Annotated in this window: 45 protein-coding genes and 3 tRNA genes; 19 read left to right on the top strand and 29 right to left on the bottom strand. The window is 58.9% G+C overall.

The window, feature by feature from the left end:
• Nucleotides 1–121, top strand: a 121-nt coding sequence (locus tag GY791_21635) for an IS630 family transposase (protein MCP4330995.1), incomplete at its 5' end; no start/stop codon positions are given.
• Nucleotides 122–137: 16 nt separating this feature from the next.
• Here GY791_21635 and GY791_21630 read toward each other — a convergent pair.
• The 6 genes from GY791_21630 to hspQ all read right to left on the bottom strand — a co-directional run bounded on the left by GY791_21630 (nt 138) and on the right by hspQ (nt 6,531).
• Nucleotides 138–1,574 (bottom strand): mannose-1-phosphate guanylyltransferase/mannose-6-phosphate isomerase, encoded by a 1,437-nt coding sequence (locus GY791_21630; protein ID MCP4330994.1) that lies wholly within the window; start codon nt 1,572–1,574, stop codon nt 138–140.
• A gap of 54 nt (nt 1,575–1,628) precedes the next feature.
• The gene (locus tag GY791_21625) at nt 1,629–2,540 is read right to left on the bottom strand and encodes an ABC transporter permease (protein ID MCP4330993.1); all 912 of its coding nucleotides are present in this window, start codon (nt 2,538–2,540) and stop codon (nt 1,629–1,631) included.
• 29 nt (nt 2,541–2,569) lie between these two features.
• Nucleotides 2,570–3,541 carry an ABC transporter permease gene (locus GY791_21620; GenBank protein ID MCP4330992.1) on the bottom strand — a complete coding sequence of 324 codons (972 nt, stop codon included), beginning with the start codon at nt 3,539–3,541 and terminating at the stop codon, nt 2,570–2,572.
• Between the two features lie 122 nt (nt 3,542–3,663).
• Nucleotides 3,664–5,322 carry a peptide ABC transporter substrate-binding protein gene (locus GY791_21615; protein ID MCP4330991.1) on the bottom strand — a complete coding sequence of 553 codons (1,659 nt, stop codon included), beginning with the start codon at nt 5,320–5,322 and terminating at the stop codon, nt 3,664–3,666.
• Nucleotides 5,323–5,438: 116 nt separating this feature from the next.
• Entirely contained in the window at nt 5,439–6,146 is a 708-nt protein-coding gene (locus GY791_21610) for an orotate phosphoribosyltransferase (GenBank protein ID MCP4330990.1), read from the bottom strand.
• Nucleotides 6,147–6,219: 73 nt separating this feature from the next.
• Nucleotides 6,220–6,531 carry a heat shock protein HspQ gene (hspQ, locus tag GY791_21605; GenBank protein MCP4330989.1) on the bottom strand — a complete coding sequence of 104 codons (312 nt, stop codon included), beginning with the start codon at nt 6,529–6,531 and terminating at the stop codon, nt 6,220–6,222.
• Between the two features lie 149 nt (nt 6,532–6,680).
• Between hspQ and GY791_21600 the strand changes: the two genes are divergently transcribed.
• Both GY791_21600 and GY791_21595 read left to right on the top strand, forming a co-directional pair.
• A complete protein-coding gene (locus GY791_21600; protein ID MCP4330988.1) occupies nt 6,681–7,457 on the top strand; it encodes an enoyl-CoA hydratase/isomerase family protein in 777 nt (258 codons plus the stop codon).
• 1 nt (nt 7,458) lies between these two features.
• Nucleotides 7,459–8,691: a CoA transferase gene (locus GY791_21595; GenBank protein ID MCP4330987.1), complete on the top strand. Its 1,233-nt coding sequence runs from the start codon at nt 7,459–7,461 to the stop codon at nt 8,689–8,691.
• Here GY791_21595 and GY791_21590 read toward each other — a convergent pair.
• From GY791_21590 to GY791_21580, 3 genes are read right to left on the bottom strand one after another with little or no spacing between them, the layout of a single operon-like run.
• The gene (locus GY791_21590; protein ID MCP4330986.1) at nt 8,671–9,117 is read right to left on the bottom strand and encodes a hypothetical protein; all 447 of its coding nucleotides are present in this window, start codon (nt 9,115–9,117) and stop codon (nt 8,671–8,673) included. The two genes, GY791_21595 and GY791_21590, sit on opposite strands and share 21 nt — an antisense overlap.
• Nucleotides 9,118–9,153: 36 nt before the next feature.
• Nucleotides 9,154–9,636 (bottom strand): PaaI family thioesterase, encoded by a 483-nt coding sequence (locus GY791_21585; protein MCP4330985.1) that lies wholly within the window; start codon nt 9,634–9,636, stop codon nt 9,154–9,156.
• An 8-nt stretch (nt 9,637–9,644) separates the two neighbouring features.
• Nucleotides 9,645–10,253, bottom strand: coding sequence for a hopanoid biosynthesis protein HpnM (locus GY791_21580; protein ID MCP4330984.1), 609 nt, complete (start codon nt 10,251–10,253; stop codon nt 9,645–9,647).
• An 82-nt stretch (nt 10,254–10,335) separates the two neighbouring features.
• Here GY791_21580 and GY791_21575 point away from each other — a divergent pair, with 82 nt between their 5' ends.
• Nucleotides 10,336–11,631, top strand: coding sequence for a glycosyltransferase (locus GY791_21575; protein ID MCP4330983.1), 1,296 nt, complete (start codon nt 10,336–10,338; stop codon nt 11,629–11,631).
• Here GY791_21575 and GY791_21570 read toward each other — a convergent pair.
• Entirely contained in the window at nt 11,604–12,917 is a 1,314-nt protein-coding gene (locus GY791_21570; GenBank protein ID MCP4330982.1) for a flippase-like domain-containing protein, read from the bottom strand. The two genes, GY791_21575 and GY791_21570, sit on opposite strands and share 28 nt — an antisense overlap.
• A 138-nt stretch (nt 12,918–13,055) precedes the next feature.
• On the opposite strand from GY791_21570, the gene ispH reads away from it, so the two are divergent.
• Together ispH and hpnH are read left to right on the top strand one after the other, a co-directional pair.
• On the top strand, nt 13,056–13,997 hold the full coding sequence (gene ispH, locus GY791_21565) for a 4-hydroxy-3-methylbut-2-enyl diphosphate reductase (GenBank protein ID MCP4330981.1): 942 nt from the start codon (nt 13,056–13,058) through the stop codon (nt 13,995–13,997).
• An 80-nt stretch (nt 13,998–14,077) separates the two neighbouring features.
• Nucleotides 14,078–15,244 (top strand): adenosyl-hopene transferase HpnH, encoded by a 1,167-nt coding sequence (hpnH, locus tag GY791_21560; GenBank protein MCP4330980.1) that lies wholly within the window; start codon nt 14,078–14,080, stop codon nt 15,242–15,244.
• 76 nt (nt 15,245–15,320) lie between these two features.
• Here the strand turns inward: hpnH and GY791_21555 are convergent, their stop codons facing one another.
• From GY791_21555 to hpnC, 7 genes are all read right to left on the bottom strand, one after another.
• Complete coding sequence (locus GY791_21555) at nt 15,321–16,004, bottom strand: hypothetical protein (GenBank protein ID MCP4330979.1); 684 nt, start codon at nt 16,002–16,004, stop codon at nt 15,321–15,323.
• Between the two features lie 26 nt (nt 16,005–16,030).
• Nucleotides 16,031–17,998 carry a squalene--hopene cyclase gene (gene shc, locus GY791_21550; protein MCP4330978.1) on the bottom strand — a complete coding sequence of 656 codons (1,968 nt, stop codon included), beginning with the start codon at nt 17,996–17,998 and terminating at the stop codon, nt 16,031–16,033.
• A gap of 105 nt (nt 17,999–18,103) precedes the next feature.
• Nucleotides 18,104–19,360 carry an NAD(P)-binding protein gene (locus GY791_21545; protein MCP4330977.1) on the bottom strand — a complete coding sequence of 419 codons (1,257 nt, stop codon included), beginning with the start codon at nt 19,358–19,360 and terminating at the stop codon, nt 18,104–18,106.
• A gap of 14 nt (nt 19,361–19,374) precedes the next feature.
• A complete protein-coding gene (gene hpnD / locus GY791_21540; GenBank protein ID MCP4330976.1) occupies nt 19,375–20,256 on the bottom strand; it encodes a presqualene diphosphate synthase HpnD in 882 nt (293 codons plus the stop codon).
• A 136-nt stretch (nt 20,257–20,392) separates the two neighbouring features.
• Nucleotides 20,393–21,568: a glycosyltransferase gene (locus GY791_21535; GenBank protein ID MCP4330975.1), complete on the bottom strand. Its 1,176-nt coding sequence runs from the start codon at nt 21,566–21,568 to the stop codon at nt 20,393–20,395.
• Between the two features lie 109 nt (nt 21,569–21,677).
• On the bottom strand, nt 21,678–23,591 hold the full coding sequence (dxs, locus tag GY791_21530; GenBank protein MCP4330974.1) for a 1-deoxy-D-xylulose-5-phosphate synthase: 1,914 nt from the start codon (nt 23,589–23,591) through the stop codon (nt 21,678–21,680).
• Nucleotides 23,592–24,019: 428 nt separating this feature from the next.
• Nucleotides 24,020–24,907 (bottom strand): squalene synthase HpnC, encoded by an 888-nt coding sequence (hpnC, locus tag GY791_21525; GenBank protein MCP4330973.1) that lies wholly within the window; start codon nt 24,905–24,907, stop codon nt 24,020–24,022.
• Between the two features lie 145 nt (nt 24,908–25,052).
• On the opposite strand from hpnC, the gene queA reads away from it, so the two are divergent.
• The 5 genes from queA (at nt 25,053) to GY791_21500 (ending at nt 30,135) form a co-directional block, all read left to right on the top strand.
• Nucleotides 25,053–26,132, top strand: coding sequence for a tRNA preQ1(34) S-adenosylmethionine ribosyltransferase-isomerase QueA (gene queA / locus GY791_21520; GenBank protein MCP4330972.1), 1,080 nt, complete (start codon nt 25,053–25,055; stop codon nt 26,130–26,132).
• Nucleotides 26,129–27,253 carry a tRNA guanosine(34) transglycosylase Tgt gene (tgt, locus tag GY791_21515; GenBank protein ID MCP4330971.1) on the top strand — a complete coding sequence of 375 codons (1,125 nt, stop codon included), beginning with the start codon at nt 26,129–26,131 and terminating at the stop codon, nt 27,251–27,253. Before queA ends, tgt begins: the two co-directional genes overlap by 4 nt.
• A gap of 78 nt (nt 27,254–27,331) precedes the next feature.
• Complete coding sequence (gene queF / locus GY791_21510) at nt 27,332–27,796, top strand: NADPH-dependent 7-cyano-7-deazaguanine reductase QueF (GenBank protein ID MCP4330970.1); 465 nt, start codon at nt 27,332–27,334, stop codon at nt 27,794–27,796.
• Nucleotides 27,714–28,961 carry a tRNA epoxyqueuosine(34) reductase QueG gene (gene queG / locus GY791_21505; protein MCP4330969.1) on the top strand — a complete coding sequence of 416 codons (1,248 nt, stop codon included), beginning with the start codon at nt 27,714–27,716 and terminating at the stop codon, nt 28,959–28,961. The genes queF and queG overlap by 83 nt, the downstream gene beginning before the upstream one ends.
• 199 nt (nt 28,962–29,160) lie before the next feature.
• On the top strand, nt 29,161–30,135 hold the full coding sequence (locus GY791_21500) for a cyclase family protein (GenBank protein MCP4330968.1): 975 nt from the start codon (nt 29,161–29,163) through the stop codon (nt 30,133–30,135).
• Nucleotides 30,136–30,254: 119 nt separating this feature from the next.
• Here GY791_21500 and GY791_21495 read toward each other — a convergent pair whose 3' ends face one another.
• From GY791_21495 to GY791_21470, 6 genes are all read right to left on the bottom strand, one after another.
• On the bottom strand, nt 30,255–31,097 hold the full coding sequence (locus GY791_21495; protein MCP4330967.1) for an ABC transporter permease subunit: 843 nt from the start codon (nt 31,095–31,097) through the stop codon (nt 30,255–30,257).
• Between the two features lies 1 nt (nt 31,098).
• Complete coding sequence (locus tag GY791_21490; GenBank protein MCP4330966.1) at nt 31,099–32,010, bottom strand: ABC transporter permease subunit; 912 nt, start codon at nt 32,008–32,010, stop codon at nt 31,099–31,101.
• Nucleotides 32,011–32,078: 68 nt separating this feature from the next.
• Nucleotides 32,079–33,215, bottom strand: coding sequence for a polyamine ABC transporter ATP-binding protein (gene potA / locus GY791_21485; protein ID MCP4330965.1), 1,137 nt, complete (start codon nt 33,213–33,215; stop codon nt 32,079–32,081).
• Between the two features lie 77 nt (nt 33,216–33,292).
• The gene (locus GY791_21480) at nt 33,293–34,393 is read right to left on the bottom strand and encodes a polyamine ABC transporter substrate-binding protein (protein ID MCP4330964.1); all 1,101 of its coding nucleotides are present in this window, start codon (nt 34,391–34,393) and stop codon (nt 33,293–33,295) included.
• 126 nt (nt 34,394–34,519) lie between these two features.
• Nucleotides 34,520–35,890, bottom strand: coding sequence for an aspartate aminotransferase family protein (locus tag GY791_21475; protein ID MCP4330963.1), 1,371 nt, complete (start codon nt 35,888–35,890; stop codon nt 34,520–34,522).
• Nucleotides 35,891–36,070: 180 nt separating this feature from the next.
• Nucleotides 36,071–37,417, bottom strand: coding sequence for a glutamine synthetase (locus tag GY791_21470; GenBank protein ID MCP4330962.1), 1,347 nt, complete (start codon nt 37,415–37,417; stop codon nt 36,071–36,073).
• A gap of 215 nt (nt 37,418–37,632) precedes the next feature.
• On the opposite strand from GY791_21470, the gene GY791_21465 reads away from it, so the two are divergent.
• Nucleotides 37,633–38,913, top strand: a complete 1,281-nt coding sequence (locus GY791_21465; GenBank protein MCP4330961.1) for an FAD-binding oxidoreductase — start codon at nt 37,633–37,635, stop codon at nt 38,911–38,913.
• Between the two features lie 26 nt (nt 38,914–38,939).
• Here the strand turns inward: GY791_21465 and GY791_21460 are convergent, their stop codons facing one another.
• Nucleotides 38,940–39,158, bottom strand: a complete 219-nt coding sequence (locus GY791_21460) for a hypothetical protein (protein MCP4330960.1) — start codon at nt 39,156–39,158, stop codon at nt 38,940–38,942.
• 438 nt (nt 39,159–39,596) lie between these two features.
• Between GY791_21460 and GY791_21455 the strand changes: the two genes are divergently transcribed.
• The 3 genes from GY791_21455 (at nt 39,597) to GY791_21445 (ending at nt 42,289) form a co-directional block, all read left to right on the top strand.
• Nucleotides 39,597–40,556 carry a sulfotransferase domain-containing protein gene (locus tag GY791_21455; protein MCP4330959.1) on the top strand — a complete coding sequence of 320 codons (960 nt, stop codon included), beginning with the start codon at nt 39,597–39,599 and terminating at the stop codon, nt 40,554–40,556.
• A gap of 168 nt (nt 40,557–40,724) precedes the next feature.
• Nucleotides 40,725–41,153, top strand: a complete 429-nt coding sequence (locus tag GY791_21450) for a CBS domain-containing protein (GenBank protein MCP4330958.1) — start codon at nt 40,725–40,727, stop codon at nt 41,151–41,153.
• Nucleotides 41,154–42,106: 953 nt separating this feature from the next.
• Nucleotides 42,107–42,289, top strand: a complete 183-nt coding sequence (locus GY791_21445; protein MCP4330957.1) for a hypothetical protein — start codon at nt 42,107–42,109, stop codon at nt 42,287–42,289.
• Nucleotides 42,290–42,523: 234 nt separating this feature from the next.
• Here GY791_21445 and GY791_21440 read toward each other — a convergent pair whose 3' ends face one another.
• Complete coding sequence (locus GY791_21440) at nt 42,524–43,081, bottom strand: GNAT family N-acetyltransferase (protein ID MCP4330956.1); 558 nt, start codon at nt 43,079–43,081, stop codon at nt 42,524–42,526.
• Nucleotides 43,082–43,419: 338 nt separating this feature from the next.
• Between GY791_21440 and GY791_21435 the strand changes: the two genes are divergently transcribed.
• The gene (locus GY791_21435) at nt 43,420–46,272 is read left to right on the top strand and encodes an AMP-binding protein (protein MCP4330955.1); all 2,853 of its coding nucleotides are present in this window, start codon (nt 43,420–43,422) and stop codon (nt 46,270–46,272) included.
• A 113-nt stretch (nt 46,273–46,385) separates the two neighbouring features.
• Here GY791_21435 and GY791_21430 read toward each other — a convergent pair.
• From GY791_21430 to GY791_21415, 4 genes are all read right to left on the bottom strand, one after another.
• A tRNA-Thr gene (locus GY791_21430) sits at nt 46,386–46,461 on the bottom strand.
• A gap of 168 nt (nt 46,462–46,629) precedes the next feature.
• A complete protein-coding gene (locus GY791_21425) occupies nt 46,630–47,070 on the bottom strand; it encodes a hypothetical protein (GenBank protein ID MCP4330954.1) in 441 nt (146 codons plus the stop codon).
• 46 nt (nt 47,071–47,116) lie between these two features.
• Nucleotides 47,117–47,872 carry a 23S rRNA (guanosine(2251)-2'-O)-methyltransferase RlmB gene (rlmB, locus tag GY791_21420; protein ID MCP4330953.1) on the bottom strand — a complete coding sequence of 252 codons (756 nt, stop codon included), beginning with the start codon at nt 47,870–47,872 and terminating at the stop codon, nt 47,117–47,119.
• A 107-nt stretch (nt 47,873–47,979) separates the two neighbouring features.
• Nucleotides 47,980–48,408: a GFA family protein gene (locus GY791_21415; protein MCP4330952.1), complete on the bottom strand. Its 429-nt coding sequence runs from the start codon at nt 48,406–48,408 to the stop codon at nt 47,980–47,982.
• Nucleotides 48,409–48,539: 131 nt separating this feature from the next.
• On the opposite strand from GY791_21415, the gene GY791_21410 reads away from it, so the two are divergent.
• The 3 genes from GY791_21410 (at nt 48,540) to GY791_21400 (ending at nt 49,399) form a co-directional block, all read left to right on the top strand.
• Nucleotides 48,540–48,899, top strand: coding sequence for a helix-turn-helix transcriptional regulator (locus tag GY791_21410; GenBank protein ID MCP4330951.1), 360 nt, complete (start codon nt 48,540–48,542; stop codon nt 48,897–48,899).
• A gap of 276 nt (nt 48,900–49,175) precedes the next feature.
• A tRNA-Tyr gene (locus GY791_21405) sits at nt 49,176–49,261 on the top strand.
• A 64-nt stretch (nt 49,262–49,325) separates the two neighbouring features.
• Nucleotides 49,326–49,399: transfer RNA gene (locus GY791_21400), tRNA-Gly, on the top strand.
• Nucleotides 49,400–49,426: the final 27 nt, after the last annotated feature.

Genomic DNA, 49,426 nt, shown 5'->3' with positions numbered 1-49,426 from the left:
CCGCGTCTTCAACTCATACGACGACATCGTCGACCACTGCTGTGACGCCTGGAACAAGCTCATCGATCAGCCCTGGAAAATCATGTCGATCGGACACAGGCAATGGGCACATAGGTCATGATCAACGGGATTTGGTATTAGGTCCGGCCGTAGGCGTCCTCCAAACGGACGATATCGTCTTCGCCGAGGTAATCACCCGATTGAACCTCGATCAGCTTCAGCAGCCCCGGACCCCGGTTCTCGAGGCGGTGAACGGCGCCCAACGGGATGAATGTCGACTGGTTCTTGTCAAGTTCGAAGGTCTCATCATCGCAGGTGACGATTGCCGTACCCTCGACCACGATCCAGTGCTCGGCGCGATGCGCGTGTTTCTGCAAGGAAAGCCGGCGGCCCGGGTAAACGGCGATCCGTTTGACTTGAAAGTTGGTATCGAGATCGATCCCCTGATAGTAGCCCCATGGGCGATAGACCCGACTATGTACGGACGCCTCCGGCCGCTCGTCGGTCTTCAGGCGCTCGACAATCGACTTTACATCTTGAGCCCGTTCCAGGGGGACGACGAGCACCGCATCGCCGGTCGCCACGACCGCCATATTGTCGATCCCGGTCGCCGTGACCAGCTGCCCGGACGCGTGGATGTACGAACGGGTCACACCCTGAACGATGACGTCGCCGGTCAAAACGTTTCCGTTCTCGTCCTTTGGACCGATTTGCCACAGCGACTGCCAGGAGCCAAGGTCGTTCCATCCCAAGTCTGTTTCGACGATAAAGGCGTCGTCAATGCGCTCCATGACCGCATAATCTATTGAATTTGAGGGGCTTTTTGAGAATTCGTCCGGATCGAGCCATAAGAAATCGATATCCTGCCGGGCTTCACGCAGGGCTGCACTCGTCGCTGCCGCTATCTCCGGCTCGAGTTGTGCCAACTCGCTTAGGTAGCGCTGCGCTGAAAAGAGAAAGATCCCCGCGTTCCACAGATGGTGGCCGTCGGCGACGAGTTCCTCTGCGGTTTTCCGGTCTGGCTTTTCGACAAATCGGCGAAGGTGAAAGACACCGTCGGAACCGGAGACCAACTCTCCGCGATGAAGGTATCCGTAACCGGTTTCGGCCCGATCGGGTGCAATGCCAAAAGCCACCAACCCACCGGCACGGGCCGTCGCTTCCCCGCGCGCGACCGCGTCCATCAAGTGGCCCGGCTTGTCGATCGCGTGATCCGACGGCAGGATTAGGATGACCGCATCGTTATCGGATTTCAGCGCCAACTCGGCGGCGGCGGCGGCGGCCGGCGCCGTGTTCCTGCCTTCCGGCTCGACCATGATGATCGCCTGCTCGACGCCGATTTCTCGCAATTGCTCGGCGACGATGAACCGGTGCTCATGATTGCAGACCACGATCGGCGCAGTGAAACGGTCAAAGTCCAAAACCCGCTGCGCCGTCATCTGCAAGAGGCTGTACTCGTCCAACAGCGCCAGCAGCTGTTTCGGATACAGTTCGCGGGACTGGGGCCACAGGCGCGTCCCCGCGCCACCGGAAAGAATTACCGGTTGAATCTTGTCTTGTCGGTCCGTGGTCATGGCGGGTCCAGTCTGCAAATCTTGCCGCCATTTACAATGTGAAAGGTTTGAAAGTCAGTGAATCTGGGATTTTGGATTGAACGCGTCTTGCGACCCATCACCGACGAAATTGAAGGCGATAACAGTCAGGAAGATCATTAGCCCAGGCCAGACTGCCAGACTTGGTGCGGTCCAGACCAATTCCTGCGCGTTCGTCAGCATGTTGCCCCAGCTTGGAATAGGCGGCTGGATGCCAAGCCCGAGGAAGCTCAAGACCGATTCCAGCAGGATTACGTTGCCGACCGACAACGTCGTCGCGACGATGATCGGCGATACGACATTTGGCAGGACATGGACCCACATGATGCGACGGTTGGGTGCGCCCAGGGCGGTCGCGGCTCGGACGAATTCACGCTGTCGAATGGAGAGCGAAGCGCCACGCGCCAATCGGGCAACCGTTGTCCAGCCGACCAGGGCGATCAAGACGATTATTCGATAGAGACTGGCATCCTCCGAGCTGACCCATGCCTCGGGAAGACCAAGTTTCGACAGGTCGACCGCCGCCAAAACGATCAACAAGGGCAGGAGCGGGAGCGAAATCACCCCATCGGTCAATCGCATCAGAATGTTGTCCAACCGGCCGCCATAATAGCCGGCAAACAGGCCAATCGTGGTACCAATGATCGCCGCGGCGCAGGCCGCGGTCAGACCCACGAGCAAGGATATCCTGCCGCCATAGAGCAGTCGCATGAAGAGGTCGCGCCCCAACTCATCGGTGCCAAGCGGATGGGCAAGCGAGGATCCCGCCAGTCTGTTGAAGAGATCGATATCGTCGGCACCGATACCGGTGACTGCTTCGATTGCCGGGGCGAAAATTGCCAGCATGGCCATGACGCAGAGCAAGAGAAGGCTGCTCATGGCAACCGGATTTCGCCGGAACCGGCCCAAAGCCATTCTGGCCGCCGAACGCGGTGGTCCAGATGGCATAGCCGCCACTGCGGCTTGCGTCGATCCGCTCACGGCGCGGCCTCCTGCGCACGGAAGTTTATGCGCGGGTCGAGAACCGTATAGGCGATATCGGCAAACAGATTGGCCATCAGAACGACGAAGGTGGCGAGCAGGAGTCCGACCAGGGCCAGATTGAAGTCATTGCCCATGATCGAGTCATAGATCAGCTTGCCCATGCCCAAATAGGAAAACATCGTTTCCGTTATCAATGCGCCGGAAAAAAGTGTGCCGAAATCGAGCGCTATGATGGTCACGATCGGAATCAGGGCATTAGGAAGGGCATGGTGGATGACGACACGGGCCATGTTGGCCCCTTTGGCCCAGGCGGTCCTTATGTAGTCCTGGCCCAGAGCCTCGCCCATGGCCGCGCGGGTATAGCGGGTATAGCCTCCGATACTGGCCAGCGATAGCGTCATGACCGGCAGGACCAGGTACGTCAAACGGTCAAATCCGCCGCCCATCGCGGCGTTTCCCATACCGCCCGCCGGAAGCCAGCCAAGGGTCACCGAGAACAGCATGATGAGCAAAAGTGCCAGCCAGAAGGGTGGGGTCGAGATACCGGCGAAGGCGACAAAATTGATCGCGTAATCGGCCGCGCTATCGCGCCGAATTGCGGCGATCGTTCCAATTGGCAGCGCGATCGCCAAGGTCACCGCGAAGGCCACGCCCATCAGAACCAAGGTATTGCCGAGGCGTGGCAGAAGGACGTCCATCACCGGCTTGGCGTGGAGCCGCGAATAACCGAAGTCGCCTCCAAGCGCATTTACCAGCCAGGCCAAATAGCGCTGCGAGAAGGGACGGTCGAGCCCGTATATGGCTTTCAACCGTTCGGCGTCGGCGGGTGTCAGATTGGGGTCGGCGCTGATCATGAGATCGATGGGGTCACCGGGCATCAGCCCGATCAACCCGTAGATCACAAAGGACATCGCTAGAAGAACGACAAATGCCTGAACGATTCGATGAACAAGAAATCGCATCATTGCGGAAAGAGCCTATCTGCCGAAACACCGAATTTCATCATCGGTGCTCGAAGGGCCCGATCTTGATGTCGGCGGATAGGGCAATGCAACGTATTCCAGACCCGTTGCGACTTGCCCACGACTTAGTTGTCGGCCGACCAGTGTTCGATCCAATTGGTCGTCGGATACTGATGGCCGGTGGGGATCACGCCCTTGAGCCATTTCGGCAGGATATACGGGTTGGCGCGAAAGTAGAGGGGCAATACCGGCAAATCGGTCGCGTAGAGACGCTGCAAATCGCTCCACAGAGCCCGGCGCTTGTCGCGGTCCAACTCGACCTCGATATCGTCGATCAGCCGATCCATCTCCGGATTGCTGTAGCCGGTGTAGTTTTGCCCGGCGAAATTGTTTTCCTGGCTCGGTATCTGGTCTGATTTCAGGGTCGAAAGCGGAACGTTTTCCGGGGCGCTAATCCAGGCAAACATAGCCATTCCGTTGAACTTTCGCCGCGTGACCGTTTCGCCGAAAAACACCCGCGCCGGTTCGTTTCGGATTCGGATATCGGCGCCGATCTTGCGCAATTGTCCCTGGATGACCTGCTCGACCAGCTCACGAACGCGATTTCCCGCCGTCGTCATCAGGTCGAGCCGCAGCGGTTCTCCATTGGAATTGATTCGGGTGCCATCGGGACCCGGTTTCCAGCCCGCCGCCTCCAGGAGTGCGGCCGCCTTGTCGGGATCATAATCATAAATCGGGATGTCTTCCTCGTAGACCCAGTCGAGCGGACTGACGCTCGAATGGGCGACCGGTTGTTTGCCGGCGAACAATTGCTCGCTGATCGCTTGGCGGTCGATGCCGTGCAATAGGGCGCGGCGGACGTTGGGGTCTTGAAGAATCGGATCGTCGAGGTTCAGGTCGATATGCTCGTAGACCAGACCGGCCTTGTACTGAATATCGAAATCCGCGCCATAGCGTTTCTCGAAGGCAAGCGCCTGATCGAGACTGAGCCCCAGCTCGCCGGCCACGTAGTCGACCGCGCCGGACAGTAGGTTGGCTTCCAATGCCGCTGTGTTCTCGACGACCCGCGCGACGATGCGCTGAAAATGGGGCGGATCGTCGTACCATGTTTCGTTCGGGACCAGGACGACATGGGATCCCGGTACGACCTCATCGATACGGTAGGGGCCGAAATAGAGTCCGGGATTGGTCGTATCGGTATCGTAGGCTGTCCGATTCTTGTATTCGATCGGATCAGCGAATTTCGGTCTTTCGAGATGGGCGGGGAGGATATCCAGCCCGCTCAGGTCGTTATAGTTGAAGGTCACGCGATCGACGTGAAGAACGAACGTTTTGTCGTCGACGACATCCACACCGAGGATGCGACGAAAGGCTTCGGCGTTGCTGACTCCGCTCTGCGGGTCTCGACCGACCTCCCAGGTGAAAACCATGTCGTCGGATGTGACCGGCGTGCCATCTCCCCATCTCGCGTCGGGGTGGATTTGGACGGTTAGCGCGATTCCCTGCTTGCCGTCGGGCAGTTCTTCGATCGTGGCCAATCCGTTCTCGAGCGTGGGCAATTCGGTGCAAAGAAGACAGACCAATTCCCAGTTCGCGTCATAAACGGTGACCGAGCGCCGAGTCATCGCCAGGATATAGCTCTTGGCGAGCATCGAATCGATCATCGGGTGGAAAGTGGAGGGGAACTGAGTGATACCAATGACCAAATCGTCCTTGGCGGCGCGGGCGATTCCCGTCGCGACGACTAAGATTGCGGCTGTCAAAATAAACAAACGTCTCGACATCGTCTTACCTGACCCCGTATTTCGTCTCGTCGCCGGGCTTAATGCGGATTTGAGGCGACATTGGGGCCTTTGGGGCGGGGACGGCTTGGATGGCGCGGCCCGGACAGATTTCAACGCTACTGGCTTGCACCGCCATGCGCCTCCGACCAGCGCTCGGGGTCGCGCAGGAATGATTCGACCTCTGTTAGCGTTGCCTCTGAGAATTCGCTTTTCGTTCGCGCCGCAGCCAGGACGTCCCACCATGTCGCGAGACCATGGAGCGCCACGCCGATCTCGGCCAGCCGCTCAAAGCTCGCGGGGAATATTCCGTAGTGAAAGACCACCAAGCAATGATTGACGGTGGCGCCCGCCGACCTCAGGGCCTCGCAAAAAGCGATCTTGCTTCCGGCATCGGTCGCCAGATCCTCGACCAATAGGACGCGCGTACCATCGTCGAGGTCACCCTCGATCTGCGCCATCCGGCCGAAACCCTTGGGCTTTTTGCGCACATAAACCATTGGCTTATCGGTCGCCGCGGCAATCCAAGCGGCGAACGGAATGCCAGCCGTTTCGCCGCCCGCGATCACATCGATGTCGTCGCGACCAATGTCACGGTCCAACAGCCCCACCGCCATCTTCGTAATTTCGCGTCGCTCGTCGGGAAATGAAATGATCTTGCGGCAATCGATATAGCTCGGACTGGCCCGGCCGGACGTCAATCTATAGGGGTCTTCAGGGCGAAAATTGACCGCGCCAATGTCGAGCAAGATGCGTGCCGTCGCACGCGCAACGTCGGCCGGATCCATGTAATCGATCGTGTAAGCCATGCTTTTTTTTAAGGGCATTCAAGAATTAGCGCAAACGTTTGTGCCCGCTCAGAAAGATGTGACGCGAACCAAGCGACGCAATTGGTCAAGCTCAGTTCATTCGGCGGCGGTGGTATCGGTCTCCCGCGAATGTTTCGAAGATCTCCGTGACGGCGGGGTGACGAATTGGCGCGGCACTTTCATCGGGTTCCAGGTTTCGTTCCGCAACATAGGTCGTTTGGTCGGTGTCGTGTACAAGGACGTGATACCACGGTTGATCCTTCGGCGGCTGGGTCCGTGCCATCATGGCGTACCATTCGTCGCTGAGTTGAAACCCGGGATCGGCGTCGGCAATCACACCGCGATAACCAAACAGTCGGTGCTGGATCAATTGTCCAATCTCGAATTTCGCGCTCGCCGCCATCCAATCACTCCTGTCGTCGGCAAACCTTAGCACGAGACACGGATGTCATTGCGTTCCCGATAGCGAAGCGCGCTGCGGTACCTTGTCTCGATTGCGCCAGGCGCCGCTTCTCCTTACGCTGTGCGGCTCGGAAACGGAGTGTCGCGGCCATGGCAGATGTCATACTTGTCGAGCGAAATGATGATATTGCGACGGTTGTCCTAAACCGTCCGGCAAAGATGAACGCCCTCAACAAGCCGATGTGGGCCGGCATCGGCGACGCGTTGAGGGACTTATCCAAAGACGACCAACTCCGCTGTATTGTCATCCGCGGTGCCGGCGCCACGTTTTCTCCGGGCGCGGATATTGCCGAGTTCGAATCGACCCGGGCGAATAGTTCCCAGGCGGCCGAATATGGCGAACTGATGCACCGGGCGATGTATGGAATTCGAGATTGCAGGCATCCGACGGTGGCCTTGATCGAGGGTGTATGCGTCGGTGGCGGGCTCGAGCTCGCCTCCATGGCCGATATTCGGATTTGCGGCGTGTCGAGCCGTTTCGGCGTGCCGATCAACCGCATCGGTGTCGTGATGCCGTATCCTGAGATCAGCGCGCTGATCGATCTGGTGGGCCGGGCGACCGCCCTTGAGATTGTCCTGGAAGGGCGGGTTTTTGGCGCTGACGAGGCCGAGGAGAAGGGGCTGGTGACTAGGGTCGTGCCCGACGACAAAGTCGAGGAGGAGGCCTATGGAACGGCCCGCCGAATCGCCGACGGTGCGCCCCTCGTCAATCGCTGGCATAAGGAATTCGCGCGCCGCCTAATGGATCCCCGACCGGTGACGGAGGCCGAACTGCGCGAGTCCTATGCCGCCTTCGATACCGAGGATTATCGCGCTGCCTTTCGAGCTTTTCTGCGAAAGGAACGGCCGGTCTTCAAGGGCCGCTAATATGGCCGGTCCGCTAACTGGGATGCGGGTGGTCGAGGTCGGCCACATCATGGCGGGACCGACCTGCGGATTGATGCTCGCCGATCTCGGCGCCGATGTTATCAAGGTCGAAAAGATACCCGGTGGCGACGATATTCGGCGCGCCGTGCCGCCGGCGATCGACGATGTCTCGGCGGCGTTCCTGATGATGAACCGCAACAAACGCGGTATCGCCATCGACCTCAAATCGACTTCGGGTCGCGAAATTTTCTTGCGTCTCGCCGCCGCCGCCGATGTCGTGGTCGAAAATCAGCGAACGGGCACCATGGACCGCCTCGGCATCGGCTATGAAACTCTAAAAAGTGTAAATCCGGCGTTGATCTATTGTGCGATCTCCGGATTTGGGCAAACCGGACCGTACGCGGATCGGGGCGGATTCGATCTCATAGCACAGGGCATGAGCGGCCTCATGAGCATAACCGGCGAGGGCGACGGGCGCCCACCGGTAAAGGTCGGTGCGCCGATGACCGATATCACCGCTGGGGTTCTGGCCGCGATGGGCGTTCTCGCAGCCTATACACACCGTCTCAAAACCGGTGAGGGGCAAATGATCGATACCTCGCTCTTCGAGGCGGGAATCATTCATACCTACTGGCAGTCGGCTATTTGTTTTGCGACAGGAGTTTCACCGGGACCCATGGGATCGGCCCATCCGCTTATGGCTCCTTATCAGGCCTTTGAAACCGCCGACGGGTGGGTCACCATCGGTGCCGCTAATCAAACGAATTGGAAGCGTCTTCTGGAGGTTCTGGGCGCGGAGGCCCTCGACGAGGACCCGCGCTTCGCCGAAAACGCCGGGCGGATGGAAAACTTGCCAAAACTCGTCGAACTCCTGACCGACTATTTCAGACAGCGAACGACGGCGGATTGGCTGGAGCGATTGCGCGAGGCAGGCTTGCCGGCGGGTCCTGTTCTCGACATTGGGCAAATGCACGAGGATCCCCAAACGATCGCCCGTGAAATGGTGACGAGTTCGGTTCACCGCCGGCTGGGCGAGGTGAAATCGATCGGATCGCCAGTGAAATTTACGCGTACCCCATCCGAAATCGCGCGCCCGGCGCCGGATTTTGGCGAACATACGCGGGAGGTCCTCGGCGAATTGGGTTATTCGAACGAAGAGATCGGGCATTTCGCGGCCGAGGGCGCGATTGATACCGGTCTGCCGTCTGACGGCTTAGTTTCGCCTCAGGACTGATCCGCTGCGGAGCCCGAAGGCGCCGGCCGAGCCGGCGCGGCCGAAGAGTGGCGAACTGGGGCTTATGCGCGTGCCCGGCATGTAGCGGCCGGCGTCCTGGTCGGGGATTGGACGGTAACGCCGCGCGCGGCCCTCGGCGGCACTGACCGCGCCCTGCGGCCGCAACTCCGGTCGCAACGAATCCGTATGGCCGGTAAACCGTGGTTTCCCTGTCATATCCAGCGTGCGTTGCTCGGCCGGGGAAAAGCTCGGTCGTGGTGGAACAACGGGCGTACGTATGGAGCGGTCCTCTCGATAGGGCCGGTCGATACACCGGAAGTGGTCCGATTCCGCATAGCACCCGCCGCGCACGCTGTCGGCCGGCGCCGGCGCCGTCACAATGACGCAACAGGCGAGAGCCATGAAGACAAGGGTTGTGTATTTCATCCCGCTAACTCCCATGCGACGACATGATGGCACTGGTCAGGCATCGTCGTCGCGCTCCGTCGAATCGGCGCCCGGAATCCCATCGGGCGCACCGCTGCCCCTGACATATCGATATATACCATGGCCGAGAGCGATTAGATGATCGTGTTGGTCGTGAACCTCGATGGAGGCGGCGAATAATCCACGACCGCCGCCGCGCCGCCGCGCCGTGATTGCCAAGCGTTCGTCGTGCCCGGCAGGGCGAAGGAACTCTGTTGTCAAAGAGACGGTTACGCACATACGTGTGCGGCCGGGATAGGGACAGAACGTGCCGCAATAGCCTCCGGCGGCATCGATCGCCGTCATCAATACGCCGCCGTGTACGGCACCGCGCCTGTTCATGTGGTCGTCGCGAACATCGAGTTCGACGAGAGCATAGTCGTCCCGCCATTCGACCAAACGGTAACCGACTCGCTGATTGAACGGGCTACGATCGCGAATCAGATCTTTGGAATCGGGGTGCCCTTTGTCGTCATCCACCGGCGCAACTATTCCTCTAATCCAGCAACTTTCTTATTGATCGCGGAGATCAGGCCATCGAAACCTTCTCGTTTCATGACCGAAGTAAATTCGGAGCGACGTGTTGCGAGTTCGCTGATCGATCCCTTCAAGTAGATGTCGATAATACGCCAATCTTCGCTATTTTGGCGCATCAGATAATTGATATCGACCGGATCACCCTTCGAATCGATTATGTTGGTGAGGACAAGCAAGTCGCCGCGATCGGTCTGACTTTCGCTAAGGACCTTGAATTGTTCGCCGGAATATTTGTCGAATCGGGACGCGTAGGTCGCTGCGCTTAGCCGTGTAACCGCGTCGATCAGAACGACCCGCTGATCGTCGGTCAGTTTTTTCCAGTAGCGCCCGACTGTGAATTGAGCGATATACGGCATGTTGAATGTGTCGCGAATCGCCGGTTCGAGGAGTTCAAACCGACCGCTGAAACCCAATTCATCGGCTCGGGTCCATGCGTCATGAAGGACGTCGTAATAACGCTCGATCTCACCGGATGGTGTGTCCTGTGCCAAAATGACGGCCGGATTGCTGAACCCTAGATAGGTCGCCGCGGTAACGGCGAGACACAAGTTCTTGAGCACGGATCTCCCTCCTCTAAAAACAGCGAGCGGTCGATACTATGTGTGCTCTCACTGAGTTCGGTGCAAGTTGTGAATAAGGAAAATGCCTGACCCTTCCGTCAAATCGCCGACAATCCGCGTCGGCGCCCTGGTTGATCTGCATCTGAGCGAGCTAGCTGGAGGGCATGTAAAGTGCTGGGAGCGCTTGGCGGAGGCGGCGGCGCAATTCAGCGATTATCTTGATCTAACCGTGCATTTCTCCGGCGATCGCGATGAGCGTCGGATCGTCGCGTCCAATGTTCGGTTTGTCATTCACCGGCCGGTCCTGAGCACCGCACGCGTACCATTTCTTGGTGATACGCCCGATCACACGGATTTGGCGCCACGGCACGCTGGGCTGCGCCGCCAATTGCCGAATTATGACGTTATTCACGCGACGGACGCGTATTTCGCGTTTGCCAAGACGGCCCGAGCCTATGCCCATCGGCGCGGTGTGCCGCTGGTAAGCTCGACCCACACCGACACGCCGAAATACACCAGTATCTTCACCCGTAGCATGGTCGAACGCCTCGCCGGCCCGGGATATGTCGGGCGCTACCTGCTCGACCGGCTGGAAGTTCATGAACGCGCCGCAGCCTCGATGAGTGCCGCGCTCGACAGCTATATCTCTGCGTCGACATATGTTTTGGCTTCCAGCGATGCCGATCATCGACGGGCCCTGAAATTGCTGCCGGAGTCTCGCGTCGGTCGACTCCGGCGCGGTATCGATAAGGATTATTTTCATCCGAAATGGCGCGATCGTGCGGTGATCCGCGAACGCTTCGGGATTTCTCCAGATCAGCTGCTGGTACTCTATGTCGGTCGGGTGGATGCGAGTAAGAACGCAATGGTGCTAGCGCGAGCGGTACGCCTTCTCGTCGATGAGGGGCTCCCGATCCACGCCATGTTCATTGGGCGTGGCTCCCAACGGGGCGCAGTTCGGGACGTGCTCGGCGAAAGGGCAACCTTACCGGGTCCGCTCAGTCAAGCCGATCTGCGCGTTGTCTATGCGAGCGCCGATTTGTTCGTGTTCCCGTCGACGACCGAGCTGACGCCGAATGTCGTCGTCGAAGCCAAAGCCAGTGGCCTGCCAATCATAGTTTCGTCTCGTGGCGGTTCAAATGCGATGGTTGCGCGACACCAACATGACGGCCTCTTGGTCGATGAAATCGAACCGCGGACATGGGCGGATGCAATAAAGAGCCTCGGCTGCGATGTCGAGCGTCGCCGTCAGATGGCTGAAAGAGCCCGCCAAAACGTGGAATTGACTTGGCCATCGTGGTCGGATGTGTTGCGGCAAGACCTGCTGCCGGTGTGGAACCACGTGGCGAATCAGTCTCTAGCGCTGTCGCCGGCGTGACCATAGGTACGGTTTTCCAGCAACCACCAAATTGCCAGCCCAGGAACGCCGAACAAGATCTCCCGAACTCGTCGCAGCAACGCCAGTGCCAAAGAAATTTCTGGCGATAGCCCGAGCATTGTACCGACGATCAAGAAACCGCCCTCTTGGGCGCCGAGGCCCCCGGGTATAGCGAAGGCCGCGCTTCGCACTGCCATGGTAATGGCGTTTATGATGACAGCGTCTGCAATTCCGCCAGGGTAGCCAAGGAGATTCAGACCGATCCATACCTCACCGGAGCCAATGACGAACGATGCCAGGCGAAGGGCGGCGCATGAGGCGAGGCGTGCGCGTTGGCGATAGATTGCATGCAAGGCATCATCAAGGCGCCGGGTTCCGCCAACCAAATTTGTCAGGCGGTCCGTCCCGACCAAACCTCCGATGCGGGCGGTGAGCTCGCCGGCACGGCCGATCATCCCGGCACGCTGCGCGAAGTAGAATCCAAGAATGAGAGCGAAGAAAATCAAGACGCCGACAACGATCGAGAAAATCTGGTCGTTAGCCTCGATCTTCCATACCAAGAGCGCCACGCCGATTAATGAGAAGGCCATCAGGGCAAACAGTCCCATGGTGACGTCGATTACGACCGAGGCACCGGCTTCGGCACCGCGGCAGCCTTCTTTTTGCGCCAGCCTGGCCCTGACGAATTCACCGCCGACCTGGGCCACCGGCATGAGATTGTTGACGGATTCGCTAATCCAACGGATCAGATACAGCATGCCGAAGGATGGCGCCGGGCGCTGCCGGATCAGCGTGGCCCATCCCATCGCGTCGGCGAAAAGTGGCAGCGCATGGTAGCCGACCAGCCAAACGATGCCCCACCCGGCCGAGAAAACGGCCGCGGAGATGTCTGAAAAACCGTAAACCCCGATTACGGCAACCGCCGCTGCAAGGCCGATTGCCAGCGCTATCACTTGAAACCGGTGCAAAATCCGTCTTTCGTGGCAATCAGGGTGCCGGGACCGCGGGAGCATAGACAGGTGCCATAATTGTTGTCCACCTCCCGCTGTTTCGAACCGGGCCCATTGGGCTGTCCCACGAGTGCGGGCGCATTGGCACGCCGGCGGGCCAGAGACGCGGTCCCCGACTGGCGGTTCCGTCTCGTTGCAAATCTTCGCTTGACCTTTTTGTTGCAGTGCACAATATTCCTGGCCGATGGGTTTGACGGCAAACCCGGCGAAACCGAATTTTGATGAAATTTTGCAGAAAAGTGAAGCGGTTGAAGGCTTTAGGACGCGTGATTCCATTGGTGTCTTGGCCTCATTCGTGGTAGTCACTAGACGCATAAGAATTTGATCACGTTCATTCGCGGCTGTTTCAGTCGGCCGCCGCAAGAGCAGTGACTTTTTTCCATTCCGGATCGCACGATTCGGACGGGTGAGGGGATGGTTATGCGGGTTATTCTTGCTCAGCCGAGAGGCTTTTGCGCCGGGGTCGAGCGTGCGATCGAGATCGTCGAACGCGCTATCCGCCTTTACGGACCGCCCGTTTATGTGCGCCACGAAATCGTTCACAACAAACGTGTCGTCGAGGACCTGAAGGCGAAAGGCGCCGTTTTTGTCGAGGAATTGAACGAAGTTCCGAAGGGAGCAATCACGGTCTTCAGCGCCCATGGCGTATCGCAACGGGTCGAGGATACGGCACGTGAGCGAAGCCTGCCGGTAATCGATGCAACATGCCCGTTGGTTGCCAAAGTGCACAAAGAGGGGCAACGCTACGCGGAAAAAGACTACGAAGTCGTCCTGATCGGCCACGAGGGCCATCCCGAAGTCGAAGGAACGATGGGACGGATCCCGGGAAAGGTGCATCTCGTTTCGACGCCGCAAGATGTGACGACGTTGGAGGTATCGGATCCCTCCAAGCTCTCCTACGTTACCCAGACGACATTGAGTGTCGATGACACGCGGGAGGTTATCGAGGCACTCAAAGTTCGCTTCCCGAAAATCGTCGGACCCGATGTCAAGGATATCTGCTATGCCACGCAGAATCGGCAGGCCGCGGTCCGGGAACTCGCGCGCGAGGTCGATGTCATTCTCGTTGTCGGCGCCCAGAACAGCTCGAACTCGAATCGGCTGCGCGAGATCGGTACCGAAATGGGCGTGCCAAGCTATCTCATCGATGACGCGGCGGCGCTCGACCCGGCGTGGTTGAAGGGTGCGGACGCGGTCGGGATAACGGCCGGCGCATCGGCACCAGAGGACTTGGTGCAGGAACTGATAGGACGATTGCGCGCCTTGGACACCGGTATCGATGTCGAGGTGCTCGATGGGATCCAGGAAAACGTCCAGTTCAAACTGCCCGAAGAACTTCGCGACGTAGCGATGTAGATCGGTCTTGTAGACCGGAGATTCGGTTTTCCTTTTGCCGGGCCAATTGGTTAAACGCGTTAATCTTAGTAGGTGATATTGTGGCGGTTCCTTTGATACAGCAAGTTCGTGTCGGCGCTTATATCGTCAAGCAGCATGTTTTGGGAAACAAACGTTATCCCCTCGTGCTCATGCTTGAGCCCTTGTTCCGATGCAATCTGGCTTGTCCTGGATGCGGAAAAATCGACTATCCCGACGCGATCCTCAATCGTCGCTTGAGCGTTCGGGAGTGCCTCGATGCCGTCGACGAGTGCGAAGCCCCGATCGTCTCGATTCCCGGGGGCGAGCCGCTCATTCACAAGGAAATCGACCAGATCGTCGAAGGCATCGTCGCGCGGAAGAAGTTTGTCTATTTGTGCACCAATGCCCTGTTGCTCGGGAAGAAGCTCGACCTGTTCAAGCCGAGCCAATACCTCACATTCTCCGTGCATCTCGACGGTTTGGAGGAAGAGCACGACCGTGCGGTAAACCAGAAGGGCGTGTTCGAGAAGGCGGTCAAGGCGATCAAGGCGGCGCGCGATCGGGGTTTCCGGGTCAACGTCAACACTACCGTATTTGACGGCGTCACCGCCGATGACATCGCCTCGTTTTTCGACTTCGCGAACGATCTCGGTGTGGAGGGCATTACCGTCTCGCCCGGCTATGCCTACGAACGCGCGCCGGATCAGGAGCATTTCCTGTCGCGGCAGAAGACGAAGACTTTGTTCAGGGACGTCTTCCGCAAGGGGCGCGAGCGCGACGTCAAATGGCGGTTTAGTCAGTCGTCGATGTTCCTCGATTTCTTGGCCGGCAATCAAGAATACCATTGCACTCCCTGGGGTAATCCTACTCGCAACGTGTTCGGCTGGCAGAAGCCGTGTTATCTGCTCGGCGAGGGCTATGTGCCTACCTTCAAGCAGCTCATGGAAGAAACGGCGTGGGACCAGTACGGCACGGGTAACTACGAGAAATGTGCAAATTGCATGGTCCATTGCGGCTATGAGCCCACCGCGGTCAATGACACCATTCGTCATTCGCTGAGGGCGCTCGGCGTGGCTCTTCGCGGTGTGCGCACGGAAGGGCCGATGGCACCTGAGATTTCTCTCGAAGAGCAGCGCCCGGCCGAGTACGTATTCTCTCGCCATGTCGAGAAGTTCCTCGATGAGGCTCATGCGACGGAATCGGAAGCCGAGGCGGCGTCGGGGACGGATCGAAGCCACGCAGCATAACGGCCCCCAATGGGGTCCGGCGCGCTATGCCGATGCTCCGACGATTCGTTGCGCCGATGGGTGAATATCGCGAACCTCACCCTTCCGGAGTGCGCATCGCTTCCTGAATAAGTGGCGCGGCGAGCCGCAGGGCGGCCAGTGCACGCCGCGTTCCCAAGGCCAGTTTGATGAGCGGTAACAGCTCGCTTGGGCGGGTGATCAGTGATCCCATGACCGAAAACGGCCGGGTTCTTCCATCTTCGCCAAGACCAACGATCGCCGCATCGGGAACCTGACAGTCGGCTGCATCCGCCACCGCTCGCACGACCACGAACGGCAAGCTCGAAGCGGTTGCCATTTCGGCGACGATGTCGCTCTCCATATCGACCGCGGCGGCGCCGTACTTGCGGTAGAGCTCGGCCTTTTCTTCCTTTGTCCGAATTGCCACCGCGCTGCCGATGATGGGCGCAATCTGATAGGGCAATATACCCTTGGCGTTTGCGGACAATATGGGACGGCATCGCGATTCGGTTTCGTGTCGCGCGCCACCACTTCCGATCACCGAATCGGCAATGATGAGGTCACCCGGTTCGAACCTGGGGTCTAGACCGCCGGCCAACCCGAAACTCAGCAGCGATTCTACACCTGCCCGGCACAGTTTCTGGCATGCGTCACGGGTACGGTTTCGGTCCGCGCCGGTGACTTCGATCGTTAAATTTGCGGGTTCCGCGCCGAAACAACGAGCCTCGATAACCATACCGGTGATGACACCGATATTCATGACCGATCGAGGCGGACGGTAGGTTGCTACATGCCGTAGGCGACCGACTTATCGTTCGCCCGGCGAAGGTTGCGATAACGGGCCAACGCCCACAGTGGGAAGTACGCGCTGTAGCCATGGTAGCGGAGATAGAACACCCGCGGGAATCCGACCGCGGTGTACCATTGCTCGTCCCACTTGGTGCCTTGTCGGGGTGCCGTCATGAGGAAATCGACGCCGCGTTTTACCGTCTCGCTATCGACTTCACCCATTGCCATCAGCGCCATCAGCGCCCAGGCGGTCTGCGACGGCGTGCTCTCCTTGCAATCCCCTCGCCGATCTGCCCAATAGGTGGCGCCGTCCTCGCCCCAGCCGCCGTCCTCGCCCTGTTGGCCGCGCAGCCAGGCGATCGTCTTTTGAAGATAGGGCTGGTTGGGGTCCTCGCCGATCGCGTTCAAGGCGCAAAGAACAGACCAGGTCCCATAAACGTAGTTGGTGCCCCATCTGCCGAACCATGATCCATCCTCTTCCTGTTCGCGTATCAGGAAGTCGACCGCCTTGGCCACGGCGGGATGGTCGCGTGTATAGCCGAGCTGCGCCAGCATGCCCAAGCAGCGTGCCGTCACATCGGAGGTCGGCGGATCGAGAAGCGCCCCGTGGTCGGCAAACGGAATAGAATTGAGCTTGTAGTGTTCGTTATCTGCATCGAACGCGCCCCAGCCCCCATTTGCAGACTGCATGCCGAGCACCCATTCGGCAGCGCGGTCGATCGATTCCTTGTAGCGATCGGGGTCGGCACGGTGCAGCGCGAGCGCCACCACAGCCGAGTCATCGACATCAGGGTAGTGATCATTCCAATACTGAAACGCCCAGCCGCCCGGTCGCAGATCGGGGCGCTGCGCGGCCCAGTCGCCAACCACATCCAGTATTTGACGATCTCTGAGCCAATCGAGCGCGCGTCCGGTGGCGTCGCCGCGTCCACTGTCGCCCGCCTCCAACATTGCATGGGCGGCGAGGGAGGTGTCCCAAATCGGCGACACACAAGGTTGGCAATAGGCGCGGTCTTCGAATTCAACGAGCAGATTCTTGATCGATTTCTTCGCAATGATGAGGTCTGGGTGATCCTTGGGATAGCCGAGGGCATCAAGGGCCATGACGCTGTTGGCCATCGCCGGGTAGATGGCGCCGAGGCCATCCTCGCCGTTGAGGCGTTCGGCGAAGAAATCCACTGCCTTCTGGATTGCTCTTTTTCTTGGCCCCTTCGGGAAATGCGGCTCGACTTTCTGCAATGCACGATCGAGCAGCAGGAAGAACTCGCCGACCCAGGCGCCGGTCGGATTGAGGTTCCAGGTCTTCTCCTCTGCGGGCGGCGTGACGAACAACTCTTGAATGTGAATGCCGCGCGGGTTTCGAGCCTTGGGTTTGAGCGCGGTGAGCACGAGCAACGGGGCGATCACCGCTCGTGACCAATATGAGACCTTATCGAGGTGGAACGGGAACCAGCTCGGCAGGTGCATGATTTCCACCGGCATCACCGGCGTGCCGCACCACGGGATCTGATCGAACAGGGCGAGGGCAAAGCGCGTGAAGACATTGGCGCGTGCGGCCCCGCCCCGTGCCAGCACGGCTTCCCGGGCCCGCCGCATATGCGGGGCGTCGATGTCATCGCCGATAAGCTTGAGTGCGTAGTAGGCCTTCACGGTCGCGCTGATATTGAAGTCACCGCCATAGAACAAGGGCCACCCGCCGTGCTCGCCTTGGCCGTCGCGCAGGTAGACCGCAATCTTGTGCTCGAGCGCATCGTCGATTTCGTCGAGATAGTGCTCAAGCATGACGTATTCGGATGGAATCGTCGCATCCGCCTCAAGCTCATAGAGCCAATGTCCATCCGAAGCTTGGATATCATGGAATGCCGATCGAACCTCGGCGACAGTCCGGTCGACCGAATCCAGATCGTCCGCAGGGCGGCGCATTGCTTCATAGGCCGCTGCGCTTTGCATCGCCAACGCTGTCATCCCTGATAATAGGTCATAATTGTCCCCATCGGCGCCTTCAGTCGCCAATGACCCCTTCACGATCATCCTATGTGCCTATATTTGGCCGCAAAATCAAGGATTTCATCAAGTTTTTGCGATCACCGCCACGGCTGCGGCATTGCCGCTGCGGATGGCGCCCTCGATGGTTGCCGGCAACCCAGTATTTGTCCAGTCGCCGGCGAGAAACACGTTGCTCAGCGCGGTAACCGGCCCCGGCCGGCGACCGATGTTCGACGGCGTCTGGGCGAAAGTTGCGCGCTTTTCCTTGACGATCCGATAGGGCGGAATTGCCATGTCCACCAGGTCGAGCGCGCGGGTGACATCATTCCAAAGGCGCGTGGCCAGACTTTCACCATCCAAATCAATGACATGCTCGGCAGCGCTTACGGTGACAGAGACAACGCGATCCCGTACAAAAAGCCATTCAGCGGTGCCGCCGATGATGCCGAGGAAGGGAATGTCGTTGAGCGACAGCGCGTCGTCTTCCAGGTGAAAATGAGCATTGGCAATGGAGCGGCTCCCGACCGGCACAGTCAGGTCAGGAAGCAGAGAGGCCGCGACCGAGGGTGTAACGGCAAGAATGACGCTATCGCCGCCGGTAACTTCGATGTCTTCTTTCGAAAACCTCAGAGTGCCGAGCCGATTCTCCGTTTTCTCGACCTCGCGGAGGCGGGCATTGAAATGAACGGCCCGTCCGCGAGATTTGAGCGCCGAAACCGCAGGCCTCGCAAAGCTATTGGACAGCCCGGTTCGAGCGATGCAGGCTCGGCAAGCCTGTTCGCCGCGACCGAAGGTCTCCTTAAGTACGGGCCATAGCAGGGACGCCGCCGCCTCGTCCGCGCGCGCGTTCAGGATGGCAACCGTCAGCGGTTCCCAAAATCGCCGGAATGAGGGTTGTTGCGGATCGAAAACCTCGGCAACGGTCTCATTTTCGTCGACACTTCGTAATCGCAAGGCGCGGAAATAATCGGCCGCGGTCGTATTCGGCACGCGCATGCGCGGCGACAACACCCACCATGGAAGGCGGCCCCGGTTGGGGCGGATGGTCCATCTCGCGTCGTCGGCGAAGTCCACGAAGGGAAACGCCGCGCGTTCACTCGCGAAGAGGGTCCCGCGACTACCGACCTCGTCGAGGAAGTCCATCGCGGCATGATTGCCGCTGAGCAGCAGGTGGTTGCCGTTGTCGATTTCAATGCCGAGTACGTCATCGTGGTAGGACCGGCAGCGCCCGCCGGCGTGCCCCGCCGCCTCATAGACCGTGACGTCATGGCCGTGACGAGACAACCGGGTTGCGGCTGCAAGTCCGGCCAAACCGGCACCAATGATGTGGACCCTGGTCATCGATCAGCAGCCCGCTAAAGCAATCCGTACCGCAATCCAATCCACAACTTCTCCGGCCCGGACAGGGACCCTCGGTAACTCAGGTCTCGCCAGCCGCCGGCCATGAGTTTTTCGAGATAACGATGGTAAATCTCCTTCATGACGATCGCCGGCCGCATGGGTTGGCGGGCGCATTTTGCTAAAGCCGCATCGGCCTCGTCGAATCTTCGATCGGCGACGTCGGCCAAATCCCGACAGACATCGGGCAAACTAGGGTGGGATAGGACCGTACGCGGGTCCCGCGACCCAATCCCGTGTTTCAGCAAGAGCTCGGACGGCAGATACAGGCGATCCCGTTCCGCGTCCTCGAGGGGGTCTCTTAGGATATTCGTAAGTTGCAGTGCCTGACCGAGCGCGAATGCAACGTCTACGGCCTCGGGTTCAGTCGCGCCAAAGGCCTTAACCGACAACCGTCCGACGGCGCAGGCGACGCGATCGCAGTAATATTCCAACTCGGCCATGGTGGGGGCGCATACCGTTCGGGTTGCGTCCATTTCCATGCCTTCGATCAATGCCAGAAAATCGGCCTTTTCGAGATTGTAGTCGGAAAGCGGTCCGGCCAGAGCGCGTGAGATTGGGAATCTGGGTTGGCCCTCGTAGAGCCGGTCAATCTCATCACGCCATGCGTTCAACCGGGTAATCTTGTCGGCCGTGGGCGCCTCCTCGTCGGCGATATCGTCGATCTCCCGGCAGAACGCGTAAATGGCGAACATGGCATCGCGCCGCCTTTCGGTGAGCAATCGCATGGCCCAAAAGAATGACGTCCCCGACGCCTTGGTGATGCGGCGGACATGCTCTAGCGCCTCTCGATCAGGTGCGGTGCCGGCGGGTCTATTACCGGTGGAGTCGGATATCATGCGAGATGTTGTTGGTGGATTCGAGATAGGGTCCGCTTATTACTTCGCCGTCTCCAAAAACGCCAGCCCGCAGATGTGGGGGGCCGGGCCAAATATCGGAACCCCGGATACGGCCGCGTGAGGGTGGGGCGGTGCATCAAAAACCTTCGATATTGGTGTAGGTCCGGCCCTTCCAGGCCCCACCACGCCCCTCCCAGTGGCGCTTCGCAGAATCAATCGTCATCGCGGTGTATAGCAGGGCCACGAAGGGCAGAACGAGGCCATAGATAAACGGCAGCCGATATAGCTTGAGGGTCGGTGCATAGGTCATGATCATGATCGCCCACGCGATGACGCCGAACGCGATAGCTTGACCGGCGCCGAACATCAATCCAAGGACTATCGTCACCACCGGGCCGAGGTAGGTGACGATCAGTCCGAAAACCGTCCCAACCAAATAGAGGGGAGAGTAACGAAGCTGGGTATACGCGGTCCGGGCGACCATGTCCCAGATTTCGCCAATGCCGTCATAGGGACGGATGCTGCGTGAGTCTTCGGCCAATCCAATCCAAATGGTACCGGTCGCCTTGATCGCCGCCGCGAGCGTGCAATCATCGATCAACGCCGAGCGAATGCTCTGGATGCCGCCCACCCGCTCCAAAGCAGGTCGGCGTACCAGCATGCAGCCGCCGGCGGCTGCCGCAACTTTGCGCCCGCGCTGGTTGGCCTCGGGAAACGGGTATAACTGCTGGAAGAAATATACGAAGGCGGGAATCAAAAATCGCTCAATGCCATTCTTGCAATGCAAAAGTACCATCAACGACACCAGGTCATGACGTTCGAGCACGGCCTTCGAAGTCAGGCGGCGAAGGGCCAGTCGGTCGTGGGCGATATCGGCATCCGTGAGCAGGAAATATTCGACGCCGGACAGGTTTTGTGATGCCCAGGTCACGCCCTGATCAAGCGCCCACAATTTGCCCGACCAACCTTGCGGAAGAGATGCGCCTTCGATCATGGCAAATCGGTCGGGGGCGGCCATTTCGTCGGCTGCGCGCTGCGCGACTTCGGCCGTCCCGTCGGTGCTCCGGTCATCGACGACAACGACATTGAACTTCCCCGGATAGTCCTGGTTCAGAAGCGAGCGGACCGTTTCGCCAATGACATCGGCCTCGTCTCGTGCCGGTATGATTGCGGCCACCGCCGGCCATTGATCGAGCTCAGGTGGGTTTTGCGGTAAGCGTTGATCGGCGCGCCAGTAGCGCCCGTGAAAAAGCGCCAGATAAAGCCAGATCAGCAAGGAAAAAGCAGCAATCGCCGTCAGGCCTTCTGGCATAACGCTCCTGTCCTCGCTGGTTTGAGAGCAATGGTCCGGAGTTGGTCCCGCTCACAGCAGCAGACGGTCAGCCCCGAACAACCATCGACGACGTTTGACAGAACGACATTCAGGCTCGCACGGCCTTGATTTCCGATTGCCGGCCGAGCGCCGCCAGCGCGGTCTCGACAATATTTGGTGCTTTGAGCCCCGCTTCCTCGTACATGCCTTCGGGCGAGCCGTGGTCGATGAAATAGTCCGGCAGAATCATGGGTCGGATCTTCAGACCCCGATCCAACATGCCAGCCGTGCTGAGGAATTGGAGCACATGAGAGGCGAACCCGCCGATCGCACCCTCTTCGATGGTCACGATGATCTCGTGCTCCTTTGCCAACCGAATTATCAAGTCGGTGTCGAGGGGCTTGGCGAACCTGGCGTCGGCAACCGTCGTGCTGAATCCGCGCACCGACAGCTCATCGGCTGCTTCCAGGCACTCCTTAAGGCGGGCGCCCAAGGAAAGCAGAGCAATTGTGGTCCCCTCACGGAGAATTCGGCCTTTACCAATCTCCAGCGGAACGCCTTGGTCCGGCATCTCCACGCCGATGCCCTCGCCACGCGGGTAGCGAAACGCGGAGGGGCGGTCGTCGATCGCCGCCGCGGTCGCCACCATGTGTACCAACTCCGCCTCGTCGCCCGCGGCCATGACCACGAATCCAGGCAGGCATCCGAGATAAGCAATATCGAACGAGCCGGCGTGGGTCGGGCCGTCCGCGCCGACCAGGCCGGCGCGGTCGATGGCGAAACGGACCGGGAGCGACTGTATGGCGACGTCGTGAACGACCTGGTCATACCCTCGCTGGAGAAAGGTCGAATAGATCGCGGCAAATGGCTTCATTCCCTCGGTCGCCAGTCCGGCCGCAAATGTCACCGCGTGTTGCTCGGCAATGCCGACATCGAAACATCGGTCGGGATAGGCCTGGGCGAACAGGTCCAGTCCGGTTCCCGAAGGCATGGCCGCATTTATGGCGACGATCCGTTCGTCTTTCTCCGCCTCCTTGATGAGCGCGTTCGCAAAGACCTTCGTATAATTCGGCGCATTGGGCGCGGGTTTCTTTTGTTGCCCCGTTTCGACGTCAAACTTAGCGACCGCATGACCCTTATCGGCCGATTTTTCCGCCGGCTCGTATCCCTTGCCTTTGTGGGTCACGATATGGAGTAGAATTGGACCCTCGTCAGCATCACGGATGTTTTTCAGGATCGGCACCAAGTGATCCATGTTGTGCCCATCGATCGGGCCAACATAATAGAAGCCCATTTCCTCAAAGAGCGTTCCGCCGGTTACCATTCCGCGCGCATATTCTTCGGCGCGTCGCGCCGCCGTCTCGAGCGCCTTGGGAAATTTCTTGGCGACCTCCTTGCCGATGTGGCGGAGGGATTGGTACGACTTCGACGAGATCAGGCGCGACAGATAGGCGCTCATTGCCCCGACCGGCGGTGCAATGGACATGTCGTTGTCGTTCAGAACGACCAACAACCGGGACTGCAAAGCGCCGGCGTTGTTCATCGCCTCATAGGCCATGCCGGCACTCAGAGCGCCATCACCGATCACCGAGATTATGTTGTTGTCGCCGCCCAACAGATCTCGCGCGACGGCCATGCCGAGGCCGGATGATATGGAGGTCGAGCTGTGCGCGGCACCAAACGGGTCATATTCGCTTTCCAAACGCTTGGTGAAGCCCGAGAGGCCCCCGTGTTGGCGTATGGTGCGGATGCGATCCCGCCGCCCGGTGAGAATCTTGTGTGGATAGGCCTGGTGACCGACGTCCCAAATGACTCGGTCGTCCGGCGTGTTGAATACGTAGTGAAGCGCCACGGTCAATTCGACGACACCAAGCCCGGCGCCGAAATGGCCGCCCGTTACGGAAACGGCATCGATCATTTCATAGCGCAACTCGTCGGCTAACTGGCGCAGGTCGGACTCGGGTAACTCCCTCATGTCGGCCGGGACGCAAACCCGGTCGAGTAGTGGCGTTCTGCTAGACACTGTCAACAAACCCCCTGAGTTTGTTCGCTATCCAATGCATCACGGTCGATGATGCTAGGAAAAAATTATTATCTCGCGAATAATGAATACACCATACACTTTGAGCGTTTTCAAATACAAAACCAGCCTAACAGTAGATGACACTTCAACAAATCGGTAGGCGAAATCCGGGCCACGCTCGTATCGGCATTGGCGGCTTTGGGGTCGCCCTATACTCTCGGTTGTTGGGATTTGAGAACCGATGATTTCATGATCGGCTAAGAAAACCGCTATTTTTCTTACCGAGACTGGAGGTCGCCACATCCAGCCCTGGCATGGACGGGATCCCGCTGATTCCTACCGATCACGACCAGGCACGGAGTGCTACCGCCTGATACACACCACTCGCGAGGCAGGCGGCGCATGAAATGTCAAGTATCAATTCTGCGTCATAAACCTTCACCATGTCTCTTTGACCGGTCGGCGCGGTTTAGCAATGCCCGTGCGATTCCCATGGCGACGCACCACAGAAAGTGCGGTTTGGAAAGCTCGACCCTCCGAGCCAATGGGTCCTGACGATGGAGGCGATCGATCAGTGTGTCGGCCAACCTCACGATAGCCGAAGATTCGTAGGCTAAACGCCGGTTGCGCAGCACGCCCGGCAGCCGCCTGGCGTCGGTCATGAGGCGTTCGGTGTAGGTGAGGCATCGTTCTATGGTCTGCCGCACGCCGGCATTGGACTGCGTGCCGCCCAGGTCCGCGACCGTTGCTCCGGCTTCTATTAGCCACGGCTCCGGCAAATAGACCCGATCGAGGTTCCGATAGTCATCCTGGCAATCCTGGAGATGGTTGATGACCTGAAGGGCATTGCAGAGGGCGTCGGAGTAGCGGTAGTGGTCCCGCGATTCTCCGTGCAAGTCGAGCAGGTATCTTCCGACCGGCGACGCCGAATTGTTGCAATATCCCATAAGGTCATCCCAGTCCCGATAGCGCAGCTTCACGGCATCCTGCTTGAACGCGACGATGAGGTCGCGGCAATGCGCGATCGGGACATTGGTCTCGGCGCAGCTCATTCGTATCGCATAGGCTTTCGCAAAGGCGGGTTCGTCATCAATTTCTCCGATCAGCGCCTTGTCGAAACCGTCGAGCCGGGCCACTTTGTCCTCAGGCGCGAGATCGGGGTTGTCCGCGATGTCATCGATCGCTCGCGCGAAGGCATAATACTTCGCGACATGCGGTCGAAGGCGCGCCGGCAGAAGCATGGAGCCAACCGGGAAATTCTCGTCTCCCGCGCCCTTTCCCGAGGGTGTTTCGACACGAATTGGTTGCGCGCTCATTCTTTTCCGGCCCTGACAATAGTCGCGCCCTTATAGACCAAGCGACGGTTCAGATTCCACGCGCATCATAATGTTTGGTTGGTGCAATTTATTGCGAGAAAGAGCTAGTTTTCCGCACCGGGTCAAATCGAGCAACGCGACGCCCATGCCAACATCGAACACCAGACGGCTCGACCGTGATCCGCCGGCGACCGCCGCCTCGCTGGAATCCTATGATTTCGAGTTGCCGCCCAATCTGATCGCGGAGCGACCCGCGGATCCACGCGACAGTGCGCGACTGCTTGTGGTTGGGCCGCGAATTCAGGATTCGGCAGTCCATTCGTTGCCCGATCTTCTGCGTCCCGATGACGTACTGGTGTTCAACGACACACGTGTTATTCCGGCGCAGCTGACCGGCCTTCGTGGGCGAACGCGGATCCATTTGACGCTTCATGCCGCCGATGGATCGGATCAATGGCGCGCCTTCGCGCGGCCGGCGAAAAAGTTGCGCGTTGGAGACCGGATCGACTTTGGCACGGATTTTTTCGCCGACGTTGTTTCCAAGGATGAAGGTGGAGAGGTCGCAGTGCGCTTCGCGAACGATCCAGGCCATTTCCGGGCACAATTGGATGTGTACGGGCGCATGCCGCTGCCGCCTTACATAAAACGCCCTGCAGATGAGCGGGACCTTCGCGATTATCAGACTATCTACGCCAAGCACGAGGGCGCGGTGGCGGCTCCGACCGCGGGACTGCACTTTACGACGCGGCTTTTGGACGCCGTCGCCGGCACAGGGGCGACAATGGTAAACCTGACCTTGCATGTCGGGGCCGGCACCTTTCTTCCGATCAGGGTCAAGGACATTCGGGCCCATCGGATGCATGCGGAGCGTGGGCATGTCTCGGCGAACGCGGCGGATAAGATCAATCGCGTGCGCGACGCCGGCGGGCGGATCGTGGCGGTCGGCACCACCAGTCTCCGTTTGCTCGAATCGGCTGCCGACGAACAAGGCCGGATCCAACCGTTCGACGACTGGACCAACATCTTCATTTGTCCCGGTTATCGCTTCCGAACCGCGGACCTCCTGCTGACCAATTTTCATCTGCCCAAATCGACACTTTTCATACTCGTGTCGGCGTTTGCCGGGTTGGAGCGCATGCAGGCGGCCTATGCCCATGCCATCGAATCGCGGTACCGCTTCTTCTCCTTCGGCGATGCGTGTTTGTTGCACCGGGCGATAATGTGATCGCCTTTGGCTTCGATATATCGGCGCGCGATGGCGAAGCCCGCCGCGGTCGGCTGGTAACCGCCCATGGTTCGGTCGAGACCCCGGCATTCATGCCGGTCGGAACTGCTGCGACGGTCAAGGCGATGCGGCCGGAGGCGGTGCGTGAAACAGGCGCCGAGATCATACTCGGAAACACCTACCACCTCATGATTCGACCGACGGCGGAACGGATCGAGCGGCTCGGGGGCCTACACCGGTTTATGAACTGGAGTGGCCCGATCTTGACCGATTCGGGAGGGTTCCAAGTCATGTCGTTGGCCAAGTTGCGGAAAATCGATGAAGATGGTGCCACCTTTCAGTCGCATATCGATGGCACCCGGTACGTGCTGTCGCCGGAGAAATCCATCGCGATCCAGCACCTGCTTGGCGCCGACATCACGATGGCGCTGGACGAGTGCACGCCCTGGCCGGTGGACGAGGAGACCGCGGCCCAATCCATGCGCTTGTCCATGCGCTGGGCAGAACGGTCGAAGGCCGCATTTCGCCCCCGTCCCGGTTACGGATTGTTTGGGATTGTGCAGGGGAGCATCTACCCGAGGCTGCGCGCGGAATCCGCGCAATCCCTATCCACCACGGGATTCGACGGGTATGCAATCGGTGGCCTTGCGGTCGGAGAGGGTCAGGAACGTATGTTCGCTACGTTGGAGGAAACCATCTCTCATCTGCCCGGCGACCGTCCGCGCTACTTGATGGGTGTCGGCAAGCCCGAAGATATCGTCGGAGCCGTCCTACGCGGGGTCGATATGTTCGATTGCGTCTTGCCGACACGTTCCGGCCGCAATGCCCAGGCCTTTACGCGTCGCGGACAGGTCAATCTTCGCAACGCTCGACACAAGGATGACCCGCGCCCGCTCGATGAGGCGTGCCTTTGTCCGGCCTGCGCGAATTATTCGCGCGCATACCTTCACCATCTTTCAAAATCAGAGGAAATATTGGGGGCGATGCTCTTGACCTGGCATAATCTCCAGTATTATCAGTATCTTATGCATCAGCTCCGTGATGCCATAGAGACCGAACGGGTCGGTGATTACGCGGCGGCCTTTGCCGTCGAGCAAAATAGCGGGGATATCCCGGCCTGATGAACGGATGCCGACCGAGCCTGAAATACAGCAAGCCGGAAAATCCCCGAGTTACCGGATTTTAGCTTGACCGACAATATGGAGACCAGATTGCAGGATGACCTGACACTCTTGGGCCGCGAGGCCGAAATGCCCGCCTCGCCTGACGCCGCGGTAATCGAATCCGTCTCGAATCCGCAACCTGGCGAAGTTTACCTGGTGCGATTGACCTGCCCCGAGTTTACCTGTCTGTGCCCGATAACCGGGCAGCCCGATTTCGCCCATCTTGTGATCGAATACGTGCCGGGCGATCGTCTGGTCGAAAGCAAGTCATTGAAGCTTTTTCTCGGCGCTTATCGAAATCATGGCGCATTTCACGAGGCCACGACGATCGGCATCGCGAAACGTTTGGTACGTGAAATTGAGCCCAAGTGGTTGAGGATTGGCGGTTATTGGTATCCGCGCGGTGGAATACCGATCGATGTCTTCTATCAAACCGGAGTTCCCCCCGCCGGCCTCTGGCTACCGGAGCAGGGCGTCGCACCATATCGTGGCCGCGGGTAGTCGATTGACGAGCCGAAAAGAGGCGATACGAAACAGAGCCAGCGAAATGGGGTTCGATGCGGTGGGCTTTACGCGCGCCGACATCGAAGAAGGGCCGGGAGATCGGCTGACGGAATACCTCCGACTTGGTCTTCACGGCGACATGGCTTGGATGGCCGAAACCGAGGAGCGACGACGCCACCCACGCGCATTGTGGGCCGATGCACGATCGATCATCGTTGTCGGGCAGAATTATGGGCCGCGCACCGATCCTCTCAAAACGCTGGAGCGCTGGGATCGCGGTAATATTTCCGTCTATGCGCGGGGACGCGACTACCATGATGTCCTCAAGACGCGGCTGAAGAAATTGGCGCGGTGGCTCGTCGAAACTCATTCGTGCGAAGTCAAGGTTTTCGTGGATACCGCGCCGGTCATGGAAAAGCCCCTGGCGGCCTTGGCCGGGGTCGGGTGGCAGGGCAAACACACCAACATCGTTTCGCGCGATCTGGGATCCTGGCTGTTTCTCGGCTCCGTATTTACCGACCTCGACTTAGAGAGCGAGTCCGGTCATGCCGATCATTGCGGGTCGTGCCGGCGCTGCCTCGATATTTGCCCGACGGACGCTTTTCCTGCGCCCTACCGACTCGATGCACGGCGCTGTATTTCCTACCTCACGATCGAGCATAAGGGCCACATACCGGCCGAATTCAGGTCCGCGATGGGAAATCGAATCTATGGCTGTGATGATTGCCTGGCCGTCTGTCCGTGGAACAAATTTGCCCGGCGCGCCCGGGAGAACGCCTATTTCGCCCGGGCCGAATTGACCGCGCCGAGGCTGGTGCACCTATTGTCTCTAGATGAACCCGCCTTTCGCGACTTCTTTGCCGGGTCGGCGATCAAGAGGACCGGGCGCAATCGTATCCTGCGCAATGTCCTGATCGCGGCGGGGAACAGCGGCAGACCTGATCTCGTGGGCCATGTCCGGCCGCATCTCTCGGATCCGTCGCCGCTCGTACGCGCGATGGCCGTGTGGGCGCTTTCCAGACTATTGGCAGGGCGGGATTTCGAGTTGCTGCGCGCATCGCAGGCGCCCAGAGAGACCGATGCGGAGGTTGGGGCAGAATGGTCGATGGCATCGGAACGCGGCCATCGGATTTCGACAACATCCGATAGCAGTTGTATGTAATTGCATATAAAGCTGCGAGTGCTATGGTTTTCCGCTTCGGCATCGCGAAGAACGAAACAAGCGATTCAGGGAGGTCTTCATGAAGATAGCAATATCAACCCTTGCGGCAGCGGCCCTCGTGGCCCTCTGCGCGGGACCGTCGGTGGCCCAGAACGCCGATCAGAAAATGGTCGTCGATCAGTCGAAGGCGCTTGTCCCGATGCCGCCCTGGCCGGCCGGCGATGAACGCGGCATGGCCAACACCTTGGGTGCAGGAACTTGGTTGCGGTGCGGCTACCATTTGGGCCAGCCCGACGCCAAGGTCTACGAGGTGTCCCATGAGCGGTCGAACACGATGCCGATGTCGCCCTTTGGCACGCCACTCAAATACGACTTTCGACCGACCGTCGGCATTCCCGGCTCGTTGCATGCCTTCAACGGCGAGCATGTCGTGTCCGGCGAGCCCGGCGCCCAAGGCACCCAAATGGACGCGCTCGGCCATTTCGCGGTCCTCGGCGAGGCCTGGGACGGAGAAAGCGAATTCCCTTCCGCCGGCGCCCAATACTACAGCGGATTTTCTCAGGATCAGGTCAAGCCTTCGGCCGAGTCGCCGCTTTTGCACTTGGGAATCGAGAAGGTGCCGCCGATCGTGACGACGGCGGTCCTGCTCGACGCGAAAGCGCATCTCGGCGGCGGCGAGCCGATGAAGCCGGGTGAGACCATCACCGCAGCCGATATCGACGCGATGCTCAAGGCGCAGGGCCTAGATTCGCGGGGTATTCTGCCAGGCGATGTCGTCTACATCTATACAGGTTGGGGCGACAACTGGAACGATCCGGATCAAGAGAAGTTCTATTATGCCATGGGCCCGGGCTTGGCATATGACGGCGCCAAGTATCTCGAAGATCATGCGGTCGTTCTGGTCGCGCTCGACAACCCCTTCACCGATCCGGTGGCCGACGGCATGTTGATGGGCAAGGCACCGCCGGCCGAGGGCACACCCCCCGGATTGCCGTTTGCAATCCACCATCACAATCTTACCCAATCGGGCATCCACAACATTCAGAACGCGAACCTTGGCGCCTTGGCCGCGGACAAGGTCTGGACCTCGTGCACGATTATCTTGCCGCTGCGTTCGCGCGGCGGGTCCGGTTCTCCGGTCCGACCGGTGGCGATCGGCGTGCCCCAAGGCTGACGAGCCGGTTCTTGGATAGCGGCGCTCCATCGAATCCCGTGGGGCGCCGCAATTCCCAATCATAGGCCAGCGAACCAGAGCCCATAGCGCTCTCGGATTCGATTGGTTCGGTACGGATTTTATTCGTTGGCGGCGATCGCTAGTTGGGCATCGCGTCGACGCCGCTTGTCCTGGCGCATCATCAACCAGCCAGCCAATAGAATGCCGGAGGCGACGAACAAAACAATGATCGTTGCCAAGGCATTGATTTCCGGGCTTACGCCGAGCCGCACCTTCGAAAAGATCACCATCGGCAGCGTCGACGAGCCGGGTCCGGCAACAAAACTTGCGATCACGAGATCATCCAGGGACATCGTGAAGGCAAGCAACCAGCCCGATACCAAAGCCGGGGTGATGATTGGCACGGTTATCACGAAGAAGACCTTGCCCGGTCGGGCACCGAGATCGAGTGCGGCCTCCTCGATGGATTCATCCATGTCCGAAAGCCGAGACTGGATGATCACCGCGACATAGGCCATCGAGAACGTGATATGGGCGATCGTGATCGTCGTCATGCCGCGTCCCGCCGGCCAACCCAGGGCGCTCTCCATGGCGACGAAAAGCAGCAACAGCGACAGACCCGTAATCACCTCGGGCATGACGAGCGGAGCGGTGACCATGCCGGTAAACAGTGTCCGGCCGCGAAACCGACCGAATCGGACAAGAATGAAAGCCGCCAACGTCCCCAGGATTACCGCCAGTGTCGCATTCATCACCGCGATCCGCAAACTTACCCAGGCGGCTTGCAGGATTTGATCGTTACGGATCAGCTCGCCATACCATTGGGTCGAAAATCCACCCCACACCGTTACGAGCTTCGATTTGTTGAACGAAAAAATGATTAGCGAAAGGATCGGGCCGTACAGAAACGCGAAGCCGAACGCCATCACGGTAAGAATAAAGAAGGAGCGATTCCGGACCATTCTACGCCCCCGGCTCCCGGATCTGAATGCGTTGGTACAGGACGATGGGGACGACCAACAGCAAGAGCACGGCGATGGCGACCGCCGAAGCCACCGGCCAGTCTCGATTGGAAAAGAATTCGTCCCACAGAACGCGCCCGATCATAAGACTGTCGGGTCCGCCGAGGAGGGCCGGTATCACGAATTCACCGACCGCCGGGATGAAGACCAACAGGCAACCTGCGATGATGCCCGGCAGGGAAAGTGGCAAAGTCACGTAAAGAAAGGCTTTGGCAGGACGGCAGCCGAGATCGGCGGCGGCTTCCAAGAGCGTACCGTCGAGTTTTTCCAGGTTGGCATAAAGCGGCAAGATCATGAACGGCAGGTAGGAATAGACGATCCCGATATAGACCGAAAAGTCCGTGTGCAGCATGGGTATGGGTTGATCGATGATGCCGAGCGACATCAGTGCGTTATTGATAACGCCGTTATTCTTAAGGATCCCGACCCAGGCATAGACGCGCAGCAGAAACGATGTCCAGAACGGCAGGATCACCATCATCAACAGGACATTTCGCCATGCGGTGGGTGCGCGGGCAATGCCGTAGGCCATCGGATAGCCAAGCAGCAGGCACAGCACCGTCGATATCAGGGCGATCTTGACTGAATTCAGATAAGCCACCCAATAGAGGCTGTCCTCGAGGAGAAACAGGAAATTGTCAAAATGCAGCTTGATCTCGAGGGCCCCATCGGCGGTCCAACTCAACAAGGATGAATAGGGCGGGATGGCGATCGCAAGTTGGGCCAGGCTGATCTTGAGGACGATGACGAATGGAATCAGGAAAAACAGCAACAGCCACAAATAGGGGATCAGAATTACCAAAGTTCGACCGCGCAGCCCGACCCGGCCGAGCGCGGCTTCGAGACCTGCCAGCGAGCTTACGCCGTGACCTTTTTCGATATCGGCGGGAGTACGCCCGCCCGTGGTGGAGGCTGGCACGCTCACGACGTCAACACCACCGGACTGGTGCCATGCCAGCTCAGATAGACTTCGTCCTCCCAGGTGATGTCGGCTTCCGTCGCGCGATAGATATTCGGCCTCGTGACCCTGACAATCCGACCGTTATCGAGGCGGACGCGAAAGACCGAAGAGTTTCCGAGATAGGCGATCTCGTCGACGCGTCCCTTTATGACATTCGTCTCCTGGGTGGGTTGCTCCGTGCCGATGATGATTTTTTCCGGCCTGAGGGCGACCCAGACCTGCTGTCCGACATGGCCGCTGATACCGTGCTCGACCCGAATGCGACCTCCCGACTCTTCCGATTCGATCACGACATGATCGGGCTCGTCCTCGATGATCCGTCCCGCGAACATGTTCACCGAACCGACGAAATCGGCGACAAAGCGGCTGTCTGGGATCTCGTATATCTCCGACGGTGTCCCGGTCTGGACAATCTCGCCCTGGTCCATCACACCGATACGGGTCGACAGCGTCATCGCCTCTTCCTGGTCATGGGTGACGACGACGAAGGTAATGCCGACGGATTCCTGGATATTCACCAGCTCAAACTGAGTTTCCTCGCGTAGTTTCTTGTCGAGTGCGCCGAGCGGTTCGTCGAGCAAGAGCAGTTTCGGCTGTTTAACCAGGCTTCGGGCGAGGGCAACCCGCTGCCGCTGGCCGCCCGACAGTTGGTGCGGTTTCCGTTTGGCAAACTGGCCCAGTTGCACAAGTTCGATCATGTCGCTGACGCGGCGCTTGATCTCCGGTTTGGCCACACCATCCTGTTTAAGGCCAAATGCAATATTCTGTTCGACATTCATATGCGGGAACAACGCATAGGACTGGAACATCATATTGACCGGCCGTTCGTAAGGCGGAATGCCGGACATATCGACGCCATCGATGAGGATTTGCCCGGAGGTCGGCAACTCGAAGCCGGCAAGCATGCGCAAAAGAGTGGATTTCCCGCAGCCGGATCCACCGAGCAAGCAGAACAACTCGCGCTCGTAAATATCGAGCGAAACGTTCCTTACCGCGGTGAAGTCGCCAAATTGCTTGGTGACATTCTGGATCCGGACATAGGGAACCGCGTCCGGTGAATTCCACGCGTCTGGTGATGAAGTGGTCGGATCCGGCATCGCCTGTTTGCTCCCACACCCGCTGCGGGGTCCCCGGCTATTGGTCGGGGACCCCGGCCACAATCCTTATGCGGCGATTATTGCCCAGTCTTGATCTTTGTCCAGGCGCGTGTGCGATGCCGGTCCATCTTGGGTGAGACGGTCTTGTCCGCGAACAGATTTGCCTTTACCTCGTCCGACGGGTAGATGCCGGGGTCGCCAGTGACCTCCTCGTCGACCAGTTCGGTCGCGGCCGCATTGCCATTGGCGTAAAAGACGTAATTCGAGATATCGGCTACGACCTGCGGCTCCATGATGTAATTCAGGAACGCGTGGGCATTCTGCGGATGCGGCGCGCCGGCCGGTATCGCCATGAGGTCGAACCACATCACCGCGCCTTCCTCGGGGATCACGTAGGCGACATTGATTCCCTGTTCCGCCTCGTCGGCGCGGTCTCGAGCAATCAGCATGTCGCCCGACCATCCCATAGCGAGACAGATGTCGCCGTTGGCGAGGTCGTTGATATTCTGCGACGAGTGGAAGTATTTGATATAGGGCCGGATCGTAAGGAGCAGCGCTTCGGCCTTTGCCAGAGTTTCCTTGTCCTCGGTATGGGGATCGAGCCCGAGGTAATTGAGCGCGGTTTCGAGAACTTCGCTCGACGCGTCAAGCAAGGTGACTCCGCAATCGGCGAACTTGGAAACGACATCCGGATTGAAGATCATGTCCCAACTGCCGACCGGCGCATCGGCCATGCGTTCGTTGATCATGTCGATGTTGTAGCCGAACCCGGTGGTGCCCCACATATAGGGAATCGCGTGGGCGTTTCCGGGGTCGTGCACGGCGACATTGCCGAGGATTTCGTCGTCCAGGTTGCCATGGTTCGGCAGCTGGTTCCTGTCGAGTTCCTGAAAGACTCCAGCCTGGATCTGTCTTTCGAGGAACGCGCCCGACGGCACCACGATGTCATAGCCGGTATTGCCGGCCAATAGCTTCCCTTCCAAGACTTCATTGGAGTCGAACACATCGTAGTTGACCTTGATTCCGGTCTCTTTCTCGAAGTTGGCGATCGTCTCTTCGGCGATGTAGTCCGACCAATTGTATACGTTGAGTACCTTTTCTTCATCGGCCCACGCCGCCGAGGCAGCGAGGGCCAGGATGCTTGCGACCGATACGGCCGCTGTCATTGTCCGTTTCATGATCGTCTCCCTGTCTGACTATTGGTTGTACGGTCCATTGTTGTTGTGGTCCTTAGTGCCGAAGTTTACCGCGCTCCGGCTTTGCTGCAAGCTTTGGTTAGTCGGTGAAATCAATTTCCCGCAACGCTAGCTCGCGATTTCATCCATGGTAAGATCGAGACATCGCTCCAGGCCATCCATCAATTCGTCAATCTCCGATATCGAGATGACCAACGGCGGCGCGGCGACAATACAGTCGCGAACCGCGCGGAGAACAAGGTTCTGTCGCGTACAATGGTCGCGGCAGATGCCACCGACCTTGCCGATATCGTCGAAGTGACGCCGGGATGATTTGTCGGCAACGAGTTCAACGGCTCCAATCAGCCCTTGCGCCCTCACTTCACCGACCAGCGGATGATCGGCCAGTGCGTTCAAACGGGCGCAGAAATGCGGCCCGACCTCGTTGGCAACTCGTTCGACAATGTTTTCCTCATCCAGCAAACGGATGTTCTCGAGGGCAACGGCACACGGCACCGGGTGGCCTGAATAGGTAAACCCGTGGGTGAATTCAGATCCCTCAGCCAGCAACTCCTTCGCGACGCGGTCGCCGACCATCACCGCGGACAATGGGAGGTATCCCGATGTAATGCCCTTGGCCAGGGTCATGAAATCGGGCTTCACGATGTCGAGTGCCTCGCTCGCAAACCACTTGCCGATCCTGCCGAATCCGCAGATTACCTCGTCGATGATCAACAGGACGTCGTACTCTTTGCAGATGCGCTGTACTTCCGGCCAATAGGTTTGCGGCGGAATGATAACGCCGCCGGCGCCCTGGATCGGTTCTCCTATAAAGGCGGCGATCTTGTCGGGACCAAGTTCAAGGATCTTGTCCTCGATCGCGCGCGCCGCTTTGAGCCCGAATTCCTCCGGCGAGAGGTCTTCGCCATATTCGTACCAGTAGGGCGGCATGACATGAACGAAGCCATCGAGCGGCAGGTCGGCGACGTCGTGCATCGGCTTCATGCCGCCAAGGCTGGCGGCGGCCAGCGTGCTGCCGTGATAGGCGTACTCGCGGCTGATGAATGTCTTCTTTTTCGACTTGCCCATCAGGTTCCAATAGTGACGAACCATGCGCACGATGGTGTCGTTTGCTTCGGAACCGGAGCTGGCGAAGAACACGTGATCGAGCCCGTCAGGCGTGATCTCGGTTAGAACGCGCGACAGTTCGATGGATGGCGGCGTCGCGGTTTTGAAAAACGTGTTGTAGTAAGGCAATTGCAGCATTTGTTGGTAGGCGGCATCCGCCAACTCGCGCCGGCCATATCCGATGTTGACGTTCCACAGCCCGGCCATGCCGTCGATAATCCGATTGCCTTCGCTGTCCCACAAATAGACGCCCTCGGCGCGGGTAATCACCCGGCTGCCGATTTTGGCGATCTCCTTGTAGTCAGTGAACGGATGCAGGTGCTGTCGGTCGAGCGCCTGCCACTCCTGTGTCGTTCTTTCTGAAAAAGCCATTTTACCGCTCCCTGGTCAAAGTCCAGAATCGCGTCGAAATGGCTTTGGCCAGCCATTTCAACATCGGTAATTCAGAACTCGGAACTAGGGGTTGAAACCGATGCGCGCGCACAGCAACAGCATTTCGCTGTGCCGGCACAGTCCAACGGGGTCAAGATTTCGACGTAACGCAGCCATGTGTCATACATTTAGCAGAAGATGTTCGCGTTCCCAAGAACTGATGACTTCCTGGTACGCGTCCAGTTCCGCCGATTTGACGAGGTCGATGGTATCGACGAATCGGGTCCCGAGAAGGTCCCTCAGGGGCTTGCAGGCGTTGAAACGCCTCAGCGCGTCGAATAGATGCCGCGGCAGGGTATGGGCCAACCGATAGGCGCTTCCTTCGACCGGTTCGCGTGGGTCCAATTTATCGACCATACCGATATAGCCGCAGGCTAGCGAGCCGGCGATCGCCAGATAGGGATTGACGTCGGCGCCGGCGATCCGGTTCTCGATCCGCCGCGCTTTGGGCCCGGAGACCGGAACCCGCAGTCCGACCGTCCGATTGTCCAGGCCCCAATGGACATTGATCGGCGCATCCGAATAGCGAAGCAACCGGCGGTAGGAATTTACGTTGGGCGCAAAGAGCGGCATCGATTGTGGAAGGTATTTTTGGAGTCCGGCGACATGGGATCGGAATAGTTTCGAATCCGCACCGCTCTTGGTCGCGAAGAGGTTTTGTCCGGTCTTCGCATCCACCACGCTTTGGTGGATATGCATCGAACTGCCGGGCTCCTGCGACATCGGCTTTGCCATGAATGTCGCATAGATGTTGTGGCGAAGAGCGGTCTGTCGCACGGTCCGCTTGAATAGGAATGCCTGATCAGCGAGCTCGAGCGGATCGCCGTGATTGAAATTGATTTCCATTTGCGCTGCCCCGGCCTCGTGAGACAGCGTGTCGATATCCAAACCCTGTGCTTCGCAGTGGTCGTAGATGTCTTCGAAAAGCGGATCGAATTCGTTAACGGCGTCGATACCGAACGCCTGCCTCCCGGTTTCCGCCCGCCCCGAGCTACCGACGGGGGGTTCCAGTGGATAGTCAGGATCGGTGTTGACGCGGACCAGGAAGAATTCCAGTTCCGGCGCCACCAGCGGCTTCCAACCCTTGTCATCGTATAGTTTCAGGACCCGCCTCAAGACACTGCGTGCGGCGAAATCGAGCTCGCGGCCATCGGCGTAGTAGCAATCGCAAATCACCTGCGCGGTCGGTTCCTCATACCACGGCACAAGCCGAATCGTCTCGGCATCGGGCACCATGACCACATCGATGTTGGCCGGATCGGAAACTCGATGATCGAGGTCATCCTCTTCAGGATAGGTGCCGGAAACGGTTTGCACAAAAACCGCTTCGGGAAGGCGCAGGGTGCGTTCTTTGTGACCGGCCAAGAATTTTTCGCTGGGCAGAATTTTGCCGCGTGCAATTCCCGCGAGGTCGGCGATCATGCATTCGACCTCGGTTACCTTCTGCGTTTGGATCCACCCATCCATTGATTTTGAGTGCTTTGCCAATTGAATCTCTTTTGATGCATTGCCGATAACATGATCGGAGAGCTATCAACGCGAACGAATTGTGTAGTGCCTTCGACCGATCGACGCCGATAATCCTATAGGCTGCTATCCGGTGGCAAGAGGAAGTGTCGTGGGCGGCACCTCGCAAATATGATATCTGGGCCGAGGATGAGTGATCGGGGTGTTTTGTGCTGATGGCTGCTGAACCTCACGTCGATTCCTACTACGCGGCATCGGCCAACGGGATGGTCGACCATCCGACCGTGCAGGGAACTGTTGCGGCGGATGTCTGTATCGTCGGCGGCGGCTACACCGGAATTTCGGCCGCCATCGAACTCGCCGCCCGCGGTTACGATACGGTCTTGGTCGAGGGCAACCGCATCGGCTGGGGCGCGTCTGGCCGCAACGGGGGACAAATCGTCACCGGATTTGCTTCCGGCATGGATAAGATTCGAAACCAGGTCGGCGAAGCAGATGCAAAGATTCTGTGGGCTTTGGCGGAGGAAGCCAAGTCGCTCCTATACGAGCGTATTCGAGAGCATGCGATAGAGTGCGATCTCAAGCGCGGCTACTTGTTTGCGGCGGTCAAGCCCCGGCATATCGATGAGTTGCGTGCCGAAGCCGAAGGCTGCAACTCGGACTACGGTTACGATCAATTCGAGCTCCTCGACCGAGACCGGATGGGCGAGGAAGTGGCGTCAGCAGCCTATTGCGGTGGCTTGCTCGACCATGGTGGGGGACACTTTCATCCCCTCAACTATGCGCTCGGACTTGCCCGTGTCGCGGTTGCGGGCGGCGTGCGAATTTTCGAAGGCTCGCCGGTCATTGGCATTACCGGCCAAGCGAATCCGGTCATCGAGACTTCCGCTGGCACGATCCGGGCCAAGTATGTCGTGCTGTGCGGAAATGCCTATCTCGGGGATCTGGTGCCGGTCCTGCGCCGCAAGGTCATGCCCGTCGGCACTTATGTCATCGCCACCGAACCCCTGGCCGAGTCGTTGGCTAAGCGCCTGATACCCAACGATTTAGCAGTCGCGGATGTAAACTTCGTTCTCGACTATTTTCGTCTCTCGGCCGACCGGCGTATGCTTTTCGGCGGCAAGGTCAGCTACACGACGATGCCCCCGCCAAGCCTGAAATCGTCAATGCGACGATCGATGGTGCGTGTCTTTCCCGACCTTGCCGAAGCTCGGGTTGACTATGTATGGGGGGGAAATGTAGCGATCACGGTCGAGCGCTCACCTCATATCGGCCGGCTCTCCGACAACATTTACTTTGCCCAGGGCTTCTCGGGTCATGGCGTGGCGATGACCGGCATTGCCGGTCGCGTCGTGGCCGAGGCAATCGCCGGCACCGCCGAGCGGTTCGACGCATTCGAACGCTTGCCCCATCACAGTTTCGTCGGCGGGCGCCTCTTGCGGACGCCTCTGCTGGCGCTTGCAATGCTCTATTTTCGAATTCGCGACATGCTCTGAACGACGCGCGCAACGGTGCGCCGGAATCAGCGGCCGGAACCGACCCCTTTTGGCCGGGCCACCGCTTCTTCATAGCATTTCTGCACCCCGTCCTCGCGGCCTTGGCGATAGTCGGCATCGTTGGCCAGGCGGTCGGGGTCAAGGTTGTATTCGTAGCCGAGCCAACCGCCCGCGCTATAGCCCTCGAAGCAACCCTGCAGCCATCCTTCCTGATAGGACTCAGACCCGAGGGGAATGCGAGACATCGCTGTCGTCCCGATTGCAATCGCGCCAATCAGGGTCGCTCTTACCGTTCGTTTGAAGCCACTCCGCACGATGTCCTCCAACTGGTCCTTGGAATCGGCTCGATGGTGCGGACAAGAACACAAATTCTTTGCGCCGGAGCCGATCGATCGACTCAAGCTGGTAGCGGCTTTGCCCGGCGTTGGCAAGACACCGCGCTGTGGCGCCGCACAGAGCCATTGAAATCGACGTGAATCTTGCATCCCAGGGCACGCCGTTCTTTTCGACCTCACGCAGGCGAGATACCGATTGAAATTGGCGCATCCGCAGCAACCGCCACCTCGTGCCAAGGCGGTTCAAATCAGCTCAATCATGGGGCATATTCCCGATTCGAACCAAATACGTCGCGACCGCCGCGGCGATCACACCAGTCGATGAATTAGCCCGATGTGGAGGTATTGATGGCCGGGATTATCTGGCTCGCGTCATATCCCAAGTCCGGAAACACTTGGTCTCGTTTGTTTTTCGAGAATCTCCTCACCGACGGGGATGAAGAGGTGAATATCAATTCCACGAAGAATTTCATTACCGGTGATACCTCCGTGCGATGGTGGATGCGATTCACCGGCGGCGACGTCAGCCAGATGACCGACGCGGAAACGATGCGCCGGCGTCCCGAGGCCCTGACCTACCTTTCAAGCCTTTCCACCGGCGGCGTGATTCTGAAAACGCATTGTGCGTGCGCCCGTTATCTCAACAGTCACTTGGTCTCTCCGGACCACACATCCGGCGCGATCTATATTGTCCGAAATCCGTTGGATATCGTTCTTTCCTTGGCGAATTTCTGGGGTATCAGCACGCTGGAAACGATACGCCGGATGGGGCGGACTGATGTGCGATTGCTGCGCGACAAGAACAATGTGAGCATCTTCATGTCATCGTGGGCCAACCATGTGCATAGCTGGACCCGTCGGCCGCATCCGCGGTTGCTGGTTGTTCGGTACGAAGACATGCTCAGCGATCCGATGAAGAGTTTCGATGCCATGGTGAGGCACGTCGGCCTATCGCCTAATCGCGATCAGATGACCCGCGCGATCGAAAATTCCAGCTTTGAAAAACTCAAGGCACAGGAGTCCAGATCCGGCTTCATCGAGGCGCCGGAGGGGCGGAAGTTCTTCCGCAGTGGCAGAGCCGGCCAATGGAAATCGGAACTCAAGCCAAGGCTTGTCGAGCGCCTCGTCCGAGATCAAGGCGCGGTCATGGAGAAATTTGGGTATCTCCCGGCAGGAACGGCGGCCCGTAAGCCACTTCCGACGCTCCGTGATGATAGTTTTCCGCCATTCGAGTGCGGCCAGGAATTGATTCCGCCCGGCAATATCTATCGACCGGTCGACTCCCCGGGGTTCAACATCAGAATGTAGTGGGAGCGGGGGCCCGATCACCACCTTGACCCGTTTCTAGGATTGCCATCGGCGTGCAATTTTCCACCAATTATGGCAGAATATGGCAATACGGCTCCTGCTCGCATGCCAGAATTCGAATACCATGGTCTTACCGGCATTACGGGCTGTGACAAATGGAGACAGGGCATGAATGTAGACAAAGTTCTTCAGTCCAAGGGTGATGACGTCGCGTTTATCAAGGCGGATTCGACGATCGGGCAGGCCCTCGCAATGCTGAAATCCGTTGGTGTCGGAGCCCTAGTCGTGAGTGACGACGGCGAAACCATGGACGGCATATTGTCCGAACGGGATATTGTCCGGAGTCTGGTCGATCACGGCAATTCGCTGATGGACATGACGGTTGCGGACCTTATGACCAAATCGGTGACCGCGTGCGCTCCCGATGACAGCATCGACGAATGCATGGAGGTTATGACTGACAACAGGATTCGCCACCTGCCGATTATCGTCGATGGCCGATTGAAAGGGATCATCAGCATTGGCGATGTCGTAAAAGCAAGATTGACCGAACTCAAGAATGAGGCCGAGGCTCTCCGTCAGTATATTGCGATGTAAATTGGGCCTGAGCCATCCCTGGGCGCCCCGACCCGTGTGCTGAGCGGGACGGTCATGGCGTTTGATCTGGTGGCAAATCGGATTCAAACCGTCCGATTTTGAACAGCGACCAAATTTATCGATCGGACGAGGCGGGACAGCCTCGGCTAATCTGCGCCAGCGCAACGAAAAGAATTTTTCTAAATATAGAAATTACGGAATATCAACGTGTTACCGGGGGTGGATTCACGAAATGTTCATGAATTGTTAGTGAACGGTTAACCATGATCGAAACGGCAACAAAACTCGCCGGATCCGAAATACCCCTAAGACTTCCTTAATAGCGGCCCTTTACGGTTCATTTTTGCAAAATTTGGCTAAAACTATTCGTGTTAACCCATTGTTAAGAAACCACTGCGACATTGGTGGCGAAGGACGAATTGATCGCACTCAATGGGACCAGGGAATATGACCAGGCGATGCCGCCGTTCGAAGTCCGTCGATACGACCGGTTGCGTGAATCGGCATCGCTTTATAGGGCAATAACGGGCTTTCGCCGTTGCCCTGGCGAACTCCATTTCGCCATTCCCTTAATGTAGTAATTGTAATTGTTTAGATGTGGCGTCTCTTGAACAGATAACGACAACCTTACATCGTCTTATGCCTCCAACGACTTGACCCCGCTTCGGCGGGGTTTTTCTTTCCGGTCGAAATCGCGGATGGGCGAGCGGCTTGGGATGGGTCGGTGCCGTTTCTAAAGCTTCGGCCCGAACGCCTGGCCGCCAAATTCCGCACTACAACGAGACTATGGTTACCAATCCTTTTCCCAATATTGGTTAGCTAAATATTCAGGAAAATTTTATTAAATCATTGAATATTAATGTTTTTTTAATTGACTCCCGCATTTTCATGATGCAGATGCGCGACACATCGCATTAGCCGCGTATGTTTGGGTCAACGAGGGGTTGGTTACGATGGGTTGGAATTCGGGGTTGCTGCAAGATGAGACGGGCCTGACGACGATCGAAGTTGGGGCGGTGCTGATGCTCGTATCGCTCACCGGTGTCGCCATGCTCGGAGCCATCGGTTCAACATTCATGGGTGTGTTCGAATCGCTCGCTTGGTTTGCGGGTCCCTTTGGGTCCGGCGCCGAGTGACAATTCGCCGACAGTAGTGGGGTTAGGCGAAGAACGATTGAGTAACTGCGACTCCACCAACGAGAGAATAGCCCCGCAACCGGCGGGGCCATTTTTTTGATCGCCGTTTGGGAGATTCAAGCGAATTCGGGGCGGCGGCTTCCCAGCCCTGTTCCGAGTCTAGGGCGTGGTCGGCTCTCGTCGCAACGAAGTGAGCCGTGAATCACGTGCTAACATATTGAATTAGATCAACATTCACGTTTCAGGTCGATTCGATCTGAAACGATCTTGCTCTAAGATCGAAGTATCGCCCCATAGGTAAAGCGTCGTATCCAGGTTGCGGCCGGCGAAATTGCGGGTGGCATTGCCCCGAACGATCGCTCCCAAACGCTCATAGAAAAAGCGAGAGGGATTGCCGGTTAATACTTCGACGAGGACCGATTGCCGCGCCTCGCCGCGAAGTCGCTCGATCGCAGCCTCGACTAGGCGCCGACCAACACCTTGGTCCTGGTAGTCCGTCGCAACGTAGAGTTCATAAATTTCGCCGTACCCCCGCATATTTGATCGCCGGCAGCGGCCAAAGGTCACGTATCCGATGACATCCGTTCCGGGGTTGGCCGCGATAAGAAGCGTTTCATCGCATGGCTTTCGCAGGCGTCGCCGCCATCGCGCCCGTTGGTGGGGCAGTGACAGTTGATTGGCGAGGTAGTCCGCCGGCAACAGTACCGGATAGGCGTCGCGCCACGACTCGGTGCTGACCTGGGCCAGGGCGTCGGCGTCGCTAGCGCACGCGTGGCGGATAGTCACGCTCATCATTGGCATTTCTTGGCCGTCGGGCGTTGTCGAGGGCCAATACTAGCCTTGAAATAGGCGCCAAACCAACGCCCAAGGCGGCGGTGCCGCTCGACCAATTCGGGCCGCCGGCATAGTGACGACAGTGCTGGTCGATGTACTCGCGGACGCAGCCAATTCAGGTTTTTCAAGTTATCGATCGCGGCGGGCGGAAGCGGTTCCTCCCGCGGCAAATTATTCGGTATGGTTGGACGGAATTGGACATTTGCCGGGGAAATGGAAGTGTGGAGTGGCGCATGATACCGAGAGCGGGATACCGGATACCGCCACGATTTCGACCAATGGGTAGGTGACGCCCGATGTTGGACACCAGGGACAGTCCGCCACCGCAATGCGGAACGGCAAACATCGAGCAACTGACGCAAACCGGATTCGAGGCCAGCGTTCCGGAGTGCCTGGATCCGCGGCTGGAAGCGTTTGCGGACCGTATCGCAGTAGCCGATCCGGAGGGCGACGTCACTTATCGAGACCTCAACCTGTGGGCTAACCGAATCGCCCATCGGGTGCGACAGGATCAGGCCGCAGGGACCGGCGCCGTCGCGCTCTTCCTTGAGCACGGCGCGCCGTTCATCGCCGGCGCCTTGGCGCTGTTGAGGATGGGCCGCATTTATGTGTCCTTGGACCCCGATCATCCTTCACGGCGCAATGCGGACATCGCCCGTCACGCGGAGGTGAGCCTATGTCTTACGGATAAACGCAACGCGGCGGCGGTACCCGCCGTCATTCCGAGCACCTGCCGTGTGGTGAATATCGACGAGCTGAAATCGGCGGCGCCCATTCACGATCCCGATGTCGTTCTGTCGCCCGACACCGTGGCCGCGATTTACTATACGTCCGGCAGCACCGGGAGCCCGAAGGGAGTCGTTCAATCCCATCGCAGTTTCCTTGCCCGCGCTGGCTATTTTGCCGTCGCGTGCGGAATGAGGCCGGACGACGGAGTGTTACTTGTTCGCCATGTCAGCACCATGGCGAGCGTGCGGGTCATCCTCGCCGCCCTGCTCAGCGGCGCGACCCTTTGCCCATGGGATATCAGGAGAAAAGGCACAGCCGGTTTGTTCACGTGGCTGGGCACGCGAGGGGTAACGATCTGTCTGATCCCGGTCAACGTGATGCGCCGGGCATTGGCGGGGATTCCCGACGGCAACCAATGTGCCACGGTCCGTACCGTGGTTCTGACGAGCGATCCGGTCTATCGGTCCGATGTCGATTTGTGGAAGCGCCGCTTTCCCAACAGCGACACCCTGATCAATCAAGTCGCCTGTAACGAGGCCGGGACCTACCGGCGGCATTTCATCGACCGGTCCAGGATCTTGAGCGATGGCGCCGTGCCGGTCGGATACCCGGTGGACGGTATGGAACTGCTATTGCGCGACGAGGGCGGGCATGATGTTCCGGCCGGAGAGATTGGCGAGATCGTAATCAAGAGCCGTTATCTGGCAAAGGGATATTGGAAACGGCCCGATCTTACGGCACAGGCTTTTCTATCCCTGGAGGGCACCGACGAACGCCTTTACCGAACCGGCGACCTGGGGGTCATGGCAGATGACGGATGCTTGCGGTTGGCCGGCCGTACGGACGACCGGGTCAGGGTGCTCGGCAATCGAGTCGAAATTTCCGATATCGAGGCCGCCTTGCTCGACCTGGACGGGATCGACGAAGTGGCGGCGGTTGTGGAGCCCCATGCCGAAGGCGGTAACCCCGACCGGTTGGCCGCCTATTACGTCAGCCATGTCGGTGCCCCAACGGTCCGCGAGATTCGCGCAAAATTGAGCGAGAGGCTGACCCAGGCAATGATCCCGACCAGGCTGGTCCGCCTCGATTCGTTGCCGCGCACGGCGAGCGCCAAGATCGACCGCCGTGCCTTGGCGGCGCGCACGCCCAGTGTCGAAGCGCCGGCTCGGCACGAGGGCCGGCCACGGGATGAAATCGAATATGCGCTCGTCGAGCTCTTGGAGGATTTGCTTGACGCCACGCCGGTTGGAATCGACGACGATATCATCGGCCTTGGCGCGGATTCTTTAACGTCGATCGAGCTTGTCGTCGCGATCGAAGAGAAGTGGGGCGTGAGATTGAATGCCGATGTGATCTGGTCGCGGGCCGGCACGGTCGCGGAACTCGCCGATCTCGTCCGCGGGTCGTTGCCCGGTGTCGACGAGAAATCACCAAGCGCCGCACCAGACCCGCGCATAGGTTATTCGATTCCGGCCAAGACCATAGACATCCACGATCTGATTACGCCTTCCCTCTTGCTTGTGCTGGGCATCGCGGACCGACTATCTCCAAAACAGCGAACAAGGAACACCTTGCGAGCTCTCGCCAAGCTCGCCACGTCGGCTCGGCGACGGAGCACACGGACCAAGATGGAGGCGATCGGTCGGGTCCTTGGAAACCGGTCGCGCGATTTGCCGCCTCGGGCGCTGGTCACAGAAGGCATGGCAAACTTTTTCGAGGAGTTGCTCCTACGATTGAACGGCTGGTCCAGCGACGTCGACTCGCCGACGGCTGCCCTCGAAGGTCGTGTTCATATCGACGCCGGGCTAAACCGGGGCAGGGGGGTTATCCTGTGGCGGGCACCGCTTTATTCCGGTGCCTTGGCGACCCGAGTCGCCTTGAAAGAGGCCAGCTTTCGAGCGACCACCCTCGCGCGTCCGCAATACGGATTTTCGACCACTAGGGTCGGCCAATTCGGCCTCAACCGTATGTCGCGCGAGTGGGAGGGGTCCCTGCGCGGCGACCGCATCTTCGTCGCGGGCGACGGACAGCAGTCCGTCGAGCAGGTCCGGCAGCTGCTCGGCCGGAATGGGATCGTGTCTATCAACGCTAGGTTCCACTCCGATAGGCCAACCGAGCTACCCTTCTTCGATGGCCGCATCACGATCGCGACGGGGCCGCCACGGCTGGCCCTTTCAACCGGCGCCGCTTTGATCCCGGTATTTGTCTTGCGCGACGGCGACCGCCACTTCCGGGTCGTCGCCTATCCGCCCCTCGAGGTCGACGGCGCGACCGACCATGCCGCCGCGACACACCTACTCATGCAGCGCTTCGTCGCTTGTCTTGAGTCCCATCTCCTCCTGGACCCCGCCGCTTGGCCAGATTGGCGGGTTCTTGCGACCGAGAATAAGCCACCAAACACACCATCCGAGCGAAACTAGTCGGGGGTAGGAGCGAATTTGGCCGGCGAAAACAAAGCACAAGCCGGTACTGCAATGAAGCATGGGGCCGAACCGGCGGCACTCAATGATATCGGGTCGGACAAAAGTGAGTATGGTGCCGGTTGAGGGACTCGAACCCCCGACCCCCTGATTACAAATCAGGTGCTCTACCAACTGAGCTAAACCGGCGGACGGCGACCGCTACAGCATATTCAGGCAGTCCGGTGATAGCCGTAGCCAAGGGGCGTTCCTGGGTCAAGCCCATCTCAAGGTGGAAATGGCCGACGGCGTGGCTCGAATCGATGGTCACCGCACAGGATCATGACGGCGATTTCGGTCGGATCTCAGAAACCCTAATCAGTTCCCGGATATGCCGCTGAATTCCTCCAGGCTCAATTGGCCATCCTTGTCGCCGTCCGCAGCGAGAAAACGGTCGTTGCCGACCGCCAAATAGGCGTCCTTGGCGATCTCCCCGTCGTCGTCCTCGTCCATTTCGGCGAATCGGCCGCGACGGAGCCGCGTAATATCCTCGATGCGCGGATCGTCTTCGTCGGCCGCTTCGGCGATCCACAGCTCGACGAACTCGGCCTCGGTCAAAACGCCATCGAGGTCGCGGTCCATGCCGTTGAAGGCCCGGGCGCGTAGCGCCGCGAGTTCATCGCTATCGATGGCGCCGTCATTGTCGAGGTCCATCCGATCGAAGATCGACCGGGTCGCGTCGCTCTGGGCCATGGCAAGACCTGTCGCTGCGACCGTCAATCCAATGACGGTGAAAAGGAACATTCTTGGCCTTGCCATCGTGGTTTCCCCAAACGAGAGAGCGCCGTTTTCGGCACCAAAGAACCTATGTGGGCCGCGCCCATTCGTAAAGGGCGATCGCCGCCGCAGCACTGACATTCAAGCTTTCGACCGCGGGCCCGATCGGAATTCTCAGGAGCTGGTCGCATCGTTCGCGGGTCAAGCGGCGAAGGCCCTGTCCCTCGGCGCCGAGGACGAAGGCGACACGGTCGGCTAGTCTCGATTTTGACAACGGCTCATTATCCGCGACGTCGAAACCGATACACCAGATGTCGGCCGACCGCATGGCGTCTATCGCCCGCGCAAGATTGGTGACGCGAACAATCGGAACCACCTCAAGCCCGCCGGATGCGGCCTTCTGAAGGGTTCCTGTGAGCGCCGGGGAATGCCGATCCTGAACGACAACGCCTTGGCAGCCAAATGCGGCGGCGGTCCGCAGGATGGCGCCGACGTTACGCGGATCGGACACCTGATCGAGAACCATTAGCGCGCATCTCTCGACCTCGCTGAGGTCTGCCAATAAATCATCCAGCGCGACCGGCGGCAACGGATCAAACAGGCCGGCAATGCCCTGATGAACCGCGCCAAGCGGGAGTATTTCATTGAGCGCGGCGCGCGACAGGTATTCGCATTTTGGGGCGTCTGTGGCCAAGGACGTCTGGGCGACTTCCTTGATCGCAACCAATCGTCGGCAGCGTCGGCGAGGGTTCGCCAAAGCGGCCTTAACCGCATGCAGACCATAGATCCACGAGCCCTGCCGCGTCGCCGGCTTTCTGTTATGGCTGCGTCGATGAGAAGACATGCCCCTTAATATGGCGCCTTGGCATGTCTCGCAACGTCGTCCGGTTCAAAACCGTCCAACCGCGGCGATCCTGCAGCCGGACCGGGGCTGAAGAATTCCGTTCCGAACTATTGCGGCATCGATTCGGCCGGCGGCATTGCCTCGAAGGCCGGCAGATTAGGGTCGATGCGATCCCACGAGGGGCTATGTTGTGTAAAGACGACCATTTGGGGTTGGAATATTTCCGGATCGTCGAGGCTCGAGGCCCGCACAAAAACAATGTCCTCGAAACCGGAATTGAGGGAGTAAACCGGCGCGCCACATCGCGGACAGAACGCACGACCGACCATGTTGCCGCTGTCGGTCGGTGATTCGTAGACCTCTATCCGACCCGAAGCTGTGAAACCGGATTTGGCAACACCCATATGGGAACAATGCCCGGTGCCACTGCTTTTTCGGCAACTCGCGCATTGGCAATGGCCGCCAAAAAGAGGCTCGCCGTTCACTTGGTACCTCACGTCGCCGCACAGGCAGCCGCCGGAGATCGGGTCTGTCATGTGATGTCCTCCCTGGGTTTGTGACTTGTGATTTGCAATTGACTGTCTCAAGCTAGAGCAGTGACTTGTTAATTGCAAGTCGGTTATCGAGAGTTTATCGTGTCGCTTGGAATTGTTCGGGGGCGAAAGCGATGGAATCACTACGTTCCGCGTGTCCGATCGCGTCGACACTCGATGTTCTGGGGGATCGCTGGTCGTTGATCATCGTGCGTGATCTTTTGACCGGAAAGCGCCTGTTCAGCGAGTTTCTGGGCTCGCCAGAGGGAATATCGACGAATATCCTTGCGAACCGGCTCAAGCGAATGGAGGTCGCGGGGTTGGTCGCGAAGCGGCCGTATCAGCGTCATCCCACGCGCTATGCCTACGAATTGACGGCGCGTGGCAACGACCTGCTGCCGGTTTTGCAAGAGATTTGCATCTGGGCGAACGGGGTGTGGCCGAACACGTGGAAACCGCCGGCGTCTTTCATGGCCGGTGCTCGCACGTCGTGATGCCCTGTCCAGGGCCTTGGTTGGGTTCCGCGATAGTGGTGCCAACGCTGGATCTGGCCCGCTGTGAAAATACGTGCTGCGATGCCGAAATCCTCTTGTTTTTGCGGTAAGGGCTCCCTATTATTTCACAGCGAGTTGGAGATATGTAACGACCTCTTGGGACACCGATTCGAATAGATTGGTGTTGCAGGAGGTCTTTTGCTTGTTCGTGTGTTGACTTTCACCGGAATCTGGCGATATTCGCCGGCATCCGCGACCCTGATCGCGGCCTCATTCGGAGGGGTGGCCGAGCGGTCAAAGGCAGCAGACTGTAAATCTGCCGGGGTTTCCCTACGTAGGTTCGAATCCTACCCCCTCCACCAAGATACCGGGCGCTCGAACATCGGGAGCGGCGGGTGCATGAAAGGGTGAAGCTCAATCGCGCAAGCGGGTGTAGCTCAATGGTAGAGCGCCAGCCTTCCAGGCTGGTTATGCGGGTTCGATTCCCATGACCCGCTCCACTGTGATCCGCTGTAGCTGATTCTGTT

This window comes from Alphaproteobacteria bacterium (assembly GCA_024244705.1).
Classification (GTDB): domain Bacteria; phylum Pseudomonadota; class Alphaproteobacteria; order JAAEOK01; family JAAEOK01; genus JAAEOK01.
The sequence above is the reverse complement of the archived record's forward strand: the minus strand, read 5'-3'. Positions and strand labels throughout refer to the sequence as shown.

Excerpts from the sequence above, each read along its gene's own strand:
- GY791_21595 (MCP4330987.1), top strand. The coding sequence starts at position 7,459 with ATGGCCGGTCCGCTAACTGGGATGCGGGTGGTCGAGGTCGGCCACATC.
- GY791_21455 (MCP4330959.1), top strand. The coding sequence starts at position 39,597 with ATGGCCGGGATTATCTGGCTCGCGTCATATCCCAAGTCCGGAAACACT.
- GY791_21575 (MCP4330983.1), top strand. The coding sequence starts at position 10,336 with ATGCCTGACCCTTCCGTCAAATCGCCGACAATCCGCGTCGGCGCCCTG.
- queF (MCP4330970.1), top strand. The coding sequence starts at position 27,332 with ATGGAGACCAGATTGCAGGATGACCTGACACTCTTGGGCCGCGAGGCC.
- GY791_21480 (MCP4330964.1), bottom strand. The coding sequence starts at position 34,393 with ATGAAACGGACAATGACAGCGGCCGTATCGGTCGCAAGCATCCTGGCC.
- GY791_21590 (MCP4330986.1), bottom strand. The coding sequence starts at position 9,117 with ATGAAATACACAACCCTTGTCTTCATGGCTCTCGCCTGTTGCGTCATT.
- GY791_21450 (MCP4330958.1), top strand. The coding sequence starts at position 40,725 with ATGAATGTAGACAAAGTTCTTCAGTCCAAGGGTGATGACGTCGCGTTT.
- potA (MCP4330965.1), bottom strand. The coding sequence starts at position 33,215 with ATGCCGGATCCGACCACTTCATCACCAGACGCGTGGAATTCACCGGAC.
- GY791_21600 (MCP4330988.1), top strand. The coding sequence starts at position 6,681 with ATGGCAGATGTCATACTTGTCGAGCGAAATGATGATATTGCGACGGTT.
- GY791_21535 (MCP4330975.1), bottom strand. The coding sequence starts at position 21,568 with ATGCCAGAAGGCCTGACGGCGATTGCTGCTTTTTCCTTGCTGATCTGG.
- GY791_21460 (MCP4330960.1), bottom strand. The coding sequence starts at position 39,158 with ATGTCTCGCATTCCCCTCGGGTCTGAGTCCTATCAGGAAGGATGGCTG.
- hspQ (MCP4330989.1), bottom strand. The coding sequence starts at position 6,531 with ATGGCGGCGAGCGCGAAATTCGAGATTGGACAATTGATCCAGCACCGA.
- GY791_21410 (MCP4330951.1), top strand. The coding sequence starts at position 48,540 with ATGGAATCACTACGTTCCGCGTGTCCGATCGCGTCGACACTCGATGTT.
- GY791_21630 (MCP4330994.1), bottom strand. The coding sequence starts at position 1,574 with ATGACCACGGACCGACAAGACAAGATTCAACCGGTAATTCTTTCCGGT.
- rlmB (MCP4330953.1), bottom strand. The coding sequence starts at position 47,872 with ATGTCTTCTCATCGACGCAGCCATAACAGAAAGCCGGCGACGCGGCAG.
- GY791_21615 (MCP4330991.1), bottom strand. The coding sequence starts at position 5,322 with ATGTCGAGACGTTTGTTTATTTTGACAGCCGCAATCTTAGTCGTCGCG.
- GY791_21470 (MCP4330962.1), bottom strand. The coding sequence starts at position 37,417 with ATGGATGGGTGGATCCAAACGCAGAAGGTAACCGAGGTCGAATGCATG.
- GY791_21465 (MCP4330961.1), top strand. The coding sequence starts at position 37,633 with ATGGCTGCTGAACCTCACGTCGATTCCTACTACGCGGCATCGGCCAAC.
- shc (MCP4330978.1), bottom strand. The coding sequence starts at position 17,998 with ATGACAGCGTTGGCGATGCAAAGCGCAGCGGCCTATGAAGCAATGCGC.
- GY791_21625 (MCP4330993.1), bottom strand. The coding sequence starts at position 2,540 with ATGCCATCTGGACCACCGCGTTCGGCGGCCAGAATGGCTTTGGGCCGG.
- ispH (MCP4330981.1), top strand. The coding sequence starts at position 13,056 with ATGGTTATGCGGGTTATTCTTGCTCAGCCGAGAGGCTTTTGCGCCGGG.
- GY791_21570 (MCP4330982.1), bottom strand. The coding sequence starts at position 12,917 with ATGGAATCACGCGTCCTAAAGCCTTCAACCGCTTCACTTTTCTGCAAA.
- hpnD (MCP4330976.1), bottom strand. The coding sequence starts at position 20,256 with ATGATATCCGACTCCACCGGTAATAGACCCGCCGGCACCGCACCTGAT.
- GY791_21445 (MCP4330957.1), top strand. The coding sequence starts at position 42,107 with ATGGGTTGGAATTCGGGGTTGCTGCAAGATGAGACGGGCCTGACGACG.
- queG (MCP4330969.1), top strand. The coding sequence starts at position 27,714 with ATGTCTTCTATCAAACCGGAGTTCCCCCCGCCGGCCTCTGGCTACCGG.
- GY791_21620 (MCP4330992.1), bottom strand. The coding sequence starts at position 3,541 with ATGATGCGATTTCTTGTTCATCGAATCGTTCAGGCATTTGTCGTTCTT.
- GY791_21475 (MCP4330963.1), bottom strand. The coding sequence starts at position 35,890 with ATGGCTTTTTCAGAAAGAACGACACAGGAGTGGCAGGCGCTCGACCGA.
- GY791_21495 (MCP4330967.1), bottom strand. The coding sequence starts at position 31,097 with ATGGTCCGGAATCGCTCCTTCTTTATTCTTACCGTGATGGCGTTCGGC.
- GY791_21500 (MCP4330968.1), top strand. The coding sequence starts at position 29,161 with ATGCCGCCCTGGCCGGCCGGCGATGAACGCGGCATGGCCAACACCTTG.
- GY791_21415 (MCP4330952.1), bottom strand. The coding sequence starts at position 48,408 with ATGACAGACCCGATCTCCGGCGGCTGCCTGTGCGGCGACGTGAGGTAC.
- GY791_21425 (MCP4330954.1), bottom strand. The coding sequence starts at position 47,070 with ATGGCAAGGCCAAGAATGTTCCTTTTCACCGTCATTGGATTGACGGTC.
- hpnC (MCP4330973.1), bottom strand. The coding sequence starts at position 24,907 with ATGAGCGCGCAACCAATTCGTGTCGAAACACCCTCGGGAAAGGGCGCG.
- GY791_21545 (MCP4330977.1), bottom strand. The coding sequence starts at position 19,360 with ATGACCAGGGTCCACATCATTGGTGCCGGTTTGGCCGGACTTGCAGCC.
- GY791_21435 (MCP4330955.1), top strand. The coding sequence starts at position 43,420 with ATGTTGGACACCAGGGACAGTCCGCCACCGCAATGCGGAACGGCAAAC.
- GY791_21440 (MCP4330956.1), bottom strand. The coding sequence starts at position 43,081 with ATGAGCGTGACTATCCGCCACGCGTGCGCTAGCGACGCCGACGCCCTG.
- queA (MCP4330972.1), top strand. The coding sequence starts at position 25,053 with ATGCCAACATCGAACACCAGACGGCTCGACCGTGATCCGCCGGCGACC.
- GY791_21555 (MCP4330979.1), bottom strand. The coding sequence starts at position 16,004 with ATGAATATCGGTGTCATCACCGGTATGGTTATCGAGGCTCGTTGTTTC.
- GY791_21610 (MCP4330990.1), bottom strand. The coding sequence starts at position 6,146 with ATGCCCTTAAAAAAAAGCATGGCTTACACGATCGATTACATGGATCCG.